49 protein-coding genes are annotated in these 54,440 nt (G+C 59.8%); 29 read left to right on the forward strand and 20 right to left on the reverse strand.

Annotation, left to right across the window (positions count from 1 at the left end):
• Positions 1–151: 151 nt before the first annotated feature.
• On the reverse strand, positions 152–1,060 hold the full coding sequence (locus tag DK871_RS19840) for an OmpA family protein (RefSeq protein WP_044272152.1): 909 nt from the start codon (positions 1,058–1,060) through the stop codon (positions 152–154).
• A gap of 156 nt (positions 1,061–1,216) precedes the next feature.
• Between DK871_RS19840 and pyrC the strand changes: the two genes are divergently transcribed.
• Positions 1,217–2,263: a dihydroorotase gene (gene pyrC, locus DK871_RS19845; RefSeq protein ID WP_161906369.1), complete on the forward strand. Its 1,047-nt coding sequence runs from the start codon at positions 1,217–1,219 to the stop codon at positions 2,261–2,263.
• Positions 2,260–2,931 carry a ribonuclease T gene (gene rnt / locus DK871_RS19850; RefSeq protein ID WP_003188980.1) on the forward strand — a complete coding sequence of 224 codons (672 nt, stop codon included), beginning with the start codon at positions 2,260–2,262 and terminating at the stop codon, positions 2,929–2,931. The genes pyrC and rnt overlap by 4 nt, the downstream gene beginning before the upstream one ends.
• Positions 2,932–2,996: 65 nt before the next feature.
• On the opposite strand, the gene DK871_RS19855 is transcribed toward rnt, so the two are convergent.
• Positions 2,997–3,599: a peroxiredoxin gene (locus DK871_RS19855; protein WP_003172097.1), complete on the reverse strand. Its 603-nt coding sequence runs from the start codon at positions 3,597–3,599 to the stop codon at positions 2,997–2,999.
• 22 nt (positions 3,600–3,621) lie between these two features.
• Here DK871_RS19855 and DK871_RS19860 point away from each other — a divergent pair, with 22 nt between their 5' ends.
• From DK871_RS19860 to bfr, 3 genes are all read left to right on the forward strand, one after another.
• Positions 3,622–3,816, forward strand: coding sequence for a hypothetical protein (locus tag DK871_RS19860; RefSeq protein ID WP_161906370.1), 195 nt, complete (start codon positions 3,622–3,624; stop codon positions 3,814–3,816).
• Between the two features lie 27 nt (positions 3,817–3,843).
• Positions 3,844–4,062, forward strand: a complete 219-nt coding sequence (locus DK871_RS19865; protein ID WP_003188977.1) for a bacterioferritin-associated ferredoxin — start codon at positions 3,844–3,846, stop codon at positions 4,060–4,062.
• Between the two features lie 201 nt (positions 4,063–4,263).
• Positions 4,264–4,734: a bacterioferritin gene (gene bfr, locus DK871_RS19870; RefSeq protein WP_012722487.1), complete on the forward strand. Its 471-nt coding sequence runs from the start codon at positions 4,264–4,266 to the stop codon at positions 4,732–4,734.
• A gap of 177 nt (positions 4,735–4,911) precedes the next feature.
• On the opposite strand, the gene grxD is transcribed toward bfr, so the two are convergent.
• Positions 4,912–5,238, reverse strand: a complete 327-nt coding sequence (gene grxD / locus DK871_RS19875) for a Grx4 family monothiol glutaredoxin (RefSeq protein ID WP_003188975.1) — start codon at positions 5,236–5,238, stop codon at positions 4,912–4,914.
• Between the two features lie 77 nt (positions 5,239–5,315).
• The gene (locus DK871_RS19880; protein WP_161906371.1) at positions 5,316–7,424 is read right to left on the reverse strand and encodes a molybdopterin oxidoreductase family protein; all 2,109 of its coding nucleotides are present in this window, start codon (positions 7,422–7,424) and stop codon (positions 5,316–5,318) included.
• A gap of 433 nt (positions 7,425–7,857) precedes the next feature.
• Between DK871_RS19880 and argF the strand changes: the two genes are divergently transcribed.
• Together argF and DK871_RS19890 are read left to right on the forward strand one after the other, a co-directional pair.
• Positions 7,858–8,778 carry an ornithine carbamoyltransferase gene (gene argF, locus DK871_RS19885; RefSeq protein WP_161906372.1) on the forward strand — a complete coding sequence of 307 codons (921 nt, stop codon included), beginning with the start codon at positions 7,858–7,860 and terminating at the stop codon, positions 8,776–8,778.
• The gene (locus DK871_RS19890) at positions 8,775–9,884 is read left to right on the forward strand and encodes an ABC transporter ATP-binding protein (protein ID WP_161906373.1); all 1,110 of its coding nucleotides are present in this window, start codon (positions 8,775–8,777) and stop codon (positions 9,882–9,884) included. The genes argF and DK871_RS19890 overlap by 4 nt, the downstream gene beginning before the upstream one ends.
• A 134-nt stretch (positions 9,885–10,018) precedes the next feature.
• Here the strand turns inward: DK871_RS19890 and ybaK are convergent, their stop codons facing one another.
• Entirely contained in the window at positions 10,019–10,489 is a 471-nt protein-coding gene (ybaK, locus tag DK871_RS19895) for a Cys-tRNA(Pro) deacylase (RefSeq protein WP_161906374.1), read from the reverse strand.
• Between the two features lie 325 nt (positions 10,490–10,814).
• Between ybaK and DK871_RS19900 the strand changes: the two genes are divergently transcribed.
• From DK871_RS19900 to DK871_RS19950, 11 genes are all read left to right on the forward strand, one after another.
• Positions 10,815–11,672, forward strand: a complete 858-nt coding sequence (locus DK871_RS19900; RefSeq protein ID WP_161906375.1) for an MIP/aquaporin family protein — start codon at positions 10,815–10,817, stop codon at positions 11,670–11,672.
• A gap of 76 nt (positions 11,673–11,748) precedes the next feature.
• On the forward strand, positions 11,749–13,254 hold the full coding sequence (glpK, locus tag DK871_RS19905) for a glycerol kinase GlpK (RefSeq protein ID WP_032893327.1): 1,506 nt from the start codon (positions 11,749–11,751) through the stop codon (positions 13,252–13,254).
• A gap of 73 nt (positions 13,255–13,327) precedes the next feature.
• Positions 13,328–14,083 (forward strand): DeoR/GlpR family transcriptional regulator, encoded by a 756-nt coding sequence (locus tag DK871_RS19910; protein ID WP_003188962.1) that lies wholly within the window; start codon positions 13,328–13,330, stop codon positions 14,081–14,083.
• A 259-nt stretch (positions 14,084–14,342) separates the two neighbouring features.
• Complete coding sequence (gene glpD, locus DK871_RS19915; protein ID WP_161906376.1) at positions 14,343–15,881, forward strand: glycerol-3-phosphate dehydrogenase; 1,539 nt, start codon at positions 14,343–14,345, stop codon at positions 15,879–15,881.
• Positions 15,882–16,243: 362 nt separating this feature from the next.
• Positions 16,244–17,170, forward strand: coding sequence for a glutamate/aspartate ABC transporter substrate-binding protein (locus tag DK871_RS19920; protein ID WP_161906377.1), 927 nt, complete (start codon positions 16,244–16,246; stop codon positions 17,168–17,170).
• Between the two features lie 194 nt (positions 17,171–17,364).
• Positions 17,365–18,111 (forward strand): amino acid ABC transporter permease, encoded by a 747-nt coding sequence (locus DK871_RS19925; RefSeq protein ID WP_003188956.1) that lies wholly within the window; start codon positions 17,365–17,367, stop codon positions 18,109–18,111.
• The gene (locus DK871_RS19930) at positions 18,111–18,782 is read left to right on the forward strand and encodes an amino acid ABC transporter permease (RefSeq protein WP_003188954.1); all 672 of its coding nucleotides are present in this window, start codon (positions 18,111–18,113) and stop codon (positions 18,780–18,782) included. Before DK871_RS19925 ends, DK871_RS19930 begins: the two co-directional genes overlap by 1 nt.
• Entirely contained in the window at positions 18,779–19,513 is a 735-nt protein-coding gene (locus tag DK871_RS19935) for an amino acid ABC transporter ATP-binding protein (RefSeq protein ID WP_003188952.1), read from the forward strand. The genes DK871_RS19930 and DK871_RS19935 overlap by 4 nt, the downstream gene beginning before the upstream one ends.
• 172 nt (positions 19,514–19,685) lie before the next feature.
• The gene (locus DK871_RS19940; RefSeq protein WP_161906378.1) at positions 19,686–21,587 is read left to right on the forward strand and encodes a sensor histidine kinase; all 1,902 of its coding nucleotides are present in this window, start codon (positions 19,686–19,688) and stop codon (positions 21,585–21,587) included.
• Entirely contained in the window at positions 21,584–22,921 is a 1,338-nt protein-coding gene (locus tag DK871_RS19945; protein ID WP_003188948.1) for a sigma-54 dependent transcriptional regulator, read from the forward strand. Before DK871_RS19940 ends, DK871_RS19945 begins: the two co-directional genes overlap by 4 nt.
• The gene (locus tag DK871_RS19950; RefSeq protein WP_032893333.1) at positions 22,921–23,259 is read left to right on the forward strand and encodes a GlpM family protein; all 339 of its coding nucleotides are present in this window, start codon (positions 22,921–22,923) and stop codon (positions 23,257–23,259) included. Before DK871_RS19945 ends, DK871_RS19950 begins: the two co-directional genes overlap by 1 nt.
• 152 nt (positions 23,260–23,411) lie before the next feature.
• Here the strand turns inward: DK871_RS19950 and DK871_RS19955 are convergent, their stop codons facing one another.
• The 6 genes from DK871_RS19955 to DK871_RS19980 all read right to left on the reverse strand — a co-directional run bounded on the left by DK871_RS19955 (position 23,412) and on the right by DK871_RS19980 (position 30,775).
• A complete protein-coding gene (locus DK871_RS19955) occupies positions 23,412–24,809 on the reverse strand; it encodes a sigma-54 dependent transcriptional regulator (protein WP_014717128.1) in 1,398 nt (465 codons plus the stop codon).
• Positions 24,799–26,577, reverse strand: coding sequence for a HAMP domain-containing sensor histidine kinase (locus tag DK871_RS19960; protein ID WP_161906379.1), 1,779 nt, complete (start codon positions 26,575–26,577; stop codon positions 24,799–24,801). The genes DK871_RS19955 and DK871_RS19960 overlap by 11 nt, the downstream gene beginning before the upstream one ends.
• Positions 26,577–27,701 carry a GNAT family N-acetyltransferase gene (locus DK871_RS19965; RefSeq protein WP_161906380.1) on the reverse strand — a complete coding sequence of 375 codons (1,125 nt, stop codon included), beginning with the start codon at positions 27,699–27,701 and terminating at the stop codon, positions 26,577–26,579. The genes DK871_RS19960 and DK871_RS19965 overlap by 1 nt, the downstream gene beginning before the upstream one ends.
• Before the next feature lie 137 nt (positions 27,702–27,838).
• The gene (locus DK871_RS19970) at positions 27,839–28,687 is read right to left on the reverse strand and encodes a carboxylesterase (protein WP_161906381.1); all 849 of its coding nucleotides are present in this window, start codon (positions 28,685–28,687) and stop codon (positions 27,839–27,841) included.
• Positions 28,684–30,078 (reverse strand): aspartate aminotransferase family protein, encoded by a 1,395-nt coding sequence (locus DK871_RS19975; protein WP_161906382.1) that lies wholly within the window; start codon positions 30,076–30,078, stop codon positions 28,684–28,686. The genes DK871_RS19970 and DK871_RS19975 overlap by 4 nt, the downstream gene beginning before the upstream one ends.
• Positions 30,071–30,775 (reverse strand): MtnX-like HAD-IB family phosphatase, encoded by a 705-nt coding sequence (locus tag DK871_RS19980; protein ID WP_161906383.1) that lies wholly within the window; start codon positions 30,773–30,775, stop codon positions 30,071–30,073. Before DK871_RS19980 ends, DK871_RS19975 begins: the two co-directional genes overlap by 8 nt.
• Before the next feature lie 240 nt (positions 30,776–31,015).
• Between DK871_RS19980 and DK871_RS19985 the strand changes: the two genes are divergently transcribed.
• Positions 31,016–31,786 carry a MipA/OmpV family protein gene (locus DK871_RS19985; RefSeq protein WP_161906384.1) on the forward strand — a complete coding sequence of 257 codons (771 nt, stop codon included), beginning with the start codon at positions 31,016–31,018 and terminating at the stop codon, positions 31,784–31,786.
• A 145-nt stretch (positions 31,787–31,931) separates the two neighbouring features.
• Here the strand turns inward: DK871_RS19985 and DK871_RS19990 are convergent, their stop codons facing one another.
• The 5 genes from DK871_RS19990 to DK871_RS20010 all read right to left on the reverse strand — a co-directional run bounded on the left by DK871_RS19990 (position 31,932) and on the right by DK871_RS20010 (position 36,098).
• A complete protein-coding gene (locus DK871_RS19990; protein WP_161906385.1) occupies positions 31,932–32,336 on the reverse strand; it encodes a transporter in 405 nt (134 codons plus the stop codon).
• Complete coding sequence (locus DK871_RS19995) at positions 32,333–32,713, reverse strand: EamA family transporter (RefSeq protein WP_161906386.1); 381 nt, start codon at positions 32,711–32,713, stop codon at positions 32,333–32,335. The genes DK871_RS19990 and DK871_RS19995 overlap by 4 nt, the downstream gene beginning before the upstream one ends.
• On the reverse strand, positions 32,710–33,630 hold the full coding sequence (locus tag DK871_RS20000) for an arginase (protein WP_161906387.1): 921 nt from the start codon (positions 33,628–33,630) through the stop codon (positions 32,710–32,712). The genes DK871_RS19995 and DK871_RS20000 overlap by 4 nt, the downstream gene beginning before the upstream one ends.
• Positions 33,631–34,370: 740 nt before the next feature.
• Positions 34,371–35,024, reverse strand: coding sequence for a DsbA family oxidoreductase (locus DK871_RS20005; protein ID WP_003188927.1), 654 nt, complete (start codon positions 35,022–35,024; stop codon positions 34,371–34,373).
• A gap of 54 nt (positions 35,025–35,078) precedes the next feature.
• Positions 35,079–36,098: an alpha/beta fold hydrolase gene (locus DK871_RS20010; protein WP_161906388.1), complete on the reverse strand. Its 1,020-nt coding sequence runs from the start codon at positions 36,096–36,098 to the stop codon at positions 35,079–35,081.
• 182 nt (positions 36,099–36,280) lie between these two features.
• On the opposite strand from DK871_RS20010, the gene metR reads away from it, so the two are divergent.
• Positions 36,281–37,198: a transcriptional regulator MetR gene (metR, locus tag DK871_RS20015; RefSeq protein ID WP_003188924.1), complete on the forward strand. Its 918-nt coding sequence runs from the start codon at positions 36,281–36,283 to the stop codon at positions 37,196–37,198.
• Between the two features lie 177 nt (positions 37,199–37,375).
• Here the strand turns inward: metR and DK871_RS20020 are convergent, their stop codons facing one another.
• Together DK871_RS20020 and DK871_RS20025 are read right to left on the reverse strand one after the other, a co-directional pair.
• Positions 37,376–37,882 (reverse strand): GNAT family N-acetyltransferase, encoded by a 507-nt coding sequence (locus tag DK871_RS20020; protein WP_161906389.1) that lies wholly within the window; start codon positions 37,880–37,882, stop codon positions 37,376–37,378.
• Entirely contained in the window at positions 37,879–38,289 is a 411-nt protein-coding gene (locus DK871_RS20025; RefSeq protein WP_161906390.1) for an NUDIX domain-containing protein, read from the reverse strand. Before DK871_RS20025 ends, DK871_RS20020 begins: the two co-directional genes overlap by 4 nt.
• A gap of 195 nt (positions 38,290–38,484) precedes the next feature.
• Here DK871_RS20025 and DK871_RS20030 point away from each other — a divergent pair, with 195 nt between their 5' ends.
• A complete protein-coding gene (locus DK871_RS20030; RefSeq protein WP_161906391.1) occupies positions 38,485–42,669 on the forward strand; it encodes a DUF6543 domain-containing protein in 4,185 nt (1,394 codons plus the stop codon).
• Here the strand turns inward: DK871_RS20030 and DK871_RS20035 are convergent, their stop codons facing one another.
• Positions 42,670–43,983, reverse strand: a complete 1,314-nt coding sequence (locus DK871_RS20035) for an HD domain-containing phosphohydrolase (RefSeq protein ID WP_161906392.1) — start codon at positions 43,981–43,983, stop codon at positions 42,670–42,672. It lies immediately after the preceding gene.
• 199 nt (positions 43,984–44,182) lie between these two features.
• Between DK871_RS20035 and DK871_RS20040 the strand changes: the two genes are divergently transcribed.
• The 4 genes from DK871_RS20040 to DK871_RS20055 are packed head-to-tail and all read left to right on the forward strand — an operon-like array spanning position 44,183 to position 50,247.
• The gene (locus DK871_RS20040) at positions 44,183–46,066 is read left to right on the forward strand and encodes a bifunctional diguanylate cyclase/phosphodiesterase (RefSeq protein ID WP_161906393.1); all 1,884 of its coding nucleotides are present in this window, start codon (positions 44,183–44,185) and stop codon (positions 46,064–46,066) included.
• Between the two features lie 25 nt (positions 46,067–46,091).
• On the forward strand, positions 46,092–47,057 hold the full coding sequence (locus tag DK871_RS20045) for a cytochrome-c peroxidase (protein ID WP_161906394.1): 966 nt from the start codon (positions 46,092–46,094) through the stop codon (positions 47,055–47,057).
• Positions 47,054–48,871, forward strand: coding sequence for a DAHL domain-containing protein (locus DK871_RS20050; RefSeq protein WP_161906395.1), 1,818 nt, complete (start codon positions 47,054–47,056; stop codon positions 48,869–48,871). Before DK871_RS20045 ends, DK871_RS20050 begins: the two co-directional genes overlap by 4 nt.
• Positions 48,868–50,247: an ATP-binding protein gene (locus DK871_RS20055; protein ID WP_161906396.1), complete on the forward strand. Its 1,380-nt coding sequence runs from the start codon at positions 48,868–48,870 to the stop codon at positions 50,245–50,247. Before DK871_RS20050 ends, DK871_RS20055 begins: the two co-directional genes overlap by 4 nt.
• A 20-nt stretch (positions 50,248–50,267) precedes the next feature.
• On the opposite strand, the gene DK871_RS20060 is transcribed toward DK871_RS20055, so the two are convergent.
• Positions 50,268–50,540, reverse strand: coding sequence for a type B 50S ribosomal protein L31 (locus DK871_RS20060; RefSeq protein WP_161906397.1), 273 nt, complete (start codon positions 50,538–50,540; stop codon positions 50,268–50,270).
• 247 nt (positions 50,541–50,787) lie between these two features.
• On the opposite strand from DK871_RS20060, the gene DK871_RS20065 reads away from it, so the two are divergent.
• The 4 genes from DK871_RS20065 (at position 50,788) to DK871_RS20080 (ending at position 54,318) form a co-directional block, all read left to right on the forward strand.
• Positions 50,788–52,407: an FMN-binding glutamate synthase family protein gene (locus tag DK871_RS20065; protein WP_161906398.1), complete on the forward strand. Its 1,620-nt coding sequence runs from the start codon at positions 50,788–50,790 to the stop codon at positions 52,405–52,407.
• Positions 52,408–52,419: 12 nt separating this feature from the next.
• Positions 52,420–52,704 (forward strand): putative quinol monooxygenase, encoded by a 285-nt coding sequence (locus tag DK871_RS20070; protein ID WP_161906399.1) that lies wholly within the window; start codon positions 52,420–52,422, stop codon positions 52,702–52,704.
• Positions 52,705–52,765: 61 nt separating this feature from the next.
• Positions 52,766–53,062: a cupin domain-containing protein gene (locus DK871_RS20075; protein ID WP_161906400.1), complete on the forward strand. Its 297-nt coding sequence runs from the start codon at positions 52,766–52,768 to the stop codon at positions 53,060–53,062.
• Positions 53,063–53,187: 125 nt separating this feature from the next.
• Positions 53,188–54,318: an OpgC family protein gene (locus tag DK871_RS20080; RefSeq protein WP_161906401.1), complete on the forward strand. Its 1,131-nt coding sequence runs from the start codon at positions 53,188–53,190 to the stop codon at positions 54,316–54,318.
• Positions 54,319–54,440 lie beyond the last annotated feature (122 nt).

The following is a 54,440-nucleotide window of genomic DNA, read 5'->3' on the forward strand; positions in this document are numbered from 1 at the left end:
GACTGCCAGGCCGCCTTCGCAGGCAAGCCAGCTCCCACATTTGGATCGCGGGGTGCCAGGTAGATAGGCGCCGGCTGTCAGGCCGTCACGGGAGCAAGCTCCCAAACCACAGTTTCGGCGTCATACCGAAGTTGTGTAGTTACCTATGCTCTTATGAGGTAGCCGCCGGGTTGCTCGGCGCGGTGGCCTGGGGCGCCGGTTTCTCAGGAGCAGCCACTCGCTCAAGTTGAATATTCACACGACGGTTACGCGCGCGGTTGGCAGCATTGGTGTTGGGCGCCAAGGGGTAGCTTTCGCCATGGAAGCGCATCGTGATCTGCGATTCCTGGATGCCGTTGGCCTTGAAGTAGTCCATCACCGCCAGGGCGCGGCGGCGCGACACGTCGCGGTTGGTCAGGCGGTTGCCACTGTTGTCGGAATGGCCGTTCAACTCGACATGATTGACCGTGGGATCGGCTTTCATGAAAGCCAGGATCACGGACAACTTCTTCTTGGCCGCAGCGTCCAGCTCAATGCCACCACCGGGGAAGCCGACTTCAGTCTGTTTGACCTGATCGTAATTCATGGGCAGCAGCTTGGTGGTGCACAGCTGATAATCGTTATAGGCCTTGTTGAACTTCACCGGCAGCAGGCGAATTTCCGAGTAACCGCCTTCACGCCCGTAATGCCGCACCGTCGGGCTGCGCCCTTCGAGCAAGCCCGTGAACAGGCGACCGGCCTGGGCCTGGGAGCTATTGAACAGCACGTCGCCGCTGCCGACACGCACGGCCCCAAGGTTGATATCACCTCGGCCCGGTTGCCACGGCGCAGCAGCGGCCAACAGGGTTGCCGAGCCGGCGCCGAGGCTGCTGCCATAGGTTTTCAGACGAAACGTCGCCTGTTCGCCGGCCCGGCGCACGAATTCACCGGAACCGAAATCGGTGATCGGCTGGGTCAGGCGGCACTCGAACTGATCGCCCTCTACCTTCCACTCAATATTCTCCAGACGTGTCTGGAACGTGAGGGCCGCCGCAGGCAGGCTGGCGAACACACTGAGCAGGGCTAGATAATACTGGCGCACGGGAGGCTCCATGGGTTTCTACAACACTTCACAGCGTCATACATCGTTAAGGCATACCCGGAGATATCGGTAGCATCCGGCAAAACTTGATAGCGAGTGCCTGCAAGAGTCTTTTCCGGTAGCATTCCCACCAGATTGACCCGCCTGGAATCCCCAATGTCCGACCGCCTGACCCTGCTGCGTCCCGACGACTGGCATATTCATCTTCGCGATGGTGCTGCGTTACCCCAAACCGTGGCCGACGTGGCCCGCACGTTTGGCCGTGCCATCATCATGCCTAACCTGGTACCTCCGGTGCGCAATGCCGCAGAGGCCGACGCCTATCGCCAGCGCATCCTCGCTGCACGACCGGCCGGCAGCCGCTTCGAACCGTTGATGGTGCTCTACCTCACCGACCGCACCCAGCCTGAAGAAATCCGCGAAGCCAAGGCCAGCGGTTATGTGCACGCTGCCAAGCTGTACCCGGCAGGCGCGACCACCAACTCCGATTCCGGTGTAACCAGTATCGACAAGATCCTGCCGGCGATCGAAGCCATGGCGGAAGTCGGCATGCCGTTGCTGATCCACGGGGAAGTCACCCGTGGCGATGTGGACGTGTTCGATCGCGAAAAAATCTTCATTGATGAGCACATGCGTCGTGTGGTTGAGCTGTTCCCCACGCTCAAAGTGGTGTTTGAACACATCACCACCGCCGATGCCGTGCAGTTTGTCAGTGAGGCGTCGGCCAACGTTGGCGCGACCATCACGGCCCACCACCTGCTTTACAACCGCAACCACATGCTGGTGGGCGGGATTCGGCCGCACTTCTACTGCCTGCCGATCCTCAAGCGCAACACCCATCAGGTAGCCCTGCTGGATGCCGCCACCAGCGGCAGCCCGAAATTCTTCCTCGGTACCGACTCGGCGCCCCACGCCCAGCACGCCAAGGAAGCTGCATGCGGCTGCGCCGGCTGCTACACCGCGTTTGCCGCCATCGAGTTGTACGCCGAGGCATTCGAACAGCGTAACGCGCTGGACAAGCTCGAAGGTTTTGCCAGCCTCAACGGCCCGCGTTTCTACGGCCTGCCGACAAATACCGACCGCATTACCCTGGTTCGTGAAGACTGGACCGCCCCTGCCAGCCTGCCGTTTGGCGAGCTGACCGTTATCCCGCTGCGCGCCGGTGAAACACTGCGCTGGCGCCTGCTGGAGGAAAGCAAGTGAGTGAAGACCATTACGACGACGAACAAGAGCACGGTGGCGGCGGCTCGCGCCATCCGATGGCCGAGCGTTTTCGCGGTTATCTGCCGGTTGTCATCGACGTAGAAACCGGTGGTTTCAACTGCGCCACTGATGCCTTGCTGGAAATTGCCGCAACCACCATCGGCATGGACGAACAGGGCTTTGTGTACCCGGAACACACGCATTTCTTTCGCGTAGAACCGTTTGAAGGCGCCAATATCGAAGCCGCTGCCCTGGAGTTCACCGGGATCAAGCTCGACCACCCCCTGCGCATGGCGGTGAGTGAAGAAGCGGCGCTGACCGATATCTTCCGTGGCGTGCGCAAGGCGTTGAAGGCCAATGGCTGCAAACGCGCGATCCTGGTCGGCCACAACAGCAGTTTCGACCTGGGCTTCCTGAACGCCGCCGTGGCGCGACTGGACATGAAGCGCAACCCGTTTCACCCGTTCTCCAGCTTCGACACCGCCACCCTTGCCGGCCTCGCCTACGGTCAGACCGTTCTGGCCAAAGCCTGCCAGGCCGCCGGTATCGACTTTGACGGGCGTGAAGCCCACTCGGCTCGCTACGACACCGAGAAGACTGCCGAGCTGTTCTGCGGCATCGTCAATCGCTGGAAACAGATGGGCGGGTGGGAAGACTTCAACGACTGAAATCAAATCCCGCGCATAAAAAAACCGGCCTTTTCAGGCCGGTTTTTTTATACCGTGACGTTGGCTTACAGCTTGCCAGCGTTCTCGGTCAGGTAAGCCGCAACGCCTTCTGGCGAAGCGTTCATGCCTTTGTCGCCTTTTTTCCAGTTGGCAGGGCAAACTTCGCCGTGCTCTTCGTGGAATTGCAGCGCGTCGACCAGGCGGATCAGCTCTTCCATATTACGGCCCAGCGGCAGGTCGTTGATGATCTGCGAGCGCACAACGCCCTTGTCGTCGATCAGGAACGCGCCACGGAACGCAACGCCGCCTTCGGACTCAACGTCGTAGGCCTTGGCGATGTCGTGCTTCATATCGGCAGCCATGGTGTATTTGACTTTGCCGATGCCGCCATCATTGATGGCGGTGTTGCGCCAGGCGTTGTGGGTGAAATGGGAGTCGATGGAAACCGCGACCACTTCAACGTTACGCGCCTTGAAATCGTCCATGCGGTGGTCCAGGGCGATCAGCTCCGAAGGGCAGACGAAGGTGAAGTCCAGCGGGTAGAAGAACACCAGGCCGTATTTGCCTTTGATGGCTTCAGACAGTTTGAAGCTGTCAACGATTTCGCCATTGCCGAGCACGGCTGGTACGTCGAAATCCGGGGCTTGTTTACCGACGAGTACGCTCATTGGATATCTCCTGATGTAGGGGGTGACGATTGAAGTAAAAGGACAGGTCGAGTCTGCCGGTGAAAATCGACAGAAACATGACGCAATCACGCTTCGTAAAGACCGACCATCATACACCGAAAAAACCGTTCGTCAGCGCATGGGCGATGCGCACTGGATTGTCGATGAAACTATTTTGACAATCATTCTCGTTAACATTAAGATCCATCGCACTTAAGCCTTAAACCCGCGACGGTTCTCACTTATGTATGTCTGCCTCTGCACTGGCGTTACCGACGGACAAATCCGCGAAGCAATCTACGAAGGTTGCTGCAGCTATAAGGAAGTACGTGAAACCACGGGCGTTGCCAGCCAGTGCGGCAAATGTGCTTGCCTGGCCAAGCAAGTGGTACGGGAAACCCTGACGCAGCTGCAGACAGCCCAGGCCGCGCTCCCCTACCCAGCAGAATTTAAACACGCCTGAATAGGCATGTTTTGAAGAACCGGACCTAGTGTCCGGTTTTTTTATGCCATTAATTCAACTAGTTAGCGCTTAGACGCGGAACACAAACATTCTTATTCCGATTAATTTTCATTTATTATTCAATCACTTAGGTTTGACACTAGGATTTTCACCGCTCAGACTCTGCCCTATACACAGCTATTACAGGGCAGGACCCCAGTCATGAAAGGCGACATCTCAGTCATCCAGCAACTCAACAAAATCCTTGCCAATGAACTGGTCGCGATCAATCAGTACTTTCTGCATGCACGCATGTACGACGATTGGGGCCTGGAAAAGCTTGGCAAGCGTGAATACAAAGAATCGATCAAGGCCATGAAGGACGCCGACGCGCTGATCAAGCGCATCCTGTTCCTGGAAGGCCTGCCGAACGTGCAGGACCTGGGCAAGCTGAACATCGGCGAGCACACCCAGGAAATGATCAGCAGCGACCTGGGCTTTGAGCGCAAGAGCCACAGCGATCTGAAGGCCGCTATTGCTCACTGCGAAACCAAGGGCGATTTCGGCAGCCGTGAACTGTTGGAAGATATCCTTGAAGATCAGGAAGAGCATATCGACTGGCTGGAAACCCAGCTGGGCCTGATCGACAAGGTGAGCCTGGAGAATTACCTGCAATCGCAGATGGGCGAATAACTGCGCTTGTTATCACTGTAGGAGCGAGCTTGCTCGCGAAGGACTCCCAGGCAACACGTTAAAACAGGCGCGCTGCGCTATCGTTGACGTTCTTCGCGAGCAAGCTCGCTCCTACAGAAAAGCTCAAAAAAAGCCCCGCTCTCTTGTGAGAAGCGGGGCTTTTTTATTGCTCGCCAATTAGGCGTCAGTCTTGGCCGCTGCGCCTTTGATCAGCGTTTGCAGGGAACCATCAGCTGCCATTTCAGTGATGATGTCGCTACCGCCCACCAGCTCACCGGCTACCCACAACTGCGGGAAAGTCGGCCAATTGGCGTACTTTGGCAGGTTGGCGCGGATTTCAGGGTTTTGCAGGATATCCACGTAAGCGAACTTCTCGCCACATGCCATCACGGCCTGGGACGCTTTCGCGGAGAAACCGCACTGAGGCGCGTTTGGAGCGCCTTTCATGTAAAGCAGAATGGTGTTGTTGGCAATCTGCTCTTTGATCGTTTCGATGATATCCATGGAACACCTCTGCAGGAACTTTGCGACTCACGGGTCGGCACGGTGGCGCATTGTAACGCAAAAATCCAGCAGGATGCTCAGGCCGCGGCCACCTTCACCGGTACACCGTTAAGCGCCGCATTACCCGACAACTCATCCAATTGCCGCTCGTCGGTCAAGTCATTGGCACTTGCCCCCGGCTGGCTGCTCGCGATGCTCATCTGCACGCCCGGGCGACCGTGACCCCAGCCGTGAGGCAGGCTGACCACACCCGGCATCATGTCTGCGCTGGCCACGACTTCCACTTCGATCATGCCCGTGCGCGAGCTCACTCGCACCCGTTGGCCATCGCTCAACTGACGGCTGGCCAGATCGTCGGGGTGCATCAACAGCTGATGGCGTGGCTTGCCCTTTACCAGCCGCTGATAGTTATGCATCCAGGAATTATTGCTGCGCACATGCCGTCTCCCAATCAGCAGCAGTTCGTCGGCCACCGGCGCCGGCTGCGCGGCGAAACGCGCCAGGTCTGCGAGGATCACGGCCGGTGCTGCTTGCACCTTGCCATCCGCGGTTTTCAAACGTGCCGCGAGGTTGGGCTTGAGCGGCCCCAGGTCCATGCCATGGGGATGATCTGCCAGCATCGCCACCGATAACTTATAACTGGATGCGTCACCGTAGGCACCGGCACGCAGCCCCAAGTCGATCATCTGCGCGGGTGGCAGGGTGGGCTTGAGCGCAACGCCAGTGTGCGCCGCAAATGCCTTGGCCAGGCCGACAAAGATCTCCCAGTCATGCAACGCGCCCTCAGGTTTGGGCAGGATGGCGCGATTGAAGCGTGTGACATTACGCACCGCGAACAAATTGAAGGTGGTGTCGTAGTGATCGTTTTCCAGCGCCGAGGTGGAAGGCAGGATCAGGTCGGCATAACGCGTGGTCTCGTTGATATACAGGTCGATGCTGACCATGAATTCCAACCCGTCCAAGGCTTGCTCCAATTGGCGGCCGTTAGGCGTGGACAGCACCGGGTTGCCGGCCACCGTCACCAGTGCGCGGATCTGCCCCTCACCCTCGGTCAGCATTTCTTCGGCCAGCGCCGACACCGGCAGTTCTCCACCGTACTCCGGGCGCCCGGACACGCGGCTCTGCCAGCGGTTGAAGTGCCCCCCGCTGGTGGAGGCCACCAGGTCCACCGCCGGGCTGGTGCAGAGTGCGCCGCCGACGCGGTCCAGATTGCCGGTCACCAGGTTGATCAGTTGCACCAGCCAATGGCACAGCGTACCGAACGCCTGAGTCGAGACGCCCATACGGCCATAGCAGACGGCCTTGTCAGCGCCGGCGAAGTCCCTGGCCAACTGGCGAATCTGTTCGGCAGGCACCGCACACTGGCGGCTCATGGCCTCGGCATCGAAGCCGGCAATGGCCCTGCGCACCTCGTCCAGGCCTTCCACCGGCAAATGGCTGTCGCGTGTCAGCCCCTCGGTGAACAACGTGTTGAGCACCCCAAACAACAACGCCGCATCGCCGCCGGGGCGTACGAACAAGTGCTGGTCGGCGATGGCCGCCGTCTCGCTGCGCCGAGGGTCGACTACCACCACTTTGCCGCCCCGCGCCTGGATGGCCTTGAGGCGTTTCTCAACATCGGGCACGGTCATGATGCTGCCATTGGAGGCCAGCGGGTTGCCGCCGAGGATCAACATGAAGTCGGTCTGGTCGATGTCAGGGATGGGCAGCAACAGGCCGTGGCCGTACATCAGGTGACTGGTGAGGTGATGAGGCAACTGGTCTACCGAGGTCGCGGAAAAACGATTGCGCGTCTTCAACAGCCCTAGAAAGTAGTTGCTGTGGGTCATCAAGCCATAGTTATGCACGCTGGGGTTGCCCTGATACACCGCCACCGCGTTCTGGCCATGCCGCGCCTGAATGCCCGCCAGCCGCTCGGCCACCAGGGCAAAGGCTTCATCCCAGGCAATCGGCTGCCATTGGCTGCCCACCCGCCGCATGGGTTGGTGCAGACGGTCCGGGTCGTTCTGGATGTCCTGCAGGGCCACGGCCTTGGGGCAGATGTGGCCGCGACTGAAACTGTCCAGGGGGTCGCCCTTGATCGAGGTGATCGCCAGGCTACCGTCTTGGGCTTGGGTGGTTTCCAGGGTGAGGCCGCAGATGGCTTCGCACAGGTGGCAGGCACGGTGGTGGAGAGTCTTGGTCATGGCCAGTCTCTTTATAGGGGCTTTGGCTCAACTATGGGCCGCGCCCCCCTTGGGGCGCCAGCAACCTTCGCGTTGTGAATCGACGGGCATAGGCCAGGGCATGGCTAAGCATGAGCAAATGTTTCAAAAACCTTGCCCACAGGCGCTGAAACCGACGCGACCTGGCCCACGCCCGCCCCCGCGCATTGCAAAAGGCCTGGACGCCAGTGTACAAATGGCTTGCTGCTGTAAGGAAATCGTCTTCAAACGCGCGCCAGCGCCCTGCTTGAACACCCCTAAAGCCGTAGCCCTATTGGTAAAACGCGACATTTAATGTCAATATCGCGTCTTCCCCTATTTCGTCGCCCCGTGCGGCTTTCGCCGCAGGTCTCGCCCGTTGTCGCAATAAACAAGGCTTTGAGTATCTGCGGTCTGTTGCAAAAGGTAGTTAATGATGAGCGCAAGGCACTTTCTCTCCCTGATGGATTGCACGCCCGAAGAGCTGGTCAGCGTGATCCGTCGAGGCATTGAGCTTAAAGACCTGCGTAACCGCGGCGTACTGTTTGAGCCTTTGAAAAACCGTGTACTGGGGATGATTTTCGAAAAGTCCTCGACCCGCACACGCCTGTCGTTCGAAGCCGGCATGATCCAGCTGGGTGGCCAAGCGATCTTCCTGTCACCGCGCGACACCCAATTGGGCCGTGGTGAGCCGATCAGCGATTGCGCCATCGTGATGTCGCGCATGCTCGACGCCGTGATGATCCGTACCTTCGCCCACAGTACCCTGACCGAATTTGCCGCCAACTCCCGAGTGCCAGTGATCAACGGCCTGTCCGATGACCTGCACCCCTGTCAGTTGCTGGCCGACATGCAAACCTTCCTCGAACACCGGGGCTCGATCCAAGGCAAGACCGTGGCCTGGATCGGCGATGGCAACAACATGTGCAACAGCTATATAGAAGCGGCGATTCAGTTTGACTTCCACCTGCGTATCGCCTGCCCTGAAGGCTACGAGCCCAGCGCCGAGTTCATGGCCAAGGCCGATGGCCGTGTGCAACTGCTGCGCGATCCAAAAGACGCAGTGGTCGGCGCGCACCTGGTGAGTACCGACGTCTGGACCTCCATGGGCCAGGAAGACGAAACCGCCAAGCGCCTGGCCCGGTTCGCGCCGTTCCAGGTGACCCGCGTGTTGCTCGACCTGGCCGCGCCGGACGTGCTGTTCATGCACTGCCTACCCGCCCACCGGGGCGAAGAAATCAGCCAGGACCTGCTCGACGATCCGCGCTCAGTCGCGTGGGATCAGGCCGAGAACCGCCTGCATGCGCAAAAAGCCTTGCTCGAATTCCTCGTCCCGCCGTCGTACCACCACGCATGAGCCAGCCATTACTGCTGAACCTGCGCAATCTGGCATGCGGCTATCAAGACCAACGCGTGGTGCAGAACCTCAACCTGCACCTCAACGCCGGCGATATCGGTTGCCTGCTCGGCTCTTCGGGCTGCGGCAAGACCACCACCCTGCGCGCGATTGCTGGCTTTGAGCCGGTGCATGAAGGCGAAATCAGCCTAGCGGGCGACGTCATCTCCCGTGCCGGTTTCACCCTTGCGCCGGAGAAACGTCGTATCGGCATGGTGTTCCAGGACTACGCGTTGTTCCCGCACCTGAGCGTGGCTGACAACATCGCCTTCGGCATTCGCAAACACCCGCAAAAAGAGCGCGTGGTCGCCGAGTTGCTCGAACTGGTCAACCTGAAGAACCTGGGCAAGCGCTTTGCCCATGAGCTTTCCGGTGGTCAGCAACAACGTGTCGCCCTCGCCCGCGCCCTGGCGCCGGAGCCGCAACTGCTGTTGCTGGATGAACCCTTTTCCAACCTCGATGGCGAACTGCGCCGCAAGCTCAGCCATGAGGTGCGCGACATCCTCAAGGCGCGCGGCACCAGCGCAATCCTGGTGACCCATGACCAGGAAGAGGCCTTCGCCGTCAGCGATCACGTGGGTGTCTTCAAGGAAGGCCGACTAGAGCAGTGGGACACGCCCTACAACCTCTATCACGAACCGCAGACGCCTTACGTCGCCAGCTTCATCGGCCAGGGCTATTTCATCCGCGGTCGCCTGAACTCGCCGGAATCGGTCAGTACTGAACTGGGTGACCTGCGTGGGAACCGTGCCTATACCTTGCCAACCGGTGCTGCGGTGGATGTACTGTTGCGCCCGGATGACATCGTGTATGCGCCGGACAGCGCGTTGAAAGCCCGGATCGTCGGCAAAACTTTCCTCGGCGCCTCAACGCTGTACCGGTTACAGCTGCCGACCGGCGCGCAATTAGAGTCGATTTTCCCCAGCCATGCCGATCACCAAGTGGGCGCAGAGGTGGGGATCCGTGTGGCGGCTGAACATTTGGTGGTGTTCCAGGCATCCGGCAGCACAGCGGCGCAGATTCCTGCTGTTGAGTCAGGCGTGCGTCGCCACAGCGTCGCTCACTGACAAAACCGGATCAAACTGTGGGAGCTGGCTTGCCTGCGATGCAGACAACTCGGGTTATCTGTTACACCGCGTTGATGCTATCGCAGGCAAGCCAGCTCCCACATTTGATCCTCATAGATTTCAAAAAATGATTATCAGGCCCGGCCAATCGGTGCGAATTTGGCCTGGGTGTGTTCTGCCAGCACCGTCGCTGGCAATTCAACTTCCAAACCCCTTCTGCCCGCGCTGACAAAAATCGTTGCAAAGGGTTGCGCCGTTTCATCAATAAACGTGCGCAAGCGCTTCTTCTGCCCCAACGGGCTGATGCCGCCCAACAGATACCCCGTGGAACGCTGCGCTGCTGCCGGGTCTGCCATTTCGACTTTCTTCACACCCGCAGCGTGAGCCAGGGCTTTCAAGTCCAGACTTCCGACGACCGGCACCACCGCCACCAACAACTCACCCTTCTCACTGCTCGCCAGCAGCGTCTTGAACACTTGGGCCGGGTCCAGGCTCAATTTTTCCGCGGCTTCCAGCCCATAGGATGCTGCCTTGGGATCATGTTCATAACTATGGATACGATGTTCGGCGCGAACTTTTTTCAACAGGTCCAATGCGGGGGTCATAGCGGCTCCGGGCGGGAAAACTGATGGTCAATTCTAGGCCAAGACCACGTGAAACGCTCTAGCACAGTCCTATTACCGCTAATGCGACGCGCCTTGACCCTGATCATTCACCACACCAATAGTTCGGAAATGACCAATGGTTCACTTTCGACCTTTGACAGCGGTCATTCTTGTCTATATTTTTTCGTTTCCGAATACCGTAGGAATAATCCTCTGGTACTCCGCTGTAAGCCGCGATCCAGGATGGGGATCCTTTTCACGGTGAATATCGCGCAACTGCCCGTTGAGGCCGTGCGCAAGACAAGAACAACAATTGAGGTTTTCCATGACAACTGCTCTTCAACAGCCTTCACTTTCGAGCCAATGCATGGCCGAATTCCTGGGCACCGCGCTGCTGATCTTCTTCGGTACAGGATGCGTCGCCGCGCTCAAGGTCGCGGGTGCGAGCTTTGGCTTGTGGGAAATCAGTATCATCTGGGGGGTCGGCGTTAGCATGGCGATCTACTTGAGTGCCGGTATTTCCGGGGCTCACCTCAACCCGGCGGTCAGTATCGCCCTGTGCATCTTTGCCGATTTTGAAAAGCGCAAACTGCCCTTCTATATTCTTGCCCAGGTCGCCGGCGCCTTCTGCTCCGCCGCCTTGGTGTACACGCTTTACAGCAATCTGTTTTTCGATTACGAACAAACCCACCACATGGTCCGCGGCTCCCAAGCCAGCCTGGAATTGGCCTCGGTGTTCTCAACCTACCCTCATGCGCTGCTGAGCACGGCCCAGGCATTCCTGGTGGAAATGGTCATCACCGCCATCCTGATGGGCGTGATCATGGCCCTTACCGATGATAACAACGGCCTGCCACGCGGCCCGCTGGCGCCCCTGCTGATCGGCTTGCTGATCGCGGTGATTGGTAGCGCCATGGGCCCGCTGACTGGCTTTGCGATGAACCCGGCACGGGATTTCGGTCCCAAGCTGATGACCTTTTTTGCCGGTTGGGGTGAAATGGCCTTTACTGGCGGTCGCGATATTCCTTACTTCCTGGTGCCGATTTTCGCCCCGATTGTCGGCGCATGCCTGGGTGCTGCGGCCTATCGCGGGCTGATTGCTCGCCACCTGCCGAGCGCCGCACCGGCTATCACTGAAGAAACACCTGACACGGCTGTCAACGGCAAGACTCGTATTTCCTGAAAGCGCCAGCCTGGTCCCCTGCCCTTCGCGGCCCAGGCTGATTTCTGACTTCCTTATTTCGTCCAAGGCAATTGACATGACCGACCTTCAGAATAAGAACTACATCATTGCCCTTGATCAGGGCACCACCAGTTCCCGGGCGATCATCTTCGATCGTGACGCCAACGTGGTGTGTACCGCCCAGCGTGAATTCGTCCAGCATTACCCGCAGGCTGGCTGGGTCGAACATGACCCGATGGAAATCTTCGCCACCCAGAGCGCAGTGATGGTCGAAGCGCTGGCCCAGGCCGGCCTGCACCACGACCAGGTGGCCGCCATCGGTATCACCAACCAGCGTGAAACCACGGTGGTCTGGGACAAGATCACCGGCCGCCCCATCTACAACGCCATTGTCTGGCAGTGCCGCCGCAGCACCGAGATTTGCCAGCAGCTCAAGCGCGACGGCCATGAGCAATACATCAGCGACACCACGGGCCTTGTGACCGACCCGTACTTCTCCGGCACCAAACTCAAGTGGATCCTCGACAACGTCGAAGGCAGCCGCGAACGTGCACGCAACGGCGAACTGCTGTTCGGCACCGTCGACAGCTGGCTGATCTGGAAATTTACCGGCGGCAAGACCCACGTCACCGACTACACCAACGCCTCGCGCACCATGCTCTTCAACATCCACACCCTGGAGTGGGATGCGAAGATGCTGGAAATCCTGGACATTCCGCGGGAAATGCTCCCGGAAGTGAAGTCGTCGTCGGAAATCTATGGCCGTACCAAAAGCGGCATCGCCATCGGCGGCATTGCCGGTGACCAGCAAGCGGCCCTGTTCGGCCAGATGTGCGTGGAAGCCGGCCAGGCCAAGAACACCTACGGCACCGGCTGCTTCCTGCTGATGAACACCGGCGACAAGGCGGTGAAATCCAAGCACGGTATGCTCACCACCATCGCCTGCGGCCCACGCGGCGAGGTGGCCTACGCCCTGGAAGGCGCAGTCTTCAACGGCGGCTCCACCGTGCAATGGCTGCGTGACGAGCTGAAGATCATCAACGATGCCCACGACACCGAATACTTTGCCGGCAAGGTCAAGGACAGCAACGGCGTGTACCTGGTACCCGCCTTCACCGGCCTCGGCGCACCCTACTGGGACCCGTATGCCCGTGGCGCACTGTTCGGCCTGACCCGTGGCGTACGCGTAGACCACATTATTCGCGCAGCCCTGGAGTCGATCGCCTACCAGACCCGCGACGTCCTCGACGCCATGCAACAGGACTCGGGCGAACGCCTCAAGGCCCTGCGCGTGGACGGCGGTGCGGTTGCCAACAACTTCCTGATGCAGTTCCAGGCCGACATCCTCGGCACCCAGGTAGAACGCCCGCAAATGCGTGAAACCACTGCACTCGGCGCGGCCTACCTGGCTGGCCTGGCGTGTGGCTTCTGGGGCAGCCTGGACGAGCTGCGCGGCAAGGCGGTGATCGAGCGCGAGTTCGAGCCACAACTCGATGAAGCGGCCAAAGAGAAACTCTACGCCGGCTGGCAAAAAGCCGTGAGCCGCACCCGTGACTGGGAACCGCACGAGGGCGCTGAATAAGGTTGTAACTGGCAGGGAGCGGATTCCTGCGTCATCATGGGCCACTTTTGTATGGCAGCCCAAAGGACGCCCCATGAATCTGCCTCCCCGCCAACAACAAATCCTCGAACTGGTCCGCGAACGCGGCTACGTCAGTATCGAGGAAATGGCGCAGCTATTCGTTGTCACCCCGCAAACCATCCGCCGCGATATCAACCAACTGGCGGACGCCAACCTGTTGCGCCGCTACCACGGTGGCGCAGCCTATGACTCCAGTGTCGAGAACACCGCGTACGCCATGCGTGCCGACCAGATGCGCGACGAGAAGCAACGCATCGGCGAAGCCATTGCCGCACAGATTCCCGATCACGCCTCGCTGTTCATCAACATCGGCACCACCACCGAATCCATCGCCCGTGCGCTGCTCAATCACAGCCACCTGAAAATCATCACCAACAACCTCAACGTCGCCACCATGCTCAGTGCCAAGGACGACTTCGATGTGTTGCTCACCGGCGGCAATGTGCGCCGTGACGGTGGCGTGGTCGGCCAGGCCAGTGTCGACTTCATCAACCAGTTCAAGGTCGACTTTGCCCTGGTGGGCATCAGCGGGATCGACGAGGACGGCAGCCTGCTGGACTTCGATTACCAGGAAGTGCGGGTTTCCCAGGCCATCATCGCCAATGCGCGACAAGTGATTCTGGCGGCAGACTCCAGCAAATTCGGGCGCAATGCCATGATTCGCCTGGGGCCGATCAGCCTGGTGGACTGCCTGGTGACTGACCAACAGCCGGTGCCGGCGTTGGTGCAGGTGTTGAATGAGCATAAGGTGCGGCTGGAAGTCGTCTAGCGCCTGTTCAGACGCCATCGCGGGCAAGCCCGGCTCCCACAGATTGAAATGCGATCAAATGTGGGAGCCGGGCTCGCCCGCGATGACGGCCTCCCCCACACCAACACATTCACCTTTGTTCAATATTCTTCCTTTCCCCACCCTTCGATGAGTTATTTCAATCGAAGTCGGGTGGCTGTGCTCGCAATTATCAGCTAACATTTTCGCAAATGAACATTCATGTTCGAATTCCAAGACGAAAAGATCGCGAGGCCAGCCGATGAACCCTTCCACCTTGCCTGCTCCACCGCTTGCCGAAGTCTATGACGTTGCCGTAATTGGTGGCGGGATCAATGGCGTCGGGATTGCAGCAGACGCAGCCGGTCGCGGTTTGTCGGTATTCCTTTGCGAAAAGGATGACTTGGCCAGCCACACCTCTTCGGCCAGCAGCAAGCTGATCCATGGTGGCCTGCGTTACCTGGAACACTACGAATTCCGCCTGGTGCGTGAAGCCCTGGCCGAGCGTGAAGTGCTGCTGGGCAAAGCCCCGCACATCGTCAAGCAAATGCGCTTCGTACTGCCGCACCGCCCGCACCTGCGCCCGGCGTGGATGATTCGCGCCGGTTTGTTCCTGTATGACCACTTGGGCAAGCGCGAGAAACTGGCAGGCTCCAAAAGCCTCAAGTTTGGCGCCGACAGCCCGCTGAAAAGTGAAATCACTCGAGGCTTCGAATACTCCGACTGCTGGGTCGATGACGCCCGCCTGGTCGTGCTCAACGCCATGGCGGCCCGCGAGAAAGGCGCACACATCCACACGCAGACCCGTTGCGTCAGCGCCCATCGCAGTAACGGCCTGTGGGAAATGAACATGGAGCGTGCCGACGGCAGCCTGTTCTCGATCCGCGCCCGCGCCCTGGTGAATGCTGCCGGCCCTTGGGTAGCCAAATTCATCAAGGACGACCTGAAGCTGGATTCGCCCTACGGCATCCGCCTGATTCAGGGCAGCCACCTGATCGTGCCGCGCCTGTACGAAGGCGCCCACGCGCACATCCTGCAGAACGAAGACCAGCGCATCGTCTTCACCATTCCGTACCTGAACCACTTGACCATCATCGGCACCACCGATCGCGAATACACCGGCGACCCGGCTGCAGTGGCGATCACCGAAGGTGAAACCGACTACATGCTCAAGGTGGTCAACGCGCACTTCAAGAAACAACTGAGCCGTGACGATATTGTCCACACCTACTCCGGCGTGCGCCCGCTGTGCAACGACGAGTCGGACAACCCATCGGCCATCACGCGTGATTACACCCTGGCCTTGTCCGGCGGCACCGGCGAAGCGCCGATCCTGTCGGTATTCGGCGGCAAGCTGACCACCTATCGCAAACTGGCCGAGTCGGCCATGGCCCAACTGGCGCCGTACTTCACCCAGATGCGCCCAAGCTGGACTGCCACGGCCAGCCTGCCCGGCGGCGAAAACATGAGCACCCCTGAAGCCCTGGCCGACGCGATCCGCGCCAAGTTCGACTGGGTACCGAGCGAGATCGCCCGCCGCTGGTCCACCACTTACGGTAGCCGCACCTGGCGCCTGCTGGAGGGCGTGCAATCGCTCGCCGATCTGGGTGATCACCTGGGTGGCGGCCTGTATACCCGCGAAGTCGACTACCTGTGCGCCGAAGAGTGGGTGACACAACCGCAGGACGTGCTGTGGCGCCGCACAAAGCTTGGCCTGTTCACCACCGAGCAGGAGCAGGAAAACCTGCAACGCTATTTGTCCAAGGTCGAGCAGAACCGCAGCAAGATCGAAGCCGCCTGACCGCCCTACCGTAGGAGCGAGCTTGCTCGCGAAAAACCTGAGAACGCCGCGTTTATTCAGCATAAACGCGGCGTTTTTGCGTTTTTCGCGAGCAAGCTCGCTCCTACAGGCTATTCGGTTTTCCGAACGCGCTCCTGTGCGCTATTCGGTTTGCCGGACCGGCAACCAAAAATATCGCCGAAACAAAAAGTTAATTTCCATATAAATCATGAAGTTATCCTTTTGTTTTCGGTATGGCACGACTCATGCTCTACACTCTTCAACGATTGCCTGAGGCGCCTTAGGAGCCGTCACGGGCAGTCGCTGTACAAGAGAGCCGTTCAGCTGGCTTCATAAAAAAAACAAATGTCGAGGAAGTATTGATGCGCATCGTTCCCCATATCCTGGGCGCAGCTATCGCTGCTGCTCTGATCAGCACTCCAGTTTTTGCCGCCGAACTCACCGGCACACTGAAGAAAATCAACGACTCCGGCACCATCACTCTCGCTCACCGCGACAGCTCCATTCCGTTTTCCTACATCGCGGATGGTTCGGGCAAACCCGTGGGCTACTCCCACGACATCCAGTTGGCCGTCGTCGAGCAGCTCAAAAAAGACCTGAACAAACCCGACCTCAAAGCCAAGTACAACCTGGTGACCTCGCAAACCCGTATCCCGCTGATCCAGAACGGCACCGCGGATCTGGAGTGCGGCTCCACCACCAACAACACCGAACGCGCCCAGCAAGTTGATTTCACCGTCAACATCTTCGAAATCGGCACCCGTTTGCTGGTCAAGAAAGACAAGGAAGGCAAGCCGTCCTACGCTGACTTTGCCGACCTGAAAGGCAAAAACGTGGTGACCACCGCCGGCACCACGTCCGAGCGCATCATCAAGGCGATGAACGCTGACAAGCAGATGGGCATGAACGTCATCTCCGCCAAAGACCACGGCGAATCCTTCCAGATGCTCGAAAGCGGCCGCGCCGTTGCGTTCATGATGGACGACGCCCTGTTGGCCGGTGAAGAAGCCAAGGCCAAGAAGCCGGACGACTGGGTCATTACCGGTACTCCGCAGTCCTTCGAAGCCTACGCTTGCATGGTTCGCAAAGGCGATCCGGACTTCAAGAAGGCTGTAGATGCCGCCATTGTCGCCCTGTACAAGTCTGGCGAGATCAACAAGATCTACGCCAAATGGTTCGAAAGCCCGATCCCACCGAAAGGCCTGAACCTGAACTTCCCGATGAGCGACAAGGTCAAGGAGCTGATCGCTAACCCAAGCGACAAACCAGCGCCAGAAGTAAAAATCTGATACCTGACTAAGCTTATGTCCTGAGGGAGCCAACCCTCCCTCAGGCGTCTGTAATTACCTGCTGGCTTTAACTTGGAACACTCGACCTGGCGGTTTTCGAGCCGATCGTGTGTGCCTGGCGTTCAACGTCAGGCGGGAACGGATCTTCCCCAAGCGGGTGCTTGTACATCGATCGATCTCGAGGGGAGACCCTAATGAATTACAACTGGGACTGGGGCGTGTTCTTCAAGTCCACCGGCGTGGGCAGCGAGACTTATCTCGACTGGTACCTCTCCGGGCTGGGCTGGACCATCGCCATCGCTATCGTGGCATGGATTATCGCCTTGCTGCTGGGCTCCATTCTGGGGGTCATGCGCACCGTGCCAAACCGCCTCGTATCGGGCATCGCGACCTGCTACGTAGAACTGTTTCGTAACGTGCCGCTGCTGGTTCAGCTGTTTATCTGGTACTTCCTGGTACCGGACATGCTGCCGCAGAACCTGCAGGACTGGTACAAACAAGACCTGAACCCGACCACCTCGGCCTACCTGAGCGTCGTGGTGTGCCTGGGCCTGTTCACCGCCGCCCGGGTGTGTGAGCAAGTGCGTACCGGTATCCAGGCGCTGCCACGCGGCCAGGAATCCGCCGCGCGCGCCATGGGCTTCAAGCTGCCGCAGATCTACTGGAACGTGCTGCTGCCCCAGGCTTACCGCATCATCATTCCGCCGCTTACCTCCGAATTCCTCAACGTGTTCAAGAACTCCTCCGTGGCGTCCTTGATCGGCTTGATGGAACTGCTGGCGCAAACCAAGCAGACCGCCGAGTTCTCGGCCAACCTGTTTGAAGCCTTCACGCTGGCCACGCTGATCTACTTCACCCTGAACATGAGCCTGATGCTGCTGATGCGCGTGGTCGAGAAGAAAGTCGCAGTGCCCGGCCTGATCTCCGTGGGGGGCAAATAATGGACTTCGATTTCAGCGGCATCATCCCCGCCATTCCAGGCCTGTGGAACGGCATGGTCATGACCTTGAAGCTGATGGTCATGGGCGTGGTCGGCGGCATCATCATCGGGACTATCCTGGCCCTGATGCGCTTGTCGTCCAACAAACTGCTGTCCCGCGTGGCCGGCGCCTACGTGAACTACTTCCGCTCGATCCCCTTGCTGCTGGTGATCACCTGGTTCTACCTGGCGGTGCCGTTCGTGCTGCGCTGGATCACAGGCGAAGACACCCCTATTGGCGCGTTCACCTCCTGCGTCGTGGCGTTCATGATGTTCGAGGCCGCGTACTTCTGCGAAATCGTCCGAGCCGGCGTGCAGTCGATTCCCAAGGGCCAGATGGCCGCGGCACAAGCCATGGGCATGACCTACGGCCAGACCATGCGCCTGATCATCCTGCCCCAGGCGTTTCGCAAGATGACGCCGTTGCTGCTGCAACAGTCGATCATCCTGTTCCAGGACACCTCCCTGGTCTACACCGTGGGCCTGGTGGACTTCCTAAACTCCGCCCGCTCCAACGGCGACATCATCGGCCGCTCCAACGAGTTCCTGATCTTTGCCGGTGTCGTCTACTTCATCATCAGCTTTTCCGCCTCGCTGCTGGTCAAGCGTCTGCAAAAAAGGTTTGCCGTATGATCTCTATCAAGAATATCAACAAGTGGTATGGCGACTTCCAGGTGCTGACCGATTGCAGCACCGAGGTTAAAAAAGGCGAAGTGATCGTGGTGTGCGGGCCATCCGGCTCGGGCAAATCCACCCTGATCAAGTGCGTCAACGCACTGGAACCGTTCCAGAAGGGTGACATCGTGGTCGACGGCACCTCCATCGCCGACCCGAAGACCAACCTGCCAAAACTGCGTTCGCGCGTGGGCATGGTGTTCCAGCACTTCGAGCTGTTCCCGCACCTGACCATCACCGAAAACCTGACCATCGCGCAGATCAAGGTGCTGGGCCGCAGCAAGGAAGAAGCTACGAAGAAGGGCCTGCAACTGCTCGACCGCGTGGGCTTGTCGGCACACGCCCACAAGCACCCTGGCCAGCTCTCGGGCGGCCAGCAACAACGTGTGGCGATTGCCCGCGCCCTGGCCATGGACCCGATCGTCATGCTGTTCGACGAACCGACCTCGGCGCTGGACCCGGAAATGGTCAACGAAGTGCTCGACGTGATGGTGCAACTGGCCCATGAAGGCATGACCATGATGTGCGTGACCCACGAAATGGGCTTTGCGCGCAAAGTGGCCGACCGCGTTATCTTCATGGACGCCGGCAAGATCATCGAAGACTGCCCGAAAGAAGAGTTCTTCGGCGACATCAGCGCCCGCTCCGAGCGTGCGCAGCACTTCCTTGAGAAAATCCTGCAGCACTAAAAGCAACACCGTTCGTCCTGTAGGAGCCGGGCTTGTGTGGGAGCTGGCTTGCCTGCGATGGCATCGCCTCGGTGCAACTGTTACACCGTGGCGCCTGCATCGCGGGCAAGCCCGGCTCCCACACAAGCCCGCGCTTACACTGGCGAGAAGTAGCTGACCCAAGGCATCTGTGATGAAATGCGACCCCAATCAATATCGCGCCGCGCCGCCATCACTTGCCGTGAAGCCTCGTCTGATACGCCAACTGTTCCTGCCGCCGTTGATCATCGCCCTGATGGTCGGCCTGGGTTATATCGGCTTCTGGGTCAGTGACTACTACGGCATCCGCGCCCTCAGCGACAATGGCGAACGCCAGTTGGAGCTGCACGCCCGCACCGTCGAAAGCGAACTGAGCAAGTACACCTACCTGCCCAGCCTGCTGGAGCTGGAGTCCAGTGTTTCCCAACTGCTCGCCGACCCGAACCAGGAAACCCGCAAGACGGTCAACGACTACCTCGAAGGCCTGAACCGCCGCAGTCGCAGCCGCGCCATCTATGTGATGGACACCACCGGCCGCGTGCTGGCCACCAGTAACTGGCGCGATGCCGACAGTTACCAAGGTGAGGACCTGTCCTTTCGCGCCTATTTCCAGAATGCCGTACGCGGCCAGCCCGGTCGTTTCTACGGCATCGGCAGCACCAACGGCGAGCCCGGCTATTACCTGGCCCATGGCCTGGAAGAACACGGCAAGATCATCGGCGTCGCCGTGGTCAAGGTGCGCCTCGAAGCCCTTGAAGAGCGCTGGCAGCGTGCGCGCCTCGAAGCCTTCGTGAGCGACGAGAACGGCATCATTATTCTTTCCAGCGACCCGGCGCGTCGCCTCAAGGCCGTACGCCCGCTGAGCGATGACACCAAGGACCGCCTGGCCCACAGCCTGCAATATTACTGGGCGACGCTCAATGAACTGCAACCTTTGGCCCGTGAGCGCCTGAACGAAGGCACCGAGAAATTGACCTTCCCGGCCAACACCGAAGTGGTCAACGACCAGCACGCCGTCAGCTACCTGGCGCAGACCCGCCCGCTCAACGACACGCCGTGGAACTTCACCCTGCTCACCCCGCTCAACGACCTGCGCCGCGCCGCGATCAACCAGGGCATCCTGGTGGCCGTCGCCTTTGGCCTGGTCGCCTTCCTGCTGATCGCCTGGAACGAACGGCGCAAGGTCATCGCCACCCGCCTCGCCGCACGGGAAGCCTTGCAGGAAGCCAACAGCCAGCTTGAGCGTCGGATTGCCGAACGCACCGCCGACCTGCGCGCCAGCAACGAAAGGCTCAAGGGCCAGATTCGCGAACGACGCCAGGCCGAAGAAACCCTGCGCCACGCCCAGGACGAACTGGTGCAGGCCGGCAAGCTCGCGGCCATTGGCCAAATGTCCACCAGCATCGCCCACGAACTGAACCAGCCGCTGGCGGCGTTGCGCACGCTGTCGGGCAACACCGTCCGCTTCCTTGAGCGCGGCGCCCTGGACACCGCCAGCACCAACCTCAAGACCATCAACGAACTGATCGACCGCATGGGCCGCATTACCGCCAGCCTGCGCTCCTTTGCCCGGCGCGGTGACGACCAGGGCGAAGCCAGCCTCGGCAAGGCTGTGGACGCCGCGTTCCAGGTGCTCGGCGCGCGCCTGGACAGCCTGCCGTTGACCGTGCACCGTGACTTTGCCAATGCCCAATTGCAGATCGACCAAACCCGCCTGGAGCAAATCCTGGTCAACCTGATCGGCAACGCCCTCGATGCGATGCAGGCCCAAGCGGCGCCGCAGCTGTGGCTGGAAGGCCAGAGCGGCGACGGCAAATACCGCCTGTTGGTGCGTGATAATGGCCACGGCATCGACCCTGAAGCGCGCAAGCATTTGTTCGAACCCTTTTTTACCACCAAGCCCGGCGAACAAGGCCTGGGCCTGGGCCTGACCCTTTCCGCGAGCCTCGCGGCCGCCACCGGCGGCAGCCTGGCCGTGGAACATCCGGCCAATGGTGGTACCGCCTTTGTCCTGAACCTGCCATTGGTGGGCGCTCAACGAGCTGAGTCGACATGAATACACAAGCCCAAGACCTCACCGTGCTGATCGTCGAAGACGACCCCCATGTACTGCTCGGTTGCCAGCAAGCACTGGCGCTGGAAGACATTACCAGCGTCGGCGTGGGCAGCGCCGAAGAAGCGCTCAAGCGTATCGGCGAAAACTTCGCCGGCATTGTCATCAGCGACATCCGCTTGCCGGGCATCGATGGCCTGGAACTGCTGACCCGCCTCAAGGCCCTGGATAAAAGCCTGCCGGTGGTGCTGATCACCGGGCATGGCGATATCTCCATGGCGGTGGGCGCCATGCGTAACGGCGCCTACGACTTCATGGAAAAGCCCTTCTCGCCCGAACGCCTGGTTGACGTGGCACGCCGCGCCCTGGAACAACGCGGGCTGGCGCGGGAAGTCTGGTCGCTACGTCGGCAACTGGCCGAGCGCGACTCGCTGGAAGGCCGCATCATCGGCCGCTCGCCGGCCATGCAAAACCTGCGCGAACTGATTGCCAATGTCGCCGATACCTCGGCCAACGTGCTGATCGAAGGCGAGACCGGCACCGGCAAGGAACTGGTCGCACGCTGCCTGCATGATTTCAGCCGGCGCCACACCCACCAGTTCGTTGCCCTCAACTGCGGTGGCCTGCCGGAAAACCTGTTTGAAAGCGAGATTTTTGGCCACGAAGCCAACGCCTTCACCGGCGCCGGCAAACGTCGCATCGGCAAGATCGAGCATGCCCATCAAGGCACGCTGTTCCTCGATGAAGTAGAGAGCATGCCGATCAACCTGCAGATCAAATTGCTGCGAGTGCTGCAAGAACGCACGTTGGAACGCTTGGGTTCGAACCAGAGCGTAGCGGTAGATTGCCGAGTAATCGCCGCTACCAAGTCCGACCTCGACGAGTTGAGCCGCGCCAGCCAGTTCCGCAGCGACCTGTACTACCGCCTCAACGTGGTCACCCTGGAACTGCCGCCCCTGCGCGAGCGGCGTGAAGATATCCTGCAACTGTTCGAACACTTCCTGCAGCAATCGTCGCTACGCTTCGACCGCGCCGTGCCGGAGCTGGACAACCAGACCCTGTCCAGCCTGATGAGCCACGACTGGCCAGGCAACGTGCGTGAGCTGCGCAACGTCGCAGAACGCTTCGCCCTCGGCCTGCCCGCCTTCAAGAAAAGCGGAGCCGGCAGCGGCAGCCAAGGGGTTGCCTTTACCGAAGCGGTGGAAGCCTTTGAGCGCAACCTGCTCAACGATGCCCTGCAACGCAGCGGCGGCAACCTGACCCAGGCCAGCCAGGAACTGGGGATGGCCAAGACCACCCTGTTCGACAAGGTCAAGAAATACGGGTTGAGTCACTGATGGATCTGTTCTTGAAGGCCGCACTTGGCGCCGCAGTGGTGCTGATTCTGGCGGCGCTGGCCAAGACCAAAAACTATTACATCGCAGGCTTGGTGCCGCTGTTTCCCACCTTTGCGCTGATCGCCCATTACATCGTCGGCAAAGGCCGAACGGTTGCGGACTTGAAGACCACGATCCTGTTCGGGATGTGGTCGATCATTCCGTACTTTGTGTATTTGGCGACGTTGTATGTGATGGTCGATCGGCTGCGGTTGGAGGCATCGCTGGCAGTCGCCGCCGTGGCCTGGTTGATGGCCGCGACGGTGTTGGTCAGCGTGTGGGTACGCCTGCACACCTGACACAACGCGGTTAAACAGGTGGGATCGCCCTTTGTAGGAGCGAGCTTGCTCGCGAAAAACTCACAGGCGCCGCGTTTACTCAGGAAGCCCGCGTCATCGTTAACGTTTTTCGCGAGCAAGCTCGCTCCTACAACATGTTTAATCACAGTGTGTCAGCGCACGATCTTGTCTACCTGAATGCCCAGCTTCTTCAGGCGATACCAGAAGCTCCTCTCGGAAATCCCGATCCGCTGCGCCGCCGCAGCCTGCACCCCATTGCTCTCCTGCAACGCTGCAAGAATGTAGGCTTTCTCCACCTCGGCCAGCGCCGCATCCAGATCCCGCGGTACGCCCGGCCCGTCGCTGAGGATCGCGGTCACATCGCCCTCGCTCGGTTTGGAAGCAAACAGATACCCCGGCAAATCAATATCCTCGATCACCGATGAAGCCGCGACGATGGTTGCGCGCTCCACGCAGTTTTGCAGCTCGCGGATGTTGCCCGGCCAGTGATACGCCGCCATAGCCTGCAACGCCTCGGGGCTGAAACCGGTGATGCGTTTGCCGGTGGTGGCGCTCAGGGTATGGGCGAAGTGGCGTGCCAAGGGCGCGATGTCTTCCACGCGCTCGCGCAAGGACGGCAACGGAATCGGAAAGACATTCAGGCGGTAATACAGGTCTTCGCGAAATTCCTTGGCCGCCACCGCATCCAGCAGGTTCTTGTTGGTGGCGGCAATTACCCGTACATCCACCTTGCGCTCGCGGGGGTCGCCTACCGGCTCGATAACCCGCTCCTGCAGGGCGCGCAGAATCTTGGCCTGCAAGGCCAGCGGCATATCACCGACTTCATCGAGAAACAGCGTGCCCTTGTCGGCCTGCATGAAGCGCCCTACCCGGTCTGCCACGGCGCCGGTGAACGCGCCTTTGCGATGGCCGAACATTTCGCTTTCCAGCAAGCCTTCAGGGATAGCCGCGCAATTGACCGCCACGAAGGGTTGATCGGCACGGCTGCCATGCTTGTGGATGGCGCGGGCGACCATTTCCTTGCCAGTGCCGCTTTCGCCGGTCAGCAGGATGGTGGCGTTGCTGTCGCGCACTGAGTCCACCGCCTGGAGCACCTGGCGAAACGCCGGGCTGTCGCCCACCAGGCTGTCGAACTGCGCATGCTCGTCCAGCTCGGCACGCATGCGCGCGTTGTCGCGCATGATGTCGCGAAATTGCAGGGCCTTGGCCACGGTGATGTCCAGCTCGTCGATGTCGAACGGCTTGGCAATGTAGTCATAGGCGCCGTTACGCATCGACTGCACGGCGTTTTTCACCGTGCTATAGGCCGTCATCACGATCACCGGCAAAGTCGGATAACGCACCTTGATCTCGGCCAGCAACGCCGGCCCGTCCATGCCCGGCATGCGCCAGTCGCTGATGACCAGGTCGATGTCTTCCTCTCCCAACACCTTGAGCGCATGCAGGCCATTGCCCGCGCTGAACACTTGGATGCCGTTCTGGCTCAAGGCCTGGGTCAGCAGATCACAGAGCTTGGGCTCGTCGTCGACCACCAATACGTTATGCGTCATGCCCGTCCTCATCTTCACCGTCGTCTTCACCGTCAGCCGGAATGTACAGGCTGAAGGTCGCGCCGGCATCTTTCTCACTGGCGCATTCGATGCTGCCGTCGTGACTTTCCATGATCGAATAGACTTTGGCCAGGCCCAAGCCTGTGCCCGAGGCCTTGGTGGTGACGAATGGCGTGAAGATGCGCTCCACCATGTCCGCCGGGATGCCCTCGCCGGTATCGGCGATGCTGATCACGGTGTTATCGCCCACACTGCGAATGCCCAGGGTCAGGCGCCCGCCGTCGGGCATCGCATCGATGGCGTTGAGAATCAGGTTGAGACAGGCCTGTTTGAGCTGCTTGGCATCGGCGTAGATCGTCGCGCCAGGCGCCTGGTCGTCGATTTGCGCATCAATGCGATGGCTACTCAGCTCCGGGCCGCAGAAACCGAGGATTTCTTCCACCAGGGCGCGTGCCGGTTGCTGCACGCGTATCGGCGGGTTGGGCTTGGCGAAATCGAGAAACTCGGTAATCAGCTCGTTGATGCGGCTGACTTCGCTGATGACATATTCCAGGTGACGCTTGTCGGTTTCCGCCAGGTCGGCGCGCCGATGTAACAGCTGGGTAGCGGTCTTGATGATGCCCAATGGGTTGCGAATTTCGTGGGCCAGGCCCATGGCGACTTCACCCAGGGCATGCAAGCGGTCACGCCGACGCAGTTGGGCTTCCAGATGATGCAACTCGCCCAGGCGTTCGGTCATGTGGTTGAAGGTGCTGCTCAATTGCGCCAGTTCGTCACCGCCACTGACCACCACACGGTGCGCGTAACTGCCCGAGATCACCGCATCCACGCCCTGGGACAAATCGCGCAGGGGCTTGGTCAGACGCCGCGATACCAACAACCCGGCCGCCAATGACAGCGCCGAGCTGACCAGGAAGATCAGCACAAACAGGTTGCTCTGGTTCACCAACCCCACCAGGCTGGTATGGCGTAGCAGGCCGCTGAAGATCACGCCTTGCAACTCGCCGGCGTCATTGAAAATCGGCCAATACAAACCGCTGTACTGGTTAGTGAACTGCTCGCTGGGCTGCTTGGTACTGCGCAGGTACGCCTCGACATTCTTGGGGATGCGCGAGGGGTGATTGGCGAAACGCTGGGTGGAAAATATCTCGGAGAAACCTGCAGGGTTGGCCAGATACAGACGCAGGTCGAGGGAATGCACATCGGCCACGCTGGTGAGGAAACTGCTGTCCAGGTAGGTGGCGACCAGCAATAGGTAATCCACGCCGTCACGGCTGGTTTCGAAGGTGGACACCACCAGGCCCGTGCTCACGCCGGCGACTTGCACGGTTTGCAGCACCGCGTTGCTGGTGAGGCTGATCTGCCTGACGATGTCATCGGCGGCCGTGCTGAACATCACTTTACGGTCGCTGGTGCGAATCAGCGCGACCACGTCGATATCGGTGGCATCGGCAATGTCGGCGGTGAGCCGGTCGTGCTTCTCGGCATTTTTGGATGACGGCGGGCTGGTGTAGCGCAGGAACAGCTTGGCCATGCGCGCGTTGTCGTGAAGGATGTCGCCGATTTCATCCTTGACGATCTTGGTCGACTCTTGCAGCCAGATCCGCACGTTGCTGTCGAAAATCTGCGACAGCGTTGTGGCGGCCAGTTCAGCCGCGATCATGGTGGGAATCACGCTGACCAGCCAGAACGCCAGTACCAGCTTGCGCTGGACGCTCCAACGCGAAATGGCAAAGGGGCGGGCTTTCTGGCGGGTCTTGGTAATCATCAGGTTTCGCTTATCGCAGCAGCCATGGCAGGGTCGGAACGATCCGGTCGAATAAACAGTTTTACAAGCGTGAGCAGGCCGTTGATCAGCCGGTTGCGGTGGCGGAAGAACAGGCTGTTGCCCTCGAACTCACAGCCCAAACGCAGTTTACTGGCATACCCGGCCTGGCCGCACTCGTACACAGCAATATCGTGTTGAATACAGTAGTCGACATTGGTCAGCCAGCTACGGAAGTACAGGTTGTACTCGCGGCTGAACGCCAGGTCATGGCCAAAGAACTTATCCACCAGCCGATGCTCATCCAGCAGGATCAGGTTGAACGCCACCAGGCGCTCATCCACCCAGTACAGAACACAGACCGCCCGCTCGTGAAGGTGTTCGAGCACGCCCGTGAAGTAACCGGCGGGCAGGCGTTCGAACTGCAAGTCTGCGCGCGCAAGTGTGGCTTCATACAGGCGCATGACCTCGGGCAGCACGTCGTCGATATTGCGCCTCCACTCGACCCGCGGCCCTGGTGCGCGCAGTTTGCGGCGCAGATCCTTGCGCGTGGATTTACCCAGCGAGCCGAGGTAGGCATCCACCGAGCCGTAGGGCAGCGGCAGCACCCCCGTGGGCAAGCTGGGCATGCTTTGAAAACCTGCGGCAAGGCAGCTCTGGGCCCAATGCGGGTCGTTGGTGGGCGCATCCTTGACCGCCAGCAAGCCGATACCGAGCGCATCGGCATCGCTGCGCGCAGCCGCCAGTAACTGCTGCAACAGCAACGGGCGCCGGGATTCGGGCACATGGCTGGCGACACCGGCATCACAGCGTTCAGCCACCGGCGAACCGATGGCGTACAAGGCCAGTTGCAGAGCCCCCGGCCACAGCCGCTCCAGGCGCTCGGTCAAGCGCTTGCCGGCCCCCGACACGGTGGTGTCGAGACGATAATGGGTGATGAACGCGGCGGCTACGGCCACCAGCGTTTGATCCTCAAAGACCGCCAGGTAACGCCACTGGAAGTCATCGATCGCGGCGTTTTCCACGGCCAGGTAATAGTCCCAATCCTCCAGGGCACCGGGAAAACAATCGTTCCATGCATCGCGCTGGATAGCCCGGATGGTCGGGTAGGCTTGGGTGGTTATCACAGTTTTTCCTTATCAACACCGCTCTACTGTAGGAGCGAGCTTGCTCGCGAAAATCGAACAGACACCGCGTTCAAACTGGGAGTACGCGTTATCGTTAACGACCTTCGCGAGCGAGCTCGCTCCTACAAGTAAGCGGATCACGCCACACGATTGAGTTGCACTGCGTGCTGCTCGACAAACCCGGCACTCAACTCGATCACCCTCCGGTACTGCAAATCGACGGTGATCATGTGGTAGCAGTTGTCCAACAGGATCTTGGTCACCGGCCCGCCGAGGTGGCGCTCTACGTAGTCAGCGTTCCAGCGGCTGGTGATGTCGTCCTCGATGGAGTGCAGCACCAGCGCCGGCACCTTGATCTGCGGCATGCGTTTCTTGACCACGGCGTTCATGCGGTGCAGCTCGCGCACGGTGATGCCTTCCATGGTCAGCAACCCCGCCTCGCTGCTTTCGCCTTCCTTCATCTGCCGCTCGACGATGGCCCGCAGGCGCTCGTTCTTGATGCCGTAGGGTGGCTTCTCTTCGAAGCTACAGATGTGTACGCCGAACGGAATCTTCATCAGCAAGGGCGTGAGAAACGCCAGTTTGTTGATGCTCCAGCCGTCGTACTTCAAGGTGGTGGAATACATCAGCAACCCGGCAACTTGCCCGGGGTGTTCGGACGCCACATACATCGACATCACCGCGCCCATGGACAAGCCACCGACAAACACCTGGGCGTGGCGTTGCTTGACCTGTACGAAGGTCTTGCGCACGCCTTCGTACCAGTCCTGCCACCCCGTAGCTTGCAAGTCGCTGTTGTCGCCGCAGTGCCCGGCCAGCGTGGGCACATACACCGTGCAGTTGCCCGCCTTGGCCAGGCCCTTGGCGACCTGGCGCAGCTCGGTCGGTGTGCCGGTCAGGCCGTGGATCAACAGGATCCCGACCGGACCATCACCGAGAACGAAACCGGCAGTGCCTTCACCGAGGTCGATCCCTTGAGCATTCACCGCGTGGTCGCTCGCACCAGCAATTGCTCGAGCAACTTGAGGCCCAGGTCGATTTCCGGGTAGCTGATCTCCAGGGACGGCGCCAGGGTGATCACGTTCTTGTAGTAACCGCCCACGTCGAGGATCAGCCCGAGTTTCTGACCATCTACCACCATGTCGCCTTTCATGCCTTCTTCGACCATGTAGTCCAGGGTCGCCTTGTCCGGGGTGAAGCCATCCGGGCCGCAGATCTCGCAGCGCAGCGCCAGGCCCAGGCCGTCCACATCACCGATGATCGGGAAGCGTTTTTGCAAGTCTTGCAGGCCTTCGAGGAAGTATTTGCCCTTGGCCATGACCATGGCGCCGTAGTCGACTTCGCTGGTCATCTTGAACATTTCCAGGCCCACCGCCGTGCCCAATGGGTTGGAGGCGAAAGTGGAGTGGGTAGAACCTGGCGGGAAGATCTTCGGGTTGATCAACTCTTCACGGGCCCAGATGCCGCCCAGTGGGTTGAGGCCGTTGGTCAGCGCCTTGCCGAACACGATCACGTCCGGCTGTACGTCGAAGTGTTCGATCGACCAGAGCTTGCCGGTGCGGTAGAAGCCCATCTGGATTTCATCCGACACCATCAGGATGCCGTGCTGGTCCAGGACCTGCTTGAGCTCGCGATAGAAATTCATCGGCGGGATCACGTAGCCGCCGGTACCCTGGATCGGCTCGACGTAGAAGGCCGCGTATTCGCACTGGTTGGTTTTCGGGTCCCAGACACCGTTGTATTCAGTCTCGAACAGACGAGCGAATTGCTGCACGCATTGGCTGCCGTATTCTTCCTTGGTCATGCCCTTCGGACCACGGAAGTGGTACGGGAATGGGATGAAGTTGGCGCGTTCGCCAAAGTGACCATAGCGACGACGATAGCGGAAGCTGGAGGTGATCGACGAGGCGCCGAGAGTCCGGCCGTGGTAGCCGCCTTCGAAGGCGAACATCAGGCTCTTGCCATTGCTGGCGTTACGCACCACTTTCAGGGAGTCTTCGATGGACTGCGAACCGCCGACGTTGAAGTGCACACGGCCATCGAGGCCGAACTTGTTCTTGGCGTCGACCGCGATCATTTCCGACAGCTCGATCTTGCCTTTGTGCAGGTACTGGCTGGCGATTTGCGGCAGCGTGTCGATCTGCTTTTTCAGCGCGTTGTTCAGGCGCGGGTTGGCATAGCCGAAGTTGACAGCCGAGTACCACATTTGAAGGTCGAGGTAGGCCTGGTCTTCGGTGTCCCACACATAGGAGCCTTCGCAGCGACTGAAAATCCGCGGTGGCTCGATGTAGTGAACAGTGTCGCCGTAGGAGCAGTACTTGGCTTCTTTATCCAGAAGCACCTGGTCTTCGGCGGTAGCGATACGGATATCAGACATGATGGAAGAGTTCCTGTTTGTCAGAAGAGGTGTTGAAGGTGGTGGCGTTGGCGGCGAGGCCTTGTGGCAACTTGGCCAGCAACGCCGGCACTTGCGCAAAGGTGTCGAAGCGCGCATGAGGAATCTGATGGGCGACGCAGTAGTCGGCGAGGCTGCCTTTGGCGAACACGAAGTCGGCGGTGGAAGCCACGCACATGTCGGACTTGCCGTCACCGATCACCAGCACGCGCTTGTTGCGCGGCGTGGATTTGCACTTGCAGTTACCGGACGCGGCGCGGCAGGCATCGCTGGCATACGGGAAGTCGATGCGCCAGCTGTCCTGGTCGACCTGGCGCAGGCGGTTGGCGAGGATCGGCAACAGGGTCACGTAGTTGCGCGAGAGGATGCGGGCAATGCCCTGCTCGATGCCGTCGCTGACCACTTCGATGGAAGCACCCAGGCCCATGACATGATCGACGAAGTCCGGGAAATCCGGGTCGATCTCGACGCTGTCGAAGTAGGCCAGCAGTTCAGCCGGGGTGGCCTTGATCAGCGCCAGTTGGCGGCTCAGGCATTCGCGTGAACCGATATGCCCATCCAGCCATTCCTGCTCAATGGTTTCCCACTCGGGGCCGGCGAAGCGTTGGAGGACGTTGTCGATGACATCGCTGGGGGTAATGGTCCCGTCGAAGTCACACACGATATGCCAGTTGATCATCTGCCTTTCCTTCAGGTAAAGGGCCTTGGAGGGGCGCGCTGTCTGCGCTTGCCAAGGGATAGAGCAGGGACTGTGCCAACTGGCCAAAACCCGCAGGGCCGGGGGTTGGCGCGAAATGCGCAGCGATATATGTCGCAGGAGCTACAATTTTTGTAGCTTGCTACAAACAACATGAGTGCTTGCGCAGCCGCGCCGGTTTGCGCGTTCATGCGCGCCTGCCTACTTTCAGGAAACGTCTCCATGTCCAAGCTCACTGCTGCTGTATTCACCGGTTTACTTGGAGGGTGGGGCCTTTGCAGTGCCGCATGGGCAGAGGGCATCACGGGCGACGTAGGTGCTGGCCTCAGCTATCAGCCCCACGACCCCACCGGCAGCCGCTACGAAACCCGGCCGGTGCCGTACCTGGACCTGGATTGGGGCGACGTGAGCCTGAGCACCGATGACGGCCTCACCTGGAGCGCGCTGGACACCCACGGCCTTACCGCTGGCCCCTATATCAACTACCTCTCGGGGCGCACCTCCAACGGTGAGTTGCAAGGCCTGCGCAACGTGTCGGACATGGCGGAAGTGGGCGGTTTCGTCCAATACGCCCCGGCCAATTTCTGGCGGGTCTACGCGCAATTGGGCCAGGCCGTGGGCGGCGGGCATTCCCAGAGCGGCGCCCTGGGTAAAATCGGCGGCGAACTGGGTTACCCCTTGGGTGGCGGGATTATCGGCAGCAGCGGCCTGGTTGCGCATTTTGCCGATGCGCGCCAGACCAATACCTTCTTCGGCGTGGACAACAACGAAGCTGTCGCTTCAGGCCTGCGGCCGTATAACGCGAGTGGCGGCTTTCAGAACGTGACGCTGAGTCAAAGTTTTTCCTTCCCCCTGGCGCCCCATTGGTCACTGCTGACCAGCGCCAGCTGGGTACACCTGGTGGGGTCGGCGGCCAAGAGCAGCATCGTCAAGGAGGCTGGCCAGGTGAATCAGGGCCAGGTGCAGACGGCGATCAGCTACACCTTCGACTGAATTACCCGGAAGCAAAACCGGGAGCAAAATGTGGGAGCGGGCTTGCTCGCGAAAGCAGTGTGTCAGTCAGCTAATACTTAGTTGATCCACCGCATTCGCGAGCAAGCCCGCTCCCACATTGGGCTTGTGTTTCATAGCACTAACTTCAGTGTTCTTCACCTTCAGCCAACAGCGCGATACCACCGATAATCACCACCACGCCCACCCAATGCAACGCGCTGATGTGCTCCCCCAGCCCCAGCCAAGAACCCAGCAGTACGGCCACAAACACCAGCGAACTCAGCGGAAACGCCAGGGACAAGCTGCTACGCCGCAAAATCAGCATCCACACAAAAAACGCCCCGAGATAGCTGGCAATCGCCGCCAGAATTCCTGGGTTGCGCGCCACGTCGGCCAGCCATTGCCAACTGAAGTCCATCGGCCCCAACTGATCGCCGGCCACCTTGGTGAATAACTGCCCGGCGCTTTCGGTGGCGATCAGCAGTGCCCACAGCACCAGGGTGCCAAGCCGCCCATGCAGCCAGCCGGTATTGAGTGTTTGCGTTGTCATGCCTGGTTCCCCGCGATTGCTACCAACATCACACCCAACATGATCACCAACGTGCCCAGCCAGCGACGTCGGCTGACGGCTTCCTTGAGCACCACCCTGCCCGCCAACACCACCAGGCAATAGGCCAACGCCGCCAGCGGAAACAGCAGACTCAAGGGCGCACGGGACAGCGCTTCGAGCCAGACAAAAAACTCAATCACATAGGCGCCGACGCCGGCCCACAGCAGCGGCGCATTGAACACCTGGCCCCAAAAGGCACGCAGGCGAAAACCGCCATCGAGTTGCGGCAAACGGTCCACGCCCAGTTTGAAACACAGCTGGCCAATCACATCCAGGACGATGGAAAACGCCAGTAACAACACCACGGTCAGGGTCACGGGAACAGCTCCTCAAACAGGTCGATCAAGGCTTCATTGGTTGCGGCGTTACGCTGCAAGTCTTGCGGGCTCCAGCGCTCCGGTGGCGGCTGGTCGGACTTGGCTTCCCAGCGCTTGAACGCGTTGCTGAATGCCGGCGTGGCGAACTCACCGCAGACGTCGATGCCGATGATGCGTTTACCCGCCGCCAATGCCCGCAGGGCCTGGAGCAAATGGGTCAGGCGCATGCCGCCCTGATCCCAGTTGGTGGCGGCGTCTTCACTGGCGAGTACATCTTTGTCGATGGTGATCCAGATCGCTTCGGTGGGCAGGCTGGCAATCATCTGATCGAGGAAGGCTGCCCAATCCAGGTCCGCCAGGTTGCGCCAGTGCAGATGGTTTTCCTGTTGCTGGTGGCCCGCGCCGTCACCGACCCGGCCCCAGACCTTGGATGGCGGATGCTGCCAGGGAAACAACTGCAAACGCCCGCGCTTGAGGGCGCCGAGGTTGCCGCCGCGCAGTTGCGGGTTATGCAGGTCATCGCTGCACGGGCCGAGGGTGACGATGCGTTGGATCGCCGGCATCTTCAACGCCCGGTTGACCCACGAACCGCAGTGCCGCTTGGGCGCAAAACGCACCCAGTCGGGGTGGTTGTCGAAGTGGATCAGGCTGACAGGCTCTTTGAGGTCGGCCAAAAAGGCCGGCGTGAGGTGGTGATAATCGCCGGAGCCGACAAACAGGAGTTCCGGGCGCGCATCACGGGGCCGGGGCCGCTGGGCCAGGCGCTCAACGAAACGCTTCCAGGTTTTTTCGGTGGACCACAAACGCAATTTCGGGCCCAGGTCCAGCAGGTCCAGGCGCGTGGCCCGACCGCTGGCCAACCGCCGGGCAATCGGTGCCTGGCCGGTGAGGCTGTGGTCAAGGTCAAGAATGTTCAAGGTAAGTTTCACCCCTAATGGCAGCGCCCAACCGCAGGCCGGTTGGGCTTTAGGGGGGTAATGCAAGGGATGGGCCAGCGTTTCTCTTAACGCCCACACAGATCAAATGTGGGAGCTGGCTTGCCTGCGATGGCCATAGGTATCTACACAACTTTGCGCGTTGCAACAGCAGACGCTAACCACGATGCGAAGCGAGCCGCTCTTGATCTGTTCTTGATCTGCTCTTGATCTGCTTTTGATCTTAAGCGCCCCGTTAAACCACGCTGGCCGGAATTCGACAGTGATTTGGGGGGTAAACCGGCAGGGATGCCGGTTTAGCCGCCCCGCGCCATGGATGGCGCGTGGCGGCGGCCCCCCAAATCACTGGCGGATTACGGGCACACCGAGCCTAAGCGAGGTGCCGAGTGGTGGGGCAAGAGCGTTTTGCTTACTTTTGCGCTTTTCAAAAGTAAGACGCCGTCAGGGCGGAACCTTAAGCGGCCGTTACCGAAATAACGGATATGTACCCGGTCCAACTGTGTTGACTGCCAGGCCGCCTTCGCAGGCAAGCCAGCTCCCACATTTGGATCGCGGGGTGCCAGGTAGATAGGCGCCGGCTGCCAGGCCGTCACGGGAGCAAGCTCCCTCGCCACAGGCCCAGCACACCAAAGTTGTGTAGATACCTATCCTGCGATGGCGGTGTGTCAGCCACCTCATTTGCAACTGACAGCCAGCTCCCACATTTTGCTCCGTGCTCGGCCTCAGGATTTCGATTCGTTGATGATCTGGCGAATCGCACCGACGAAGGCTTCAGCCGGTTGCCCACCGCTCACCGCATATTGGTCATTGAAGACAATGGTCGGCACCGAACTCACCCCACGGGAAACCCACAGCTGCTCCTGCTCGCGGACCTCGGCGGCGTATTCATCGCTAGCAAGAATCTCGGCGGCGCGCGCAAGGTCCAGGCCGACACTTTCGGCGATGATCGCCAAGGTCGCGTGGTCGGAAGGGTCCTGGCCATCGCTGAAATACGCCTTGAACAGCGCTTCCTTGAGGTTGTACTGCAAACCTTCCAACCCGGCCCAGTGCAACAGACGGTGCGCGTCAAAGGTGTTGTAGATACGGCTCTGACCATCGGTACGGAACGCAAAGCCCAACGCGGCGCCCATGTCACGGATACGCGCACGATTAGCCTGGGACTCTTCAGCCGTGGAGCCGTACTTTTCGGTGATGTGCTCGACGATGTTCTGACCTTCGGCGGGCATGTTCGGGTTCAGTTCGAACGGTTGAAAATGAATCTCGGCCTGCACCTCGCTGCCGAGCTGGTCGAGGGCTTCGGTCAAGCCGCGCAGGCCGATGATGCACCAGGGGCAGGATACGTCGCTGACGAAATCGATTTTCAGGGGAGTACTCATGGTGGGCAACCTCGCGGGCAATCATGCGCATAAAGGTTGCACGATACACCACCTTCACAGCACCTTCGAAGGCTCGCTCAAATCGATCTGCGCCCAGTGCGCGGCATCCTGGCGATGGGCTTGCAGGTAGGGCAACACCGCCGCCAACAAGGGCGTCTTGAACGCTTCCTGAAAACGGTGGGCCAGGCCGGGAATCAATTTCAACTGGCTGCCCTGGATATGCGCGGCCAGGTGCACGCCGTGCATCACCGGCAGCAAGGGGTCGGCGGTGCCATGCACCACCAGCGCAGGCACGCGCAGTTGGTTGAGCAAGGGCACACGACTTGGCTCGGCCAGGATCGCCATGATCTGGCGCTTCACGCCTTCGGGGTTGAAGGCGCGGTCATAGGACACCGCCGCCTGGTGCAGCAACGCCTGGCGATCGTCCTTGATATCCGGGCTGCCCAACGCCGCGAGCAAATCCGCCTGTTGCTCCAGCGCCACCTCACGGTTGGGCGCGCTGCGCCGCGACAGCAATTGCACCAGCGCCGCATTCGGCGCGGGCAGGCCCTCGGCGCCGGAGCTGGTCATGATCAGGGTCAGGCTTTCCACGCGCTGCGGCGCCATGGCTGCCAGGTGCTGGGCGATCATGCCGCCCATGCTCGCGCCGAGTACGTGAAATTGCTGCACCTGCAGCGCGTCCATCAAACCCAGAGCGTCGTCGGCCATGTCGGTCAAGGTATAGGGCGCGGCCACCGGCAGGCCGAGCTTGTAGCGCAGCACTTCGAAAGTCAGGTTGGCGCTCGCCGGCGCCTGCCGCCAAGTCGACAGGCCGACGTCGCGATTGTCGTAGCGAATCACCCGAAAGCCTTGTTCGCACAGCGCAACCACCACTTCATCCGGCCAGTGAATCAACTGCCCGCCCAGGCCCATCACCAGCAGCAACGCAGGGTCGGACGCACGGCCGATACTTTGATAGGCGATGCTCACCTGAGCCAGGTCGACCGTTTGGGTCGGGACATTGACATCACATCGAGAAGCCGCAAAGGACGGCAGGCCGAACAGGAGAGCGGCCACTAAAAACAACGCACGCATGAAAAACACCAAAACGCAGAACCCCAGTAGAGCGCGAGTCTGATGAAGTTTGTTCAAGCGCGCTGCCACAGTTCGATGACAGTTTGATGAAGAGTGCCCAGTGGTCGTGGTCGACACGCCCCACAACATGAGACAAAATCAAGCAATCCGTTTTCGTCGCAAATTATATTCATGGAGCGCCTGTGCTCGAAATCCGTCATTTGAAAACCCTGCACGCCTTGCGCGAAGCCGACAGCCTGGTGGAAGCCGCCGAACGCCTGCACTTGACCCAGTCCGCCCTCTCCCATCAGTTCAAAGAACTGGAAGAGCGCCTGGGCATGCCGCTTTTCGTGCGCAAGACCAAACCGGTGCGCTTCACCAGCGCTGGCCTGCGCCTGCTGCAATTGGCCGACGCCACCCTGCCGTTGTTGCGCGGTGCCGAGCGCGATATTGCGCGCCTGGCCGGCGGCACCGCCGGGCGCTTGCACATGGCGATCGAATGCCACAGTTGTTTCCAGTGGCTGATGCCGACCATCGACCAGTTCCGCGATGCCTGGCCGGAAGTCGAGTTGGACCTGGCCTCGGGCTTTGCCTTCGCGCCGCTGCCGGCCTTGGCCCGTGGCGACCTGGACCTGGTGGTGACCTCCGACCCGCTGGAACTGCCGGGCATCACCTACGTGCCGCTGTTCACCTACGAAGCCATGCTGGCGGTGGCCAACCAGCACGCACTGGCGAACAAGTCCTACATCGTGCCGGAAGACCTGCTGACCGAAACCCTGATCACCTACCCGGTGGAGCGTGACCGCCTGGACATCTTCACCCGTTTCCTTGAACCGGCCGACGTCGAACCGGCCCAGGTACGGACCTCGGAGCTGACGGTGATGATGATGCAACTGGTGGCCAGCGGCCGTGGGGTGTGTGGCATGCCCCACTGGGCGCTGCATGAATACAGCTCGCGCGGGTATGTGAAGGCCAAGCGGTTGGGCGAGAAGGGGTTGTTCGCCACCTTGTATGCGGGCATTCGTGCCGACATGCTGGATGCGCCTTACATGCGCGACTTTTTGCTGACGGCCAAGGACACCTCGTTCTCCACGCTGGATGGCGTCAGCGCGGTGCGTTGAGCGGGGAACAGCTTCATCGAAATAATGTCATCGCCTTGCCGTAGGAGCGAGCTTGCTCGCGAAAAACTCACAGGCGCCGCGTTTATTCAGGAAGCACGCGTTATCGTTGGCGTTTTTCGCGAGCAAGCTCGCTCCTACAGTGCTCGATCGTTCCCGCGCGTAGGAGCGATCGGGCAGTTAGTCAACTTGCAGTTCACGCCACATGTGGATCTTGTCGAAGTACTCCAGGCCTACCCGCACGGCCAGTGGCTCGAGGCCGTATTGAATGAAGCCGCAGCGCTGGTAGAGCGCAAAGGCGGCGTCATTGCCGGCGGTGACGGTCAGTTGGATCAGTTTGAGGCGCGGGTGGCGGCGGGCTTCTTCCAGTGCGGCTTGCACCAGTTGCCGCCCAAGCCCCTGCTGTTGATAAGCCTCGGTCACGTACATGCCGAACAAGGTCACCTTGTGCCGCGCCTTTTCGCGAGGCTCGTAGGCCAGGCCGACGATGCCGGCCAGTCGCTCCCCATCAAAGCCGCCCAACAGGCAATCCAGCGGGCTGTCGAGACGCTTTTCCCACCAACTCAATGGCATCGAGGCGCGCTCCGCGACACTGGACGTGAACGCTTGCGGATACGCGCCATAGGCCTCGAGCATCAGTGCCCGATAGGCTTGCGCATCGTCGGCGTCCAGCGGGCGAATCATCATACGGTAGCCAGTGAATCGCGATAGAACGGCAGGATCAAATCGCGCGTCAACGGCGCTAGGTGCAATACACTTTCGCCCATGGGATCGATCCAGCACACCTCTTCAATCTCTGCTGCAGGGGTGACGGTGACGTCGATCCGCACCTTGAACAATTCAGCCTGTACGATAAAACCCGGCTCGTTGGCCGCGGGTGCCGAGAACTGACCAAGATAAACAGCTTCGCTCGGTTCAATGCGCAGGTTCAGCTCCTCGTGCAACTCACGGGCGAGCGCCTCGGCAGGTTGCTCGCCGGCGTCGATCTTGCCACCCGGTTGCATGAAAGCCAGGGTATCGCGCTTGCGCACCAGCAGGGTTTGACCGTCGCCACGGATCAACAGCGCGGCCGCAATGCGGATAGTCTTGGACATGGAACGCCCTCTCTCGGATTGAAAAGCGGCCAAGGATCCCACGCGCATTCTGCACACGCAACTCGCGCGCGCAGGGCGATTTTATTCCGACATACATACACCGCCAGGCGCAGTTTCGACCACCCTACACTCGCAAACTCATATTCAGCAGGCTCGCTGCACCTCGGTGCGCCGCGCCTTTATAAGAGTTTACTCATGCACAATTCATCGCCTCCACTCAACGAATCACCCACTGACGAACCGCAACCTCTACCGGCCGACAGCGCGTCCACCACTACCGTGCAACCGATGACGCTTGCAGTCGTGCCACCGGCGTCACTTTCCGCCGAAGAACAGCTGGCTCACCTCACTCGTGAACTCGACAAACTCAACGCACAGACCTCTGAGCTGGTAAGGCGACAGCCGAGTGTCGGCCGCGTGTACCAGCAGCAACTGGCCGAGATATTTCCCGATGTACATCTGCCCATCAATCCCAACGAGATTTTTTACAGCCGCTATCGCGAAGACCAGGAAGGGCAAAAGCACCTGCTGTCCTGCAAACCACTGGGCTCGCTGCTGGCCACCTTACGCATGCCTGGCGAGGAGTCTTATCTGACCAAAGAGAGCGGCGCCTTCTACCGCGAATGCAACACCCTGGACGCCGATAAACGCCTATCTCCCACTGCCTCGATGACAACCCTGGCCGCCAGGCTGGAAATTGCCATCACGTTGAGCCTGAATACATTCTGGGGGACTGGCGAGCCCTCCCAACCCGACACGGAGGGGCAATTGGTCGCACTGCGACGACAAGTGCTGGCTCATCAACTGGCATTGCGCTCGGTGGACGGCACGTTGTCGGCGCATGCACAAAGGCTGGCGGAGAACGTGCTCAAGTACCCAAGTGCTGCGGCACGTGAACAGGTGTTTACCCTCGACAACAGGCCCACGGTGTACCGGCTGGCACTGGAGGATGGCAGTGAATTCGCCGGCGCATTCATTCTGGCCCCCACGGGCAAGACCCCTCTGACGGGTAAAGTGATGCTCTATAGCCCCAGCGAGGAGTTTGAGGAATTTGAAAACCTGGCGCGGTTGAATGACGCCGTCGCAACGCGCATACAAGACGGCTCAGCGGCAGGCAAGCTATTGATCGCAAGCCTGCCGACGGCCGCCCGCGCCGCGCTGAACGGCTTGCCCGTACTGACGACGGCCCCGTCACCGATAGACGCTGACGTGATTGCTGACAGTGTTCGCGCATTGCGAGTCAGGCAACATTTCTCTATCCGTAATAGCTTGCACAGGGAGCCCTTACCCACCACAGGCGAACTCAACCTGGCCGCAGACCTGACGCCACAGTTGGATGTCGCGAATGCCTTTATGGCACGCACCCTACGTTTGTTGACGACTGAACCTGCATGGTTGAAAGCCTCCAACGAGCAAGACCAGGCCCGGTACAGGCAACTGGAGCAGGAACTGATTGACAGCAATGAGGAGCTCGCGCCTCATCTTGAGAGGATCTTGACACTGGAAGCGTTCTCCCAGCAGGAGACCGACCGGGTGCTGAAAAAACAGAAACCTGCGTATGCCAATGTGGATATTGACCCTTATAGAAGCCTGGTTCATCTGCGCGTGACAACGTCCTCACGGTCCGCCGAGGTGACGGGGTATCGTAACGAGGCGGCGACCCTTGTCTACATCAGCGAAGACCGCAAGATCCATATCCCGCAGTGCCTGCCGGGTCAAAAACTGGTGTGGGGCACCTGGCGTACCCAAGCCGTGGTGGATTTGCGCACACTCGCAAGTTACACCCAGCGGAATGTCGACCCTTGGTCGGTGCATGACATACACAGAATAGTCAGCGCCACCGTCAACATCGTCGACACGGCCGGCAACCCTCACGGAAAACTCGGGAACGACGATTTGCGTGCCCTCGCCACAGAGGCTGACATTGGCCAAAAATACGATACGTATCTGCGCTCAGCCTTCTCGCAGAGCAGCGGGGCAAGTACCTTCGCAACAGCCTGGCAGCGCGCCAACGCGGCAAGAATGAACAAGGACGCCCTCGAGAGCCGTCTCAACCCTGACGCCGCCAAGCTGTTTACATTCAAGACACCAGGCAGTGGGCTTGACTGGATAAAGGCAGTCACTGAGCACCCCGACTCAACTACTCGGCCCCGGGTCAGCGAGTTCGAGATAGAGGTCAACCTGTTGGTATTGGGTGCCGCCCAGGAGAGGGGTCAAGGGGGACAGGTCATGCATCGCGTCCTGGTCATTCATCGAAAAGGCACCAAGCCCGATGGGGTCAGTGTGCTGTATACCCCGGATGCGCCAGATGGCGGGCCCTTCAGGGAACTGGTCAACGGGCTGGCAGAGCTGGACACGCTGAAAGCAAAACCCGAATGGCAGACCTATTTCAGACGCCAGATGGCCACAAAGGATACGAACGAGATAACGCGGATCTTCAACGATACGCGCAGTGTGTACCGCTACACCTTGTCACCGATAACCGGCAATTTCCACGCCTACCTGTATTCGGCGCAACTGGGTTTTCAGCTCGCGCACGCCGATTACCGTTCACGGAGCAACGCGCAAATTTTCCGCGAGTCGGCGGTGAACGCCTTTATGTTTGGGGTGGAGGCAGCCGATTTTCTGCTCGGGCTGATACCCGGCAAAACCGCCCTGTCGTTTTTGCGCCGAGGTATCAACCGTGGATTAGACGTGGCCAAACAGCTTGGGCGGCGCATTCCGGGACTGGCGAGTAAAATCGGTACGGGCAGGAACATCGGTATCGTACAGACCGGTGCTTCAGTCCGCCCGCTGGAACCCGCCTGGGTCAATGCGGCGCCGTATCGGCTGCCTGAGCAGATAGCGCCGTTCTTTGACGCCGTCGAGTTTGCCCGCATCCACAGATACAAGCTGACCCGCCAGTCGGGCAGCGCACCGTACTTTCTTGATAAACACAATAACCAGTTCATCGCGATGCGCGACCCAACAGGCCGCTATCACCTGTATCAGTCCTATGTAGAAGACGGCGCACGCTATGTGAAAGACCCGGCAGGTAACCAGGTGGACTTTATGGTCGTGCCAGGAGACGCAAAGAGCTGGAAGCCCCGTTTCGAACGAAATGCTATAGGCGGAGGTTCCCTTCTGGGTACCCTGCGTTCTCTGACCCCTGAACAGCAAGTGGACGCGGACCTGCTCGCGGCCATGCGGCTGTTCGCAACAGAAGGGGAAATGCGGGATTTCGCACGCGTCATAGAACAAACCGGTGCTGCCCAGAAACTCGATTTGATCACTCAGGCCCGACAACAGCTCGGCGCCCTGGATGAAGCTGAATTTCGCCGCTGGCTAGCAAACCCGAGAAGCTTGAGCCGAGTCAATCAAGAAAGAGTACGTAGCGCCGTGTTAAACCTGCGGTTCGAACTGGCCACGCTTGAACATATACACCTGTCGACACAGCATTTTGCGCAACCTTTGTCTGCGTTTGACAAGGAGGAGCTGTTTAAAAAAGTCAAAAGGCTCATTGGCAAAAACGACAAGCTCGACAAACAAATCAGAACATCGATTGCCGTTCTCGACCCCGATACAGAGGCAGAATTTGTCGGGTACGCCATCACGAATAGACATCAGACCGCGATGGATAAATTCGCGGCAAAATATGAACTTTATACATGGCGAGATGCTGCATTGAAGGTGTTTGCAAGCAAGCCCGAACACCTACGACGTATTAATCAACTCGCCTCCGATCAAGGAATTACACACCAGCAGGCGATACGCCGATTCTTGTTGCTGCCTGAGACAAAAAGCACCCTGGATGCATTCATGAAGGATACCTTCAAGGCGAAAATGGCCAGGCTTCAAGTCACCTCCTTTTCAGAGGATTTCAAAAAATCCGGCATTCCCTATATCGCCCTGTCCCGAGGCCAGCACGGGGCAGACGCTGGCGTAGCCATGGTGGACAGCAAAGACGTCACAGCATTTGAAAAAGCCCTGCCCAAATTCTCTACACCCTTGGAGTTTGAGCAACCCCGCCCTCCAACCAGAGGCCAAAGGCCAGAGCCGCCCGTGCCCCCAGTCCCGGATGTACCGCCCCTCCCCACTCGCGATCCGCACATCAACATTGTGAAGCTGGATGATCTGGCACAAACCCAGAAAAAACTCATGCCCGCCCCCGCCACGGCCAAACTTGAGCAAATCAGCCAGGATATCCAAGCCGGTCGCCTCAGCCGCAAGCGAATAGGCAACTACACCTATGTCGATTTACCCCAAGTACAGGCCGGCTCGGGCCGTGGTCTTTGGCGCGTGGCAATTGAACAGAACGGCAAAGAAGGTGGCAAAGATGTCTACATCATCAGGGGAATCTTTGATTACCACGGCAGCAAGCACGTAGCCTGGGGCGTATAGCTACAGGAGTGGCGGCACTTCGTCGGGCGTTTTGATAAATACACTGTACTTGGCGCCCTCCATGGCCTCGAACGCGATCAGCTTGTCCACCAGCGGCAAGTTCAGCACCTTGCCGGCATTGAGCAACAACATGCCGTTGTCGGCATTGAGGTTGCGGGCCAACACCATACCGGCCTCAAGCTCACGGGTAGTGAGGACTTTGACCGTGGGGTCGCCCAGGGTCACATCGCTGAGGAAGGTGGCGCAGGCTTGCACAAAATCTTCCACCAGCGCCGGGTCATACAAGCGCCCGGCGTATTTGCGGATATACAACAGCGCTTCATCGCTATTGAGGTGGCGCTCCAGGATCAAGCCTTTCTGCAATTCGATAAAATCCACCGCCAGCTTCAGCAGCCGTGAACCGGGCGGGATGGTATCGCCCTTGAGGTGGTCGGGAAACCCCGTGCCGTCCCAGCGCTCCTGGTGATGACGAATGATCCGCGCCGCGTCCTTCATCGGCTCCAGGGTCATCAGCAGCGACTCGCTTTGCCCTGGATATTCACGGTACAAGCCGCGGTCGGTGCTATGCAGCTTGTCCGAGGGTGCAACCATCATGCTGTCGGTCCAGCTCAACTTGCCGATGTTGTACAGCGCGGCAGCCATGGTCAGGTCGCGGGTGCTGGCTTCGTCCATGGACTGGGCGGCGCAGTAAACGCGGATCAACTCGATCAGCGCGCGGTTGGTCTGTTTGTCCTTGGGCAAGCGCAGGTTGGCCAGCAGCGAAAACACTTCGGTGCCGGTCACGTAGCTGCGCTTGAGTTCGTCGTAGGCCAGGTCGAGCATGTCGGCGGTTTGTTGCAATTCGGCGGTACGCGCCGCCACGCGTTTTTCCAGGGTGGTGTTGAGCAGCTTGAGCTGTTCGGTCTGGTCTCGGGCCAGGCGTTCAAGGCGTTGGTGCTCGAGGGTTTGCTGCAACACCAGTTGCAACTCCTCGTCGTTCCAGGGCTTGCTGATGTAGCGGTGGATTTGCCCGTCGTTGATCGCCTTGATGATGGTGGTGAGGTCGGCGTAGCCGGTGAGCAGGATGCGGCTGGTGGCGGGATACAGGCGGTGAACCTCGGCCAGCAGTGTGGCGCCGTCCATGCCGGGCATGCGCGCATCGCTCATCACCAGATCGATAGGCCGGGTCGCCATGATCTCCAGCGCCTGGGCGCCGCTGGTGGCCAATACCACGTCATAGGGCTGGCCGCGCAACAGGCGGCGCAGGCTGTTAAGGATCGACTCTTCATCGTCGACCAGCAAAACAGCGGACTTCGTAGCGAGTTGTTCATCCATGGCGACTCTGCCTTCAAATTAAACGAAGTTAAGCTAAATTGAATCCGCGCAATACAAAGCGCGATTGATTTGACGCCAACTGGCCGTCGATATCAAGGGAACTCAACTATGCTGCATTGCATGCTCGCGCCCCGTTCAGCTGTGGAACCAGGGAAGGAATTGTCATGCCATCAAGCTTTTTGCACGTGCCGAGTGCGCCATGAAGACGGAGTCGGGCCGGGCCAACCGGCGCATCCTGATCGTCGACGACACCGCTTCGATCCACCAGGATTTTCGCAAGATCCTCTGTGCCGACGAGCACGGCGAGCCCTCCCTCGATACTCTGGAGTCGGCCCTGTTCGGCACCACGGCGCCGGTGCGCCAGGCGTTTGACCTGGATTCCGCCTACCAGGGCCAGGAAGCCTTGGCACTGGTCAAGAAAGCCCTGGACGCCCACTCGCCCTACGCCATGGTGTTTATCGACATGCGCATGCCCCCTGGCTGGGACGGCCTGCACACCATCGAACAGCTGTGGGAGGTGGACCCCAACCTGCAAATCGCCCTTTGTACGGCCTATTCCGATTACTCCTTCGAGGCCATCGAAGCGCGTCTGAAATACAACGATCAACTGCTGATCCTGAAAAAGCCCTTCGACCACCTGGAAATCCGCCAGATGGCCAGCGCCCTGACCTGGAAATGGCAACTGTCCCAGGACGCGGCCCTCAAGGTGATCAGCCTGGAGCGCACCATCGAGGAACGCGTGCAGGAGTTGCTCAAGGTCTCGCATTTATTGCAATACGACGCACTGACAGAGCTGCCCAACAGCACCTTGCTGGGCGACCGCCTGACCCAGGCGATCGCCTTGAGCCGGCGGCATGACACGCAACTGGCGGTGATGTTTCTGGGGCTCGACCGCTTCAAGCGCATCAACAACGCCCTGGGCTATCCGGCAGGCGACGAGGTGCTTGCGCAGGTGAGCCTGAGCCTGGTGGCGGCGATACGGGCCTCGGACTCGGTGTTTCGTTATGGCTCCGACGAATTCGTGGTGCTGCTCAACGATATCCAGCATCCCCAGCAAACCCAGCACATTGCGCAAAAGGTGCTCAATGCTGTCTGCGCGACTCGCCATGTCGCGGGGCATGACCTGAGTGTGAGCGCCAGCCTGGGCATCAGTATTTACCCCAATGACAGCGACAACGCCGTGGGCTTGCTCAAGCACGCTGAAACCGCAATGCGCACCAGCAAAGAACGCGGCCCGGGGGATTTCAGCTTTTACACCGAAGACATGAACCTGCGCGCCCAGCACCAGCAAAACCTGGAAAGCGCGATCCGCCAGGCGCTGGACCGCGATGAGTTTGTGCTGCATTACCAACCCAAGCTGGCACTGGAGACCGGGCACATCGTCGGCGCGGAAGCGCTGACACGCTGGTTTCGACCGCAGTCGGGCTGGGTCAGCCCGGCGGATTTTATTCCTGTGGCCGAAGACAGCGGCCTGATCGTACGCCTGACCCAATGGGTACTGCGCCAAGCCTGCGCACAAGCCCAAGACTGGCGCGAGATGGGCCTGGTGCCCCTGCGCATGTCGGTGAACATTTCGGCGATCGACTTTCGCCAACGAGACTTCGTCGACAACCTGGCCGCCATCCTTAAAGAAACAGGCCTGCCGCCCACCCAACTGGAACTGGAAATCACCGAAAGCGTGCTGATGCAGAACGTCGATGAAACCGTGGAGACCCTGCAAAAGATCAAGGCCATGGGCATCCGCCTGGCCCTGGACGATTTCGGCACCGGCTACTCCAGCCTCAGCTACCTGCGGCGCTTTCCCATCGATGTGCTGAAGATCGACCAATCCTTTGTGCGCGGCCTGCGCATCAATAGCCAGGACGAACAGCTGATCAGCGCTATCATCGGCATGGGCAAGAGCCTGGAGCTGAACATCATTGCCGAAGGTGTAGAAACCGTTGAACAGCTGAATTTCCTCAAAGCCCAGCAGTGTGAGGAAGGCCAGGGTTTTCTATTCAGCAAGGCGCTGCCTTCGAAAGACTTTGTGCAGTTGCTGCAAACGGATAGCGCGACACTGATGCCCGATCAAAAAAATAAATAGCCCTAGGCCTGCAAGGAGTGCTCGCTTGAGCAACGTCGTAAACCACCGTTCTGGCCTGATGTTCGCGTTATGCCTGGGCACCGTACCGCTCTGCGCCGCGCCGCTGAACGAAGCGCTCAAGCCCTTGCCGGCGGTTCCAGTATTGGACCCGGCCAAGGTTGAGTTGGGTCGCCAGCTGTTCAATGAGCCGCGCTTGTCGGTCAACAACACCTTGTCCTGCGCCAGCTGTCACCAATTGACCAGCGGCGGCGCCGACAACAAGCCGTTCTCCATTGGCTTTGACGGCAAGCCGGTGCAGATCAATACCCCTTCTGTGTTCAACGCCAGCCTGAACTTCAAGCAGTTCTGGAACGGTCGGGTGGACACGCTGGAGGCCCAGGTCGAGCAGGTGGTAATCAGCCCGGTGGAAATGGGCAGCGACTGGAATACCGTGGTGCACAACCTGTCCGCCCTGCCCGCTTACCAGAACGCGTTCAAACAGGCCTACCCCGATGGCGTTACCGCCTCCAATGTACAAAACTCCCTGGCCACCTATGAGCGCACGCTGCTGACACCCAACTCGCGGTTTGACCAATACTTGCTGGGCGACACCGATATCCTGACCACCCAGGAAAAATACGGTTATCAACGCTTCAAGGACTACGGCTGCATCGCCTGCCACCAGGGCGTGAACATTGGCGGCAATATGTTCCAGAAGTTCGGCGTGATGGGCGACTACTTCAAGGCCCGCGGCAACCCGCTGGAATCGGACCTGGGGCGCTACCTGCTGACCCAGGATGAAGAGGACCGCCATGTGTTCAAGGTGCCCAGCCTGCGCAATGTGGCCGTCACTGCGCCGTACTTTCACGACGCCTCGGCCAAGACACTTGAAGAGGCGGTTGACGTGATGTTCAAGTATCAACTGGGGCGCAACCCGTCCCAGGAAGACAAGGACCTGATTATCCAGTTTCTCAAGACCCTGACTGGCGAATGGGCGGGCAAGCCGCTATGAGACCCTTGTCACGCCGACACACCAGCCAGATCCTGCTAGGCCTTATCACCCTGTTTCTGGCCTCCACCCTGGTGTTTTTGTACCTCAAGTCTTCACGCGACCAGACGGCCACTTATACCCAGTCGCGCGACTTGATCCGCCAACTCCAGCAGCTCAATGCCCAGTGGGACAGCGAAGTGCTCAAGGCCCGCATCGCGATCACCCACAACTACGACCCACTGGTCACACCGCTGACCGAAATGACCCGCATAGGCGCTGAACTGCAGAGCCGCAACACCTACCACAGCGCTGCCGACCTGCCCGGTTGGCAAGCCAGCCATGCGGCGTATCTAAAGGCCATCGAGGAAAAAGCCCGGCTGGTCGACCAGTTCAAATCCCACAACGCAGTGCTGCGTAACTCATTGGCTTTTTTGCCGACGGCCGAAGATGACATCCAGGCCCAATTCAACAGCATGACCGACGAAAGCCGGCTGCAACTGCAAAGCGTGGCCACCGACACTTACGACCTGCTGCTCAGCAGCCTGGAGTTCGCCCAGGTCACCAGCGACGAACGTGCCGCCGATATCCTGGTGGGCCTGGGCAAACTGGCCATCAACCAACAGAGCCTGCCCAGCGAGTTCCAGGCGCCGGTAGAGATTCTCAGCAATCATATTTCGCTGATCCTGCGCGAACAGCCACTGGTCAACAGCCTGCTCGAGCGAATTGCCGCCGTGCCGGTGGCCGAACACCTTGATGACCTGACCACCCACCTCAATCAGGACCAGCAAACCGCTGACCTCATCGACCACCAATACCATCGCTACCTGCTGATCTTCTCGACCTTGCTGGTGGTGTTACTGCTTTACCTGGCGGTGCGCCTGCTGCGCAGTTTTGCCGAGATCAACCGCGTCAACCGCGCGTTGCAGGCCGCCAACGAGACCCTGGAGCAACGGGTGGAGCGGCGCACGCAACAGCTCAAGGATGCCCAGAGCGAGCTGATGGACAGCGCCCGCCAGGCCGGCATGGCGGAGATCGCCACCAATGTGTTGCACAACGTCGGTAACGTGCTCAACAGTGTGAATATCTCTGCCGACCTGGTGAGCCGCAAACTGCGCGCCAGCAAGGCGCTCGGCCTCGGCAAGGCCATGCAGCTGATTAACGCCCACCCGGGCGACCTGGGCACTTTCCTCACTGAAGATGAAAAGGGCAAATTGCTGCCGGGCTATCTCAACCAGTTGGTCGAAGCGATTGCCGTCGAACAGCAAGGCATGAGCGATGAGCTGGCGCAGTTGAGCAAAAGCGTGGACCACATCAAGGACATCGTCTCGACCCAGCAATCCTATGCGGGCGCATCTACCTTGCTGGAGCCGGTCAACATCAGCGCCTTGATGGACGACGCCCTGCGCATGAACGCCGGCGCGCTGAGCCGTCACCATGTCACTGTCGTGAAGGCGTACGCCCCGGTGCCGGAGATCCTGGGGGACAAGCACCGATTGCTGCTGATCATGGTCAACCTGATCAGCAACGCCAAATACGCCATGGACAAACTGTCTGAACGGCCACGGCAAATCACCCTGGCGGTGGAATCGGTCGGCGACGAGACCCTGAAGATCAGTGTGAAGGACGATGGCGAAGGCATACCACCTGAGAACATGGCACGCATCTTCACCCACGGTTTTACCACACGCAAGGAAGGCCACGGCTTCGGCCTGCACAGCTGCGCGCTGGCCGCCGTGGAAATGAACGGCCAACTCAGCGCCCATAGCGACGGGCCGGGCCTCGGCGCAGTGTTCACCTTGACCATCCCCCTGACCCTTGCCGGAAGCAGCTCATGAACCAACCTCCCAACCGGCGCATCCTGCTGATCGATGACACACCGTCCATTCATGAGGATTTTCGCAAGATCCTGATGCCCGACGAAGCCTCCACCCAGGCGCTGGATGAGATGGAGTCGGCACTGTTTGGCGACGCGGCCAAACCTCAAGCCCAGGCATTCGAGCTGCACGGCGCGTATGGCGGCGAGGAAGGCCTGGGCTTGCTGACCAGCGCCATGGCGCAACAGCGCCCCTATGCCTTGGCCTTCGTCGACATGCGCATGCCCCAGGGCTGGGACGGCGCCAAGACCATTGAAGAACTGTGGAAAGTCGCCCCCGACTTGCAAGTGGTGGTGTGTACCGCCTACTCGGACTATTCCTGGGATGACCTGTTATTTCGCCTGCACGCCCACGACCGCCTGCTGATCCTGAAAAAACCGTTCGACAACATTGAAGTCCAGCAAATGGCCAATACCCTGGCCAACAAATGGGACATGGCCCGCCGCGCCTCCCTGCAAACCTCGCAGTTGGAGCGATTGGTGGAAGAGCGCACCCAAGCGCTGCAACTGGAAATTGAAGAGCGCAAGCACCTGGAAAGCCAACTGGTGCAGTCGGAAAAACTCGCCTCACTGGGGCAACTCGCGGCCGGCGTCGCCCATGAGATCAACAACCCGGTGGGCTTTATTTCGTCCAATCTCAGCACCCTCGACGGCTACTTCAAACAGCTGCAACAGATGCTCGATGCTTACCAGCACAGCGAAGCGCATATTGCTGAGCCAGAACATCGCGACCCACTCACGGCACTGCGCAGCGAGCTGGACCTGGATTTTCTCAAGGACGACATTCCGATCCTGATCCGCGAGTCTAAAGACGGCATTGGCCGTGTGGTGCAGATCGTCAAAGACCTGAAGAATTTCTCACGGGTGGATAACGACCAGACCTGGCAATTTGCCAACCTGCAGCAAGGCATCGACTCGACGCTGAACATCGTCGCCAGCGAACTCAAGTACAAGGCCGATGTGGTCAAGCACTACGCGCCGCTGCCGGAAATCGAATGCCTGGCCTCCCAACTCAATCAGGTGGTGATGAACTTGGTCATCAATGCCGCACAAGCCATGGGCCCTGAGCGTGGCACCATTACCATCAGCAACGGGGTGGAAGGCGAACACGTATGGCTGGAAGTGGCGGACAACGGCTGTGGGATTGCGCCTGAAACCGTGCAGAAGATATTCGACCCATTCTTTACCACCAAGCCGGTGGGCGAAGGTACGGGGTTGGGCTTGTCGTTGTCCTACGGGATCGTCAAGAAACACCGTGGTGATATCAGCGTCAGCAGTGAGCTGGGCAAGGGTACGAAGTTTCGAGTGGTACTACCGATTCGGCAGACGGCGGCGTAGGACACGCCGCCGAATCATGCTCATTCATCCGCTTTTTTCGGGCTCGACCCAAACGAGGCAAAGCGCTTGTTGAACCCGGCAATCCGGCCTTCGGCCTGGGTCTTGCGCTGCTGGCCGGTGTAGACCGGGTGCGAGGCGCTGGAGACGTCCAGCGGGATGTAGGGATAGGTGTTGCCGTCGCTGTGTGTATGGGTGCGATCACTGTCGGCGGTGGAGCCGATAAGGAAGAACACGTCGGCGGCGGTGTCGTGGAACAGCACGGTGCGGTAGTCGGGGTGGATACCAGCTTTCATGAGGCCTCCGGGGCGTTTGGGTGCGATAGATGCGTTATACAGTAACATTAATAATGCAGCCAAACGAGAACAAATTGCAATAAGCTCAAGCCGATCCGAGAGGTCACTGTAGGTCGCCACTTGTCTATTCCGGGCCAGTCTGTCCCAGTGATGAGGTCAAACTGATTATTCCCACAGGTTGTTTATGGTTTCCTCAGAGGCGCAGAATGGGCGATCGACCTGAAGAGTCCGAACCCAAGGAAACCGTATGAGCCTGTCCTTGTTAAGCCGCTACGCCTTCTTCGCTGTGTGTGTCATTTTCACCCTCGCCAGCCTCCCCTTTATCGAACATGAATGGCTGTGGCCTATCACGATAGTCACCGGTGTACTCAGCCTGATCGGCATTTTCGACCTGCTGCAAACGCCTCACGCAGTGCGCCGTAACTACCCGATCCTGGGCAATATCCGCTACCTGGTGGAAACCATCCGCCCGGAAATCCGCCAGTACCTGCTGGAGTCCGACAGCGACGCCCTTCCCTTCTCCCGCGCCCAGCGCTCGCTGGTGTATTCGCGCGCCAAGAACGAAACCGCCGACAAACCCTTCGGCACCCTGATCGACGTGTACCAGTCGGGCTTCGAATTTATCGGCCATTCCATGCGCCCTGCACCACTGAGCGACCCCGGCAGCTTTCGCGTGATGGTCGGCGGCCCACAGTGCACGCAGCCCTATTCGGCGTCGGTGTTCAATATCTCGGCGATGAGCTTCGGCTCGTTGAGCGCCAACGCAATCCGCGCCCTCAACCACGGCGCCAAGCTCGGCAACTTTGCCCATGACACCGGCGAAGGCAGCATCAGCCCCTACCACCGAGAAAACGGCGGCGACCTCACCTGGGAACTGGGCAGCGGTTACTTCGGCTGCCGCACCAGTGACGGCCGTTTCGACCCGGAACGTTTCGCCGCGCAGGCCCAGAACCCGCAAGTGCGCATGATCGAAATCAAGATGAGCCAAGGCGCCAAGCCCGGCCATGGCGGAATTCTGCCCAAGCACAAGGTCACCCAGGAAATCGCCGACACCCGCGGCATCATGATGGGGGAAGACTGCATCTCGCCGTCGCGTCACAGCGCGTTTTCCACGCCGATCGAGCTGATGCAGTTCATCGCCCAGTTGCGTGAACTGTCGGGCGGCAAACCGGTGGGCTTCAAGTTTTGCCTAGGCCACCCGTGGGAGTTCATGGGCATCGCCAAGGCCATGCTCGAAACCGGCATCCTTCCGGACTTTATCGTGGTCGACGGCAAGGAAGGCGGCACCGGCGCCGCGCCGGTGGAGTTCACCGACCATATCGGCGTGCCGCTGCGCGAGGGCCTGCTGTTCGTGCACAACACCCTGGTGGGCCTGAACCTGCGCGACAAGATCAAGCTCGGCGCCAGCGGCAAGATCGTCAGCGCCTTCGACATCGCCAGCGTCCTGGCCATCGGCGCCGACTGGGCCAATTCGGCACGTGGTTTCATGTTCGCCATCGGCTGCATTCAGTCTCAGTCATGCCACACCAACAAATGCCCGACCGGCGTGGCGACTCAAGACCCGCTGCGCCAACGTGCCCTGGTGGTGCCGGACAAGGCCCAGCGCGTATTCAACTTCCACCGCAACACCCTGCACGCCCTGGCGGAAATGCTCGCCGCCGCCGGGCTGGAGCATCCGTCGCAATTGTCGGCCAAGCACTTGGTACGGCGCATGTCGGCGACGGAGATCAAGCTGTTTTCACAGCTGCATGTGTTCTTGAAGCCCGGCGAGTTGCTCACAGGGGAGGTGAACGGCGAGTTTTACTCGCGGATGTGGCAGATGGCGCGGGCGGATAGTTTTGAGCCCCATGAAATCGCTGCAGCCTAAAGGACACCTAGCATGTTGAAAGTCATCGCTGAAGACTTTATCAAGCCCGAACATCTGGAAACCGTACGTCCCTGGTACGCTGAACTGGTGGAAAAAACCCGCCAGGAGCCGCTGTGCATCGCCTACGATCTGTTTGTCGATCAAAAAGACCCCGGGCACTTCATTTTTATCGAGCAATGGCCAGATCAAGCGGCGCTGGATGCGCACTGCCAGACCGAGCACTTCACCCGGTTGGTGCCCCAGATCAATGAGCATCAATCCAAGCCGTGCCGGGTCTTGTTGATGGACACTTTCTGACAAGACCCACCGCCTGCTGAACCGGACCACCGACGGCATCGTTGAAAACAAGGAGATTCACATGCCGTTATTGGACTTCGTCGCTATCGCCGAACAATTACCTGAAAGCTGGAAATCCTCTTGCCTGGGCCAGGTCGGTCCGGCACGCATCAAGGTATTGCGCATGGATGAGCAGACGTACGAGGAAGAAACCCACGACTACAACGAAGGGTTGTTGGTGATCAGTGGGCACTTGCACCTGCGCATCGGTGATCAAGCCATCAGGGTGGACGCCGGCCAGATGTACCTGGTGGAAGCCGGCACTGCCCACGGTGTGCTCACCGGCAGCCAGGGCACCCTGGTGATCATTGATCTCTAGAGACATTCAGTAATACCCAGCCTTTGCAATTGCTTACAAATACCGCCAACCTGCGCCCGCCCGACGTGCGGCGACGCCCGCGCTCACCTATCGTCAATCAACTACTTGTTCAAGAGCCCGCTGCCATGCTGAACGGACGCGACCCGCGCATCGACTTTTTTCGGGGCTTGGCGTTGATCTTCATTTTCTGGGATCACGTGCCTCACAACCCCCTCGCCAACATCACCGTGCAGAACTTCGGGTTCAGTGACGCCGCGGAAATCTTCGTGTTCCTGGCCGGCTACGCAGCCGTGCTGGCCTACGGCAAGATTCTGCAGCGCGAGGGCTATCTCTTCGCCTGCCTGAAAATCCTGCGTCGGGTGTGGACACTCTACGTGGCGCATATTTTCCTGTTGGCGCTGTTGATGGGCATCGTGATTTTCGCCAACAGCCATATCGAGACTCGCGACCTGGTGCAGGAAATGGGCCTGGGGTATTTTCTCAGCAATACCCAGCAGGCCTTGATGGATGAGTTGCTGCTGCGCTTCAAGCCCAACCTCACCGACCCGTTGCCGTTGTACATCGTGCTGATCCTGAGCCTGCCGCTCACCCTGCCACTGCTGGTGTATGTGCCCAACGTGATGGTGGCGATCTCGGTGGCGGTGTACCTGCTGGCGCCTTGGCAGGGCTGGAACTTGCCCGCGAGCAATGGCGGGGTGTGGTACTTCAACCCCATCACCTGGCAATGCTTGTTCATCCTCGGCGGCGCAGCCGCATTGCGCTCACCAAGCCGCGCCGAAGCGCGACCGTTGCTGCGCCAACCTTTGTTCATGGCCGCCGCGGTCTACGTGTTGGTCACCTGCGTGATCACCCTGTCGTGGCGCTGGCCCGAGGTGCATGACGCCTGGATGCCACGCGTAATTGGCGAATGGCTGTACCCCATCAGCAAGACCGACCTGTCGCCGGTGCGCCTGCTGCACTTCCTGGCCCTGGCCTACGTCACCGCCAAATTGCTCCCCGACGTCGGCTGGACGCAGCAGTGGCTGGCCCTGCAATTGGCGAGGATGGGGCGTTACTCCCTGGAAGTGTTTTGCCTGGGCGTGGTGCTGGCGCCACTGGCCGACATGCTCAATGCCATGGCCGGCGACAGCCTGGCGATCAAGTTATCCACGGCCTTGGCGGGCGCTGTGTTGATGGGCTTATTGGCGGCATGGCTGGACCTGAACAAGCGCCTGGACCAACGCTACGCCAGCCGCGCCGTCGTCACGACTACATAGTTAGCGGCGCCGCCGGACACCGGGGTGGCAACTGAACCACCGCTTTCGCAGGCAAGCCAGCTCTTATCAAACAAAAAATAACTCATTGTTTTTGCTCTTAAAAATCACGCCGCTTTAACCAG

It is taken from the genome of Pseudomonas sp. L13 (assembly GCF_009935965.1).
GTDB classification, from domain to species: domain Bacteria; phylum Pseudomonadota; class Gammaproteobacteria; order Pseudomonadales; family Pseudomonadaceae; genus Aquipseudomonas; species Aquipseudomonas lactis.

Bases quoted from the DNA above. Each gene is read 5' to 3' on its own strand.
- DK871_RS20010 (WP_161906388.1), bottom strand. From the start codon at position 36,098: ATGCGTGCGTTGTTTTTAGTGGCCGCTCTCCTGTTCGGCCTGCCGTCC.
- DK871_RS20005 (WP_003188927.1), bottom strand. From the start codon at position 35,024: ATGAGTACTCCCCTGAAAATCGATTTCGTCAGCGACGTATCCTGCCCC.
- DK871_RS19880 (WP_161906371.1), bottom strand. From the start codon at position 7,424: ATGACCAAGACTCTCCACCACCGTGCCTGCCACCTGTGCGAAGCCATC.
- DK871_RS19910 (WP_003188962.1), top strand. From the start codon at position 13,328: ATGAATCTGCCTCCCCGCCAACAACAAATCCTCGAACTGGTCCGCGAA.
- ybaK (WP_161906374.1), bottom strand. From the start codon at position 10,489: ATGACCCCCGCATTGGACCTGTTGAAAAAAGTTCGCGCCGAACATCGT.
- DK871_RS19900 (WP_161906375.1), top strand. From the start codon at position 10,815: ATGACAACTGCTCTTCAACAGCCTTCACTTTCGAGCCAATGCATGGCC.
- DK871_RS20065 (WP_161906398.1), top strand. From the start codon at position 50,788: ATGAGCCTGTCCTTGTTAAGCCGCTACGCCTTCTTCGCTGTGTGTGTC.
- DK871_RS19950 (WP_032893333.1), top strand. From the start codon at position 22,921: ATGGATCTGTTCTTGAAGGCCGCACTTGGCGCCGCAGTGGTGCTGATT.
- DK871_RS20025 (WP_161906390.1), bottom strand. From the start codon at position 38,289: ATGTCCAAGACTATCCGCATTGCGGCCGCGCTGTTGATCCGTGGCGAC.
- pyrC (WP_161906369.1), top strand. From the start codon at position 1,217: ATGTCCGACCGCCTGACCCTGCTGCGTCCCGACGACTGGCATATTCAT.
- DK871_RS19935 (WP_003188952.1), top strand. From the start codon at position 18,779: ATGATCTCTATCAAGAATATCAACAAGTGGTATGGCGACTTCCAGGTG.
- DK871_RS19945 (WP_003188948.1), top strand. From the start codon at position 21,584: ATGAATACACAAGCCCAAGACCTCACCGTGCTGATCGTCGAAGACGAC.
- argF (WP_161906372.1), top strand. From the start codon at position 7,858: ATGAGCGCAAGGCACTTTCTCTCCCTGATGGATTGCACGCCCGAAGAG.
- glpD (WP_161906376.1), top strand. From the start codon at position 14,343: ATGAACCCTTCCACCTTGCCTGCTCCACCGCTTGCCGAAGTCTATGAC.
- DK871_RS20070 (WP_161906399.1), top strand. From the start codon at position 52,420: ATGTTGAAAGTCATCGCTGAAGACTTTATCAAGCCCGAACATCTGGAA.
- grxD (WP_003188975.1), bottom strand. From the start codon at position 5,238: ATGGATATCATCGAAACGATCAAAGAGCAGATTGCCAACAACACCATT.
- DK871_RS19985 (WP_161906384.1), top strand. From the start codon at position 31,016: ATGTCCAAGCTCACTGCTGCTGTATTCACCGGTTTACTTGGAGGGTGG.
- DK871_RS19890 (WP_161906373.1), top strand. From the start codon at position 8,775: ATGAGCCAGCCATTACTGCTGAACCTGCGCAATCTGGCATGCGGCTAT.
- DK871_RS20075 (WP_161906400.1), top strand. From the start codon at position 52,766: ATGCCGTTATTGGACTTCGTCGCTATCGCCGAACAATTACCTGAAAGC.
- DK871_RS19925 (WP_003188956.1), top strand. From the start codon at position 17,365: ATGAATTACAACTGGGACTGGGGCGTGTTCTTCAAGTCCACCGGCGTG.
- DK871_RS20055 (WP_161906396.1), top strand. From the start codon at position 48,868: ATGAACCAACCTCCCAACCGGCGCATCCTGCTGATCGATGACACACCG.
- DK871_RS20060 (WP_161906397.1), bottom strand. From the start codon at position 50,540: ATGAAAGCTGGTATCCACCCCGACTACCGCACCGTGCTGTTCCACGAC.
- DK871_RS20040 (WP_161906393.1), top strand. From the start codon at position 44,183: ATGAAGACGGAGTCGGGCCGGGCCAACCGGCGCATCCTGATCGTCGAC.
- DK871_RS20050 (WP_161906395.1), top strand. From the start codon at position 47,054: ATGAGACCCTTGTCACGCCGACACACCAGCCAGATCCTGCTAGGCCTT.
- DK871_RS20080 (WP_161906401.1), top strand. From the start codon at position 53,188: ATGCTGAACGGACGCGACCCGCGCATCGACTTTTTTCGGGGCTTGGCG.
- DK871_RS19960 (WP_161906379.1), bottom strand. From the start codon at position 26,577: ATGATTACCAAGACCCGCCAGAAAGCCCGCCCCTTTGCCATTTCGCGT.
- DK871_RS20030 (WP_161906391.1), top strand. From the start codon at position 38,485: ATGCACAATTCATCGCCTCCACTCAACGAATCACCCACTGACGAACCG.
- DK871_RS19980 (WP_161906383.1), bottom strand. From the start codon at position 30,775: ATGATCAACTGGCATATCGTGTGTGACTTCGACGGGACCATTACCCCC.
- DK871_RS20035 (WP_161906392.1), bottom strand. From the start codon at position 43,983: ATGGATGAACAACTCGCTACGAAGTCCGCTGTTTTGCTGGTCGACGAT.
- DK871_RS19955 (WP_014717128.1), bottom strand. From the start codon at position 24,809: ATGACGCATAACGTATTGGTGGTCGACGACGAGCCCAAGCTCTGTGAT.
- DK871_RS19940 (WP_161906378.1), top strand. From the start codon at position 19,686: ATGAAATGCGACCCCAATCAATATCGCGCCGCGCCGCCATCACTTGCC.
- DK871_RS19930 (WP_003188954.1), top strand. From the start codon at position 18,111: ATGGACTTCGATTTCAGCGGCATCATCCCCGCCATTCCAGGCCTGTGG.
- DK871_RS19855 (WP_003172097.1), bottom strand. From the start codon at position 3,599: ATGAGCGTACTCGTCGGTAAACAAGCCCCGGATTTCGACGTACCAGCC.
- glpK (WP_032893327.1), top strand. From the start codon at position 11,749: ATGACCGACCTTCAGAATAAGAACTACATCATTGCCCTTGATCAGGGC.
- DK871_RS19990 (WP_161906385.1), bottom strand. From the start codon at position 32,336: ATGACAACGCAAACACTCAATACCGGCTGGCTGCATGGGCGGCTTGGC.
- bfr (WP_012722487.1), top strand. From the start codon at position 4,264: ATGAAAGGCGACATCTCAGTCATCCAGCAACTCAACAAAATCCTTGCC.
- DK871_RS19865 (WP_003188977.1), top strand. From the start codon at position 3,844: ATGTATGTCTGCCTCTGCACTGGCGTTACCGACGGACAAATCCGCGAA.
- DK871_RS20020 (WP_161906389.1), bottom strand. From the start codon at position 37,882: ATGATGATTCGCCCGCTGGACGCCGACGATGCGCAAGCCTATCGGGCA.
- DK871_RS19920 (WP_161906377.1), top strand. From the start codon at position 16,244: ATGCGCATCGTTCCCCATATCCTGGGCGCAGCTATCGCTGCTGCTCTG.
- DK871_RS19975 (WP_161906382.1), bottom strand. From the start codon at position 30,078: ATGTCTGATATCCGTATCGCTACCGCCGAAGACCAGGTGCTTCTGGAT.